The organism is Nonomuraea sp. NPDC049709 (genome assembly GCF_040674815.1).
Classification (GTDB): domain Bacteria; phylum Actinomycetota; class Actinomycetes; order Streptosporangiales; family Streptosporangiaceae; genus Nonomuraea.
The window spans coordinates 1-48,070 of record NZ_JBFANM010000084.1; the positions used below are offsets into that span (position 1 = coordinate 1).

45 protein-coding genes and 2 pseudogenes are annotated in these 48,070 nt (G+C 69.9%); 24 read left to right on the forward strand and 23 right to left on the reverse strand.

Annotated features, from left to right (window positions below):
* Positions 1–278: 278 nt before the first annotated feature.
* On the forward strand, positions 279–2,687 hold the full coding sequence (locus tag AB0J69_RS50600; RefSeq protein ID WP_364133601.1) for a DUF4132 domain-containing protein: 2,409 nt from the start codon (positions 279–281) through the stop codon (positions 2,685–2,687).
* Positions 2,688–2,784: 97 nt separating this feature from the next.
* A complete protein-coding gene (locus AB0J69_RS50605; protein ID WP_364133604.1) occupies positions 2,785–3,033 on the forward strand; it encodes a hypothetical protein in 249 nt (82 codons plus the stop codon).
* A gap of 78 nt (positions 3,034–3,111) precedes the next feature.
* Here the strand turns inward: AB0J69_RS50605 and AB0J69_RS50610 are convergent, their stop codons facing one another.
* On the reverse strand, positions 3,112–3,525 hold the full coding sequence (locus tag AB0J69_RS50610; RefSeq protein WP_364133607.1) for a 2Fe-2S iron-sulfur cluster-binding protein: 414 nt from the start codon (positions 3,523–3,525) through the stop codon (positions 3,112–3,114).
* Positions 3,522–4,016, reverse strand: a complete 495-nt coding sequence (locus AB0J69_RS50615; protein WP_364133610.1) for an alcohol dehydrogenase catalytic domain-containing protein — start codon at positions 4,014–4,016, stop codon at positions 3,522–3,524. Before AB0J69_RS50615 ends, AB0J69_RS50610 begins: the two co-directional genes overlap by 4 nt.
* A gap of 163 nt (positions 4,017–4,179) precedes the next feature.
* On the opposite strand from AB0J69_RS50615, the gene AB0J69_RS50620 reads away from it, so the two are divergent.
* Complete coding sequence (locus tag AB0J69_RS50620) at positions 4,180–5,079, forward strand: helix-turn-helix transcriptional regulator (protein ID WP_364133613.1); 900 nt, start codon at positions 4,180–4,182, stop codon at positions 5,077–5,079.
* Between the two features lie 1,175 nt (positions 5,080–6,254).
* On the opposite strand, the gene AB0J69_RS50625 is transcribed toward AB0J69_RS50620, so the two are convergent.
* The 7 genes from AB0J69_RS50625 to AB0J69_RS50655 form a co-directional block, all read right to left on the reverse strand.
* On the reverse strand, positions 6,255–7,061 hold the full coding sequence (locus AB0J69_RS50625) for an alpha/beta fold hydrolase (RefSeq protein ID WP_364133616.1): 807 nt from the start codon (positions 7,059–7,061) through the stop codon (positions 6,255–6,257).
* A 1-nt stretch (position 7,062) separates the two neighbouring features.
* A complete protein-coding gene (locus tag AB0J69_RS50630) occupies positions 7,063–7,602 on the reverse strand; it encodes a hypothetical protein (protein WP_364133618.1) in 540 nt (179 codons plus the stop codon).
* Between the two features lies 1 nt (position 7,603).
* Positions 7,604–8,797 (reverse strand): NAD(P)/FAD-dependent oxidoreductase, encoded by a 1,194-nt coding sequence (locus AB0J69_RS50635; RefSeq protein WP_364133621.1) that lies wholly within the window; start codon positions 8,795–8,797, stop codon positions 7,604–7,606.
* A 12-nt stretch (positions 8,798–8,809) separates the two neighbouring features.
* Positions 8,810–9,565, reverse strand: coding sequence for a hypothetical protein (locus AB0J69_RS50640; protein ID WP_364133623.1), 756 nt, complete (start codon positions 9,563–9,565; stop codon positions 8,810–8,812).
* A 117-nt stretch (positions 9,566–9,682) separates the two neighbouring features.
* Entirely contained in the window at positions 9,683–10,327 is a 645-nt protein-coding gene (locus tag AB0J69_RS50645) for a response regulator transcription factor (RefSeq protein ID WP_364133626.1), read from the reverse strand.
* The gene (locus AB0J69_RS50650) at positions 10,318–11,784 is read right to left on the reverse strand and encodes a histidine kinase (protein ID WP_364133629.1); all 1,467 of its coding nucleotides are present in this window, start codon (positions 11,782–11,784) and stop codon (positions 10,318–10,320) included. Before AB0J69_RS50650 ends, AB0J69_RS50645 begins: the two co-directional genes overlap by 10 nt.
* Positions 11,785–12,855: 1,071 nt before the next feature.
* The gene (locus AB0J69_RS50655; protein ID WP_364133631.1) at positions 12,856–13,476 is read right to left on the reverse strand and encodes a hypothetical protein; all 621 of its coding nucleotides are present in this window, start codon (positions 13,474–13,476) and stop codon (positions 12,856–12,858) included.
* A 647-nt stretch (positions 13,477–14,123) separates the two neighbouring features.
* Here AB0J69_RS50655 and AB0J69_RS50660 point away from each other — a divergent pair.
* From AB0J69_RS50660 to AB0J69_RS50675, 4 genes are all read left to right on the forward strand, one after another.
* A complete protein-coding gene (locus tag AB0J69_RS50660; RefSeq protein WP_364133634.1) occupies positions 14,124–15,215 on the forward strand; it encodes an alpha/beta fold hydrolase in 1,092 nt (363 codons plus the stop codon).
* Entirely contained in the window at positions 15,212–16,396 is a 1,185-nt protein-coding gene (locus AB0J69_RS50665; RefSeq protein WP_364133636.1) for a serine hydrolase domain-containing protein, read from the forward strand. Before AB0J69_RS50660 ends, AB0J69_RS50665 begins: the two co-directional genes overlap by 4 nt.
* A gap of 343 nt (positions 16,397–16,739) precedes the next feature.
* Positions 16,740–17,306: a DUF4158 domain-containing protein gene (locus AB0J69_RS50670; RefSeq protein WP_364133639.1), complete on the forward strand. Its 567-nt coding sequence runs from the start codon at positions 16,740–16,742 to the stop codon at positions 17,304–17,306.
* Between the two features lie 558 nt (positions 17,307–17,864).
* Positions 17,865–18,098 carry a DUF6289 family protein gene (locus tag AB0J69_RS50675; protein ID WP_364133642.1) on the forward strand — a complete coding sequence of 78 codons (234 nt, stop codon included), beginning with the start codon at positions 17,865–17,867 and terminating at the stop codon, positions 18,096–18,098.
* 109 nt (positions 18,099–18,207) lie between these two features.
* Here AB0J69_RS50675 and AB0J69_RS50680 read toward each other — a convergent pair whose 3' ends face one another.
* The gene (locus tag AB0J69_RS50680) at positions 18,208–19,092 is read right to left on the reverse strand and encodes an SDR family oxidoreductase (RefSeq protein WP_364133644.1); all 885 of its coding nucleotides are present in this window, start codon (positions 19,090–19,092) and stop codon (positions 18,208–18,210) included.
* Between the two features lie 115 nt (positions 19,093–19,207).
* Here AB0J69_RS50680 and AB0J69_RS50685 point away from each other — a divergent pair, with 115 nt between their 5' ends.
* Positions 19,208–20,140, forward strand: coding sequence for a LysR substrate-binding domain-containing protein (locus AB0J69_RS50685; RefSeq protein ID WP_364133646.1), 933 nt, complete (start codon positions 19,208–19,210; stop codon positions 20,138–20,140).
* 313 nt (positions 20,141–20,453) lie between these two features.
* Here AB0J69_RS50685 and AB0J69_RS50690 read toward each other — a convergent pair whose 3' ends face one another.
* Together AB0J69_RS50690 and AB0J69_RS50695 are read right to left on the reverse strand one after the other, a co-directional pair.
* Complete coding sequence (locus AB0J69_RS50690; RefSeq protein WP_364133649.1) at positions 20,454–21,389, reverse strand: glycoside hydrolase family protein; 936 nt, start codon at positions 21,387–21,389, stop codon at positions 20,454–20,456.
* 93 nt (positions 21,390–21,482) lie between these two features.
* Entirely contained in the window at positions 21,483–22,538 is a 1,056-nt protein-coding gene (locus tag AB0J69_RS50695) for a helix-turn-helix transcriptional regulator (RefSeq protein ID WP_364133650.1), read from the reverse strand.
* Positions 22,539–22,712: 174 nt separating this feature from the next.
* Between AB0J69_RS50695 and AB0J69_RS50700 the strand changes: the two genes are divergently transcribed.
* Positions 22,713–23,054, forward strand: coding sequence for a hypothetical protein (locus AB0J69_RS50700; protein ID WP_364133651.1), 342 nt, complete (start codon positions 22,713–22,715; stop codon positions 23,052–23,054).
* A gap of 619 nt (positions 23,055–23,673) precedes the next feature.
* Here AB0J69_RS50700 and AB0J69_RS50705 read toward each other — a convergent pair.
* Entirely contained in the window at positions 23,674–23,790 is a 117-nt protein-coding gene (locus AB0J69_RS50705; RefSeq protein WP_364133654.1) for a LysR family transcriptional regulator, read from the reverse strand.
* A 73-nt stretch (positions 23,791–23,863) separates the two neighbouring features.
* Here AB0J69_RS50705 and AB0J69_RS50710 point away from each other — a divergent pair, with 73 nt between their 5' ends.
* Positions 23,864–24,763 carry a GNAT family N-acetyltransferase gene (locus tag AB0J69_RS50710; RefSeq protein ID WP_364133657.1) on the forward strand — a complete coding sequence of 300 codons (900 nt, stop codon included), beginning with the start codon at positions 23,864–23,866 and terminating at the stop codon, positions 24,761–24,763.
* An 810-nt stretch (positions 24,764–25,573) separates the two neighbouring features.
* On the opposite strand, the gene AB0J69_RS50715 is transcribed toward AB0J69_RS50710, so the two are convergent.
* The gene (locus AB0J69_RS50715) at positions 25,574–26,518 is read right to left on the reverse strand and encodes an AraC family transcriptional regulator (RefSeq protein ID WP_364133660.1); all 945 of its coding nucleotides are present in this window, start codon (positions 26,516–26,518) and stop codon (positions 25,574–25,576) included.
* Positions 26,519–26,661: 143 nt separating this feature from the next.
* On the opposite strand from AB0J69_RS50715, the gene AB0J69_RS50720 reads away from it, so the two are divergent.
* A complete protein-coding gene (locus AB0J69_RS50720) occupies positions 26,662–27,714 on the forward strand; it encodes a saccharopine dehydrogenase NADP-binding domain-containing protein (RefSeq protein WP_364133663.1) in 1,053 nt (350 codons plus the stop codon).
* A gap of 461 nt (positions 27,715–28,175) precedes the next feature.
* Here the strand turns inward: AB0J69_RS50720 and AB0J69_RS50725 are convergent, their stop codons facing one another.
* The gene (locus AB0J69_RS50725; protein WP_364133665.1) at positions 28,176–28,649 is read right to left on the reverse strand and encodes a hypothetical protein; all 474 of its coding nucleotides are present in this window, start codon (positions 28,647–28,649) and stop codon (positions 28,176–28,178) included.
* Positions 28,650–28,657: 8 nt separating this feature from the next.
* Positions 28,658–28,891, reverse strand: a complete 234-nt coding sequence (locus AB0J69_RS50730; protein ID WP_364133667.1) for a hypothetical protein — start codon at positions 28,889–28,891, stop codon at positions 28,658–28,660.
* Here AB0J69_RS50730 and AB0J69_RS50735 point away from each other — a divergent pair.
* From AB0J69_RS50735 to AB0J69_RS50745, 3 genes and pseudogenes are all read left to right on the forward strand, one after another.
* A pseudogene (locus AB0J69_RS50735) lies at positions 28,886–29,251 on the forward strand (metalloregulator ArsR/SmtB family transcription factor). The gene AB0J69_RS50730 and the pseudogene AB0J69_RS50735 sit on opposite strands and share 6 nt — an antisense overlap.
* A 1-nt stretch (position 29,252) precedes the next feature.
* The gene (locus tag AB0J69_RS50740; RefSeq protein WP_364133670.1) at positions 29,253–29,474 is read left to right on the forward strand and encodes a hypothetical protein; all 222 of its coding nucleotides are present in this window, start codon (positions 29,253–29,255) and stop codon (positions 29,472–29,474) included.
* A gap of 273 nt (positions 29,475–29,747) precedes the next feature.
* Positions 29,748–30,239: an SRPBCC family protein gene (locus tag AB0J69_RS50745; protein WP_364133673.1), complete on the forward strand. Its 492-nt coding sequence runs from the start codon at positions 29,748–29,750 to the stop codon at positions 30,237–30,239.
* Positions 30,240–30,595: 356 nt separating this feature from the next.
* Here the strand turns inward: AB0J69_RS50745 and AB0J69_RS50750 are convergent, their stop codons facing one another.
* Positions 30,596–32,476 carry an N-acetylmuramoyl-L-alanine amidase gene (locus tag AB0J69_RS50750; protein WP_364133676.1) on the reverse strand — a complete coding sequence of 627 codons (1,881 nt, stop codon included), beginning with the start codon at positions 32,474–32,476 and terminating at the stop codon, positions 30,596–30,598.
* 378 nt (positions 32,477–32,854) lie between these two features.
* Between AB0J69_RS50750 and AB0J69_RS50755 the strand changes: the two genes are divergently transcribed.
* The 4 genes from AB0J69_RS50755 to AB0J69_RS50770 are packed head-to-tail and all read left to right on the forward strand — an operon-like array spanning position 32,855 to position 36,698.
* Complete coding sequence (locus AB0J69_RS50755; RefSeq protein ID WP_364133678.1) at positions 32,855–33,502, forward strand: hypothetical protein; 648 nt, start codon at positions 32,855–32,857, stop codon at positions 33,500–33,502.
* 55 nt (positions 33,503–33,557) lie between these two features.
* Positions 33,558–34,970 carry an alpha/beta fold hydrolase gene (locus tag AB0J69_RS50760; protein ID WP_364133681.1) on the forward strand — a complete coding sequence of 471 codons (1,413 nt, stop codon included), beginning with the start codon at positions 33,558–33,560 and terminating at the stop codon, positions 34,968–34,970.
* Between the two features lies 1 nt (position 34,971).
* Positions 34,972–36,045, forward strand: a complete 1,074-nt coding sequence (locus AB0J69_RS50765; RefSeq protein ID WP_364133683.1) for a sensor histidine kinase — start codon at positions 34,972–34,974, stop codon at positions 36,043–36,045.
* The gene (locus AB0J69_RS50770) at positions 36,042–36,698 is read left to right on the forward strand and encodes a response regulator transcription factor (RefSeq protein ID WP_364133685.1); all 657 of its coding nucleotides are present in this window, start codon (positions 36,042–36,044) and stop codon (positions 36,696–36,698) included. Before AB0J69_RS50765 ends, AB0J69_RS50770 begins: the two co-directional genes overlap by 4 nt.
* Positions 36,699–36,733: 35 nt before the next feature.
* Here the strand turns inward: AB0J69_RS50770 and AB0J69_RS50775 are convergent, their stop codons facing one another.
* On the reverse strand, positions 36,734–37,789 hold the full coding sequence (locus AB0J69_RS50775; protein WP_364133688.1) for a winged helix DNA-binding domain-containing protein: 1,056 nt from the start codon (positions 37,787–37,789) through the stop codon (positions 36,734–36,736).
* 293 nt (positions 37,790–38,082) lie between these two features.
* Positions 38,083–38,214 (reverse strand): hypothetical protein, encoded by a 132-nt coding sequence (locus AB0J69_RS50780; RefSeq protein WP_364133691.1) that lies wholly within the window; start codon positions 38,212–38,214, stop codon positions 38,083–38,085.
* A 510-nt stretch (positions 38,215–38,724) separates the two neighbouring features.
* Between AB0J69_RS50780 and AB0J69_RS50785 the strand changes: the two genes are divergently transcribed.
* From AB0J69_RS50785 to AB0J69_RS50795, 3 genes are all read left to right on the forward strand, one after another.
* Positions 38,725–39,624 (forward strand): AraC family transcriptional regulator, encoded by a 900-nt coding sequence (locus AB0J69_RS50785; RefSeq protein ID WP_364133694.1) that lies wholly within the window; start codon positions 38,725–38,727, stop codon positions 39,622–39,624.
* Positions 39,625–39,889: 265 nt separating this feature from the next.
* Positions 39,890–40,249, forward strand: a complete 360-nt coding sequence (locus tag AB0J69_RS50790; protein WP_364133714.1) for a nitroreductase/quinone reductase family protein — start codon at positions 39,890–39,892, stop codon at positions 40,247–40,249.
* Positions 40,250–40,335: 86 nt separating this feature from the next.
* Positions 40,336–41,364, forward strand: a complete 1,029-nt coding sequence (locus AB0J69_RS50795; protein WP_364133697.1) for an aldo/keto reductase — start codon at positions 40,336–40,338, stop codon at positions 41,362–41,364.
* A 43-nt stretch (positions 41,365–41,407) separates the two neighbouring features.
* Here AB0J69_RS50795 and AB0J69_RS50800 read toward each other — a convergent pair.
* Positions 41,408–41,586: pseudogene (locus tag AB0J69_RS50800) on the reverse strand (IS5/IS1182 family transposase); the annotation flags it as partial.
* A gap of 472 nt (positions 41,587–42,058) precedes the next feature.
* Here AB0J69_RS50800 and AB0J69_RS50805 point away from each other — a divergent pair.
* Positions 42,059–42,742, forward strand: coding sequence for a tetratricopeptide repeat protein (locus AB0J69_RS50805; protein ID WP_364133699.1), 684 nt, complete (start codon positions 42,059–42,061; stop codon positions 42,740–42,742).
* Positions 42,743–43,152: 410 nt separating this feature from the next.
* Here AB0J69_RS50805 and AB0J69_RS50810 read toward each other — a convergent pair whose 3' ends face one another.
* From AB0J69_RS50810 to AB0J69_RS50820, 3 genes are all read right to left on the reverse strand, one after another.
* Positions 43,153–44,307: an erythromycin esterase family protein gene (locus tag AB0J69_RS50810; RefSeq protein ID WP_364133701.1), complete on the reverse strand. Its 1,155-nt coding sequence runs from the start codon at positions 44,305–44,307 to the stop codon at positions 43,153–43,155.
* 103 nt (positions 44,308–44,410) lie between these two features.
* Complete coding sequence (locus AB0J69_RS50815; protein ID WP_364133704.1) at positions 44,411–45,223, reverse strand: ABC transporter permease; 813 nt, start codon at positions 45,221–45,223, stop codon at positions 44,411–44,413.
* Positions 45,220–45,933, reverse strand: a complete 714-nt coding sequence (locus tag AB0J69_RS50820; protein ID WP_364133706.1) for an ATP-binding cassette domain-containing protein — start codon at positions 45,931–45,933, stop codon at positions 45,220–45,222. Before AB0J69_RS50820 ends, AB0J69_RS50815 begins: the two co-directional genes overlap by 4 nt.
* Before the next feature lie 161 nt (positions 45,934–46,094).
* Between AB0J69_RS50820 and AB0J69_RS50825 the strand changes: the two genes are divergently transcribed.
* Positions 46,095–47,273, forward strand: coding sequence for a histidine kinase (locus AB0J69_RS50825; protein ID WP_364133709.1), 1,179 nt, complete (start codon positions 46,095–46,097; stop codon positions 47,271–47,273).
* Positions 47,266–47,895 carry a response regulator transcription factor gene (locus tag AB0J69_RS50830; RefSeq protein ID WP_364133711.1) on the forward strand — a complete coding sequence of 210 codons (630 nt, stop codon included), beginning with the start codon at positions 47,266–47,268 and terminating at the stop codon, positions 47,893–47,895. Before AB0J69_RS50825 ends, AB0J69_RS50830 begins: the two co-directional genes overlap by 8 nt.
* The last annotated feature ends 175 nt before the right edge of the window (positions 47,896–48,070 follow it).

Here is a 48,070-nt window from a genome sequence, read left to right on the forward strand (position 1 = left end):
GAGAAGCGGCGCGACTTCACCGTCGACTGGGTGCACCTCAAGCTGAACGACCAGGCCCAGCGCACCGTCCTGTGCAAGGACCCGTTCCGCAGCGTCGACGAGCGGGTGGACAAGCTCATCGCCGGCATGTGACCGAGCGGCCGACTGGCATCGCGTCAATGACCACGCCACTCTGCGTCTGTACGGGCACCAGACGCGCGCCGGCCACGACGCCCTGCTGGAGGGCGCCGTCGCCTTGTGATCGAAACCGTCGGCCCGTCTCCCTACACTGGCCCTCCATGACCACTGTGACGCCGGGCATGGAGCGGGTGGACGCGCTGATGCCGCTGATCGAGGCGGGGCGCGCCGGGGAACTGGCCGACGGGATCGCCGCCCTCCACCGCGAGGACCTGGGTATGGGCTTCTGGTTCGACGGCGGCCCAGGTGAACGGCTCAGGGACGCGGTCACGCGGGCTCCGGCCGCCTTCCGCGTGGAGGTGGCCACACGCCTGCTGTCCCGTCCTGATGGCGAACGCGTCGCCGGCACGGCCGCGATCATCACCGACGACGTCACCGACGCCTGGACCCCCGAGGCGGCCGGGGCGTTCCTCGACGAAGCGGCCCGCCAATGGACGTACTGCCACGGCAGGCTCTCGTTCATCCTGCGTTGCCGGCTCGACGCCGGCCACACCCTCACTCCGGAGCAGGTCGCGGGCGTCCGGCGGGTGGCCCTGGTGGGGTGGAGGCGCGAGGTGGTGCTGGCGCCGCTCGTCGAGCTGCTACGGTCACCCCTGCTCAACCCGGGCGAGCCCTGGGCCGACCGGATCCTGTCCGAGGAGCTCGACGAGACGTGGACCGCCCTGCTCGAACACACGCTGACCGCGTCGGGCTCCAAGCCGTCCGCCAGGTGGGCGCGCACCGCGCGCACCCTGATGGACCAGGCCGGCGCGGAGGAGGCCAGGGCCCGCCTCACCGGCTGGCTGGCCCTGGTCGGCGGCCCTCGGTCACTGCCCATGGACGGCTACGAGCACCACACCGATCCGCACAACGCGGTCGCGCTGCGCGGGCTCATCTGGCTGCTCGGCTGCCTGCCCGCACAGCCCGGCACCAGCCGGATGCTGGCCGCGCTCGCCGAGTCCGCCCTGCGCAAGGTCCCCCACCTCGGGCCGCGCCACCCCCCGACCGCCACCTCCGCGATCCACGCCCTGGCCCGCCTCGACGGCGACGACGCCCTGGGGCACCTGGCCCGGCTGGCGGTCACCGTGACGCACAAGCCCACGATGAAGGTCCTGGGCGGCGTCCTCGATGCCAAGGCCAGGGCGCTGGGCGTCTCCCGCGATGAGGTGGCGGAGCTCGGCGTGCCCGGCTACGGTCTGACCGAGGTCGGCCGGCTCGTCCGGACCGTCGCAGACGCCACCGCCGAGCTGACCGTGACCGCCGGCAAGGCGGCCCTGAGCTGGCGCAACGGCAGGGGCAGAACGGTCAAGTCGCCGCCCGCGAGCGTCCGCTCCGGACATGCCGAGGAGCTCGCCGCCCTCAAGGGCGTCGTCAAGGACGTCAACAAGATGCTCACCGCCCAGTGCGATCGCCTCGACCGCATGTTCCTCGCCCAGCGGTCCTGGACGTTCGCCACCTGGCGGGCCCGTCACCTCGACCATCCGCTGCTCGGCACCTTGGCCAGACGGCTGATCTGGCTGGTAGGCGGCGTCCCGTGCCTGTGGGCCGGCGGCGCGTTACGCGACCTCGACGGCGCGCAGGTCCGCCCGGCCCCCGTCGCGGACGTCCGGCTCTGGCACCCGATCGGCCGCGACCCCGACGAGGTGCTGGGCTGGCGGCACCGCCTGGAGCGGCACGAGATCACCCAGCCGTTCAAGCAGGCGCACCGCGAGGTATACCTGCTCACCGAGGCCGAGCGGGCGGCGGGCGGCCACTCCGCCCGCTTCGCCGGCCACGTGCTGCGCCAGCACCAGCTCCACGCGCTGGCCCTCGCCCGCGGCTGGCGCCACGACCTGCACATGGCGGTCGACGGATCCTTCCCGCCCGCCACCCGCGACCTGCCCGGCTGGGGCGTGCGCGCCGAGTTCTGGTGCGGCCCCGACCACCGGAACGGAGACTGGACGCCCTCCGGCGCCTACCTCCACGTCGTCACCGGCGAGCTGCGCTTCTACCCGCCCGGTGCCGAGACGCATCACGACGGCTTCATCGACCCCCGCCACTCCCCGCCGCTGCCGCTCACGGAGATCCCGCCGCTGGTGTTCAGCGAGATCATGCGCGACGCCGACCTGTTCGTCGGCGTGGCCAGCGTCGGCACCGACCCCACCTGGCAGGACGGCGGGCCGGGCGGCGCGTCCCGCGACTACTGGACCTCCTACGGCTTCGGCCCGCTCTCGGCCACCGCCCGCACCCGCCACGACGTGCTGTCCCGCCTCCTGCCTCGCCTCACCATCGCCGACCGGTGCTTCCTCGACGACCGGTTCCTCCATGTACGGGGTGACCTGCGCTCGTACAAGATCCACCTGGGTTCTGGGAACGTCCTGATGTCGCCGGTCGACGCCTACCTGTGCATCGTGCCCAAGATCGGGAGCGGGGCGCAGGTGTTCCTCCCGTTCGAGGGCGACCAGGTGCTGGCCGTCATCCTGTCGAAGGCCATGATGCTGGCCAGCGACACCGCGATCCGCGACCCCTCCATCACCGCGCAACTGCGCTGATCCGGTCTCCGCGCCCGGCGCTGGCCCCGTCCGGGCATGGACGTACGCTCCGCACGCTCCCCGAGGAGGAGTCCAGCCGTATCCCGAGGAGGGTCGCATGATCGTAGGGGAGGAGCGCCAGGGGCCGGTCGCCACCGGAGCGATCAGCAGGCCGGAGGCGGGCAACGCCGTCGATTGCAAGACCGCCGACGCGCTGACCGAGGCGTTCATCGAGTTCGAGTGCTCCGACGCCGCCGTGGCGGTACCGGTGATGTCGTGCAGCGGATGGGCACTGATATCGATCAGCTCGCCGGGACGCTCGACGTTCTCGCGCATCAGGTCGATCAGGGTGCTGCCGGCGATGTAGCGGCCGCCCCGCCGGCCGCCGTCGAGCGCGCCATCGACATCGGCGGCCTTGGTGTAGGAGAAGGGATGCATCCGGACCTCACTTTCCGGCGGCGGCCTGCTCGACCGCGCTGGCGATCTTGGTGTAGCAGCCACGGCGGCAGATGTTGCCGCTCATCCACTCCCGGATCTCCTCCGGCGAGTCGGTGCGGCCTTCCCGGATGCAGCCGATGCCGGACATGATCTGGCCCGGGGTGCAACAGCCGCATTGGAAGGCGTCCTGCTCGATGAACGCCTGCGGCAACGGGTGCAGGTCGTCGTCCTCGTCCGGGGTGAGCCCCTCGACGGTGGTGATCTCGGTGCCCTCTCGCCGAACTGCCGGCGTCAGGCTCGCGTTGACCCGGCGGCCGTCGACTGCGCGCCCCACAGGCCCCGGCGTCGCAGCCCTCTTTTTGTGCCGCCGCCCAAGCTGTTCACGCGGAAGGTCCAGCAGCGAAGTCCGGTTGCCGATCATCGCGCATGCCGTTCACCGTTGACGATCAGCGAGACGCGACCACTGAGTGGCGCCTCCGTGGCGGCCGCCTCCTGCGGGGCGGTGAGAGACGTCCCTGCGATCCGGCCGCCCGCGACGACAGCACCACCGACCGCCGTACTGACCGCGATGAAGGAGCGCCGATTGAGCGCCGAGGAGGGCTCGTCAGCTGTGGTGGGGGCTGGAACAGCGGAAACGGGGCGTTCAGCGGAGATGGCGAACGGCGCCACGACCAGGTCGCCCCGCGTGAGGGTGGTCACCTCCGGGCCGGTGTCCTCGACGATGCCGATGAACTCGTGCCCCATCCGGGCGGGGTCGTCCTCCGGCTTCATCGAGCCGTACGACCACAGGTCGCTGCCGCAGATGCAGGACGCGGTGACGCGGACCAGCACGTCGGTGGGCAGCTTGATGACCGAGTCGGGGACCTGCTCGACGCGGACGTCGCCGGCGCCGTACATCAAGGTTGCACGCATCAGGAGTTCTCCGTTTCAGAGGGTTGCTTCTCTAGTGGTGCAGGGTTGCGTCCAACGTGCTGATCCCAGGCAACCCGCCTGGCCGCACGCGAGGCAGAGCGCGTATATAGGGGGGACAAGCTCAACCCCCTTACCGCCGCCACCTGCGGCTACCGTGGAGGGCATGGACCACCGGCCCGACCACCGCGCCCAGATCCGGGACTTCCTCGCCACCCGGCGCGCCAAGCTCACCCCGGAGCAGGTCGGGCTGCCCACCAGCGGCCGGCGCCGGGTTCCCGGGCTGCGTCGCGAGGAGGTCGCGGTGCTGGCCGGTGTGAGCACCGAGTGGTACACCCGGCTGGAGAAGGGCCACATCAGCGGCGTGTCCGAAGAGGTGCTCGACGCGGTGGCCCAGGCCCTGCGCCTGGACCAGGACGAACGCACCTACCTGTTCGACCTGGCCCACGCCGCCCGGCCCGCCCGCCGCGCGCCCTCGCGCCGCAAGGACGTCCAGGTCCCGCCGCGGGTCCAGTGGCTGCTGGACTCCATGACGATGTCGGCGGCGTTCGTACGCAACGGCCGCCAGGACATCGTCGCCTGCAATGCGCTGGCCCGGGCCCTGCTCGCGCCGGTCTTCGACAGCCCCACCACCACGCAACACGGCCGCGCCAACATCGGCCGCTATGTCTTCCTCGACCCGGGCTCGCAGCAGTTCTTCGTCGACTGGGACGAGGCCGCCGTCGTCAGCGCCGCGCTGCTGCGCGCCGAGGCCGGACGCGAGCCCCATGACCGGGCCCTGCGCGACCTCGTCGGTGAGCTGTCCACGCTCAGCACCGAGTTCCGCAGCCGGTGGGCCGTCCACGACGTGCGTATCCGCCACGACGGCAGCAAGCGGCTGTGGCATCCTCAGGTTGGCGACCTGGAGCTGACCTACCAGTCTCTCGAGCTGCCCATGTCCAACCGGACGGTGTACGGCCTCACCATCTACACCGCCGAACCGGGCAGCACCTCCGAAGAGCGGCTCAAGCTCCTGGCCAGCCTGGCAGCCACCCAACCGGCACACCCCACCAGCCGGCCGCGTTGACCGCACGCGCAGCTCGCTGCCCTGGCTGAGCGAGCCGCCACCGAGGTCGGCCGGGTGCATGTCGAGCCGGCGGGTCAGCTAGATGATGACCTTGACGGGGAGCCGGTCGAGGGATTCCAGCTGCATGGTGTGCAGGAGGGCGCCGCGCAGCCGGTCGGTGGCAGTGGCCCGAGTGCCCTGCTGGGATCCCATCAGCAGGTCGCCGGCCTGCTGGTCCTCCTCGTCGCGTGGCGCGCCGACTTCGATGGTGTGTGTTCGGGTGAGGTGACGGTGGAGCCGTCGGGGGCTTTGCAGAGGGCGCGCAGCCGGTACGTGCCGGCCGTGGGGAAGGAGCGGCCGACGGCGCCGTAGCCGAGGTGGGCGCGGCCGGTGTGCGGGCAGATGTCGCCGGCAGCCGGGCGACGCGCGGGGACGGGGCGCCGTTCGGACAGGAACAGCGGGCCACGAGTGCGTGAGCTGCCGTCGGGCAGCCGGAGCAGTCGGGGCAGCAGGTGGGCGGTGCCGCTGGTCCTCGAGCAGGAATCGTCCGGTGAACCGGGGTTACTGTCACATCCGTTGACAGCTCGGGCGGCAGTGCACGCAACAGCCGAGACACCCTGGTCTTCCTCACGATCCCCTGCTCGTTGGCTCGGCCAAGACCTCAGCGAAACTCGTCGTCCCCGACCGCAACTCGGCGAGAAGCTCGCCACGCACGCGCCTGGCCTCCGCGGCTTTCGCCAAGGCGTACGCCCGCTGTTCAGGGGTCAACGCCGTCAACGCCATCAGACGCCCCCTCCTCATAGATCAACTCGTCACACCTTCCCGCCGCATTCCAAGCGAGGGACTCGAGCCAATCATTGAGCTGGGCCGGGCCGCGCACCGTTTCGATGGTGCCGCCGTCGATGCGGGCAAGGTCTCCTGCTCGAGGGGTTCGCCCATCGCCCATTTCGGGCCCGGCTGTCCTATCCGTTGCGCGGCCACGTTGGCCTCGGCCACCTCCCAGCGGATCAGCTTGCCGCTGGCGGCCCGCATCAGCTGCTCTCCACGCCGCGGCCGCGTTCGAGCAGCTCGGCAGCGCGGCGACCGTGCGGAAGCCGGTCCGGCGCAGGTCCGTGATCCGGATGGAGGGCAGCACGCAGGCGCTCCAGATCCGCGGCGACGCCAGCTGGCCCGGTTCCGTGAAGTCGGCCACCGGGTCAAGCACGCCGGTCCAGGAAGGCGAGCGTCTCATCCTGCACGAGGCCGGACCGCTGTTTGGGCAGGCCGTGGCCGCTGTGATCGTGGATGTGCAGGGTCGCGCCGGGGATGGCGGCGGCGGTCTCCCGCAGGTACGCCGCAGGGAAGAACGGATCCTCGGCGCCGCCGATGAGAAGCGTCGGCATCTCCAAGGAGGGGAGCCGGGTCCGGGTGTCGTGGGCCAGCACGGCGGCGACGGTGGTCTGGAAGTCGGCCTGGCGGGTGGCCGGCGGCGTCGCGCCTCCGGTCAGCGATCCCGCCAGCCGAGCGAGGCGCCGCATGGCGGCACCGTCGACCGCTGCGGTGGCCAGGTCTCCGCGTAGCCGCCGCCACCGGCCGGCGGCGGCCAGGTCCAGCCAGCGGCGGCAGATCTCCTCGCCGGCCGGTGCGAGCCGGGCCCCCGTGACGACGAGCACGAGACGTTCGACCAGGCCGGGATGGTCGAGCGCCAGGTGCTGGGCCACCATCCCGCCGGTGGACATCCCGATGATCCGTGCGGGCCCGATCTCGTCGCCGATGAGCCTGGCGTAGTCGCCGGCGATGTCGCGGGTGGTGGCCCCGGCGGGAAGCCCGTGGCCGCGCTGAAGGATGTAAACGGTGTGGGTACCGGCGAACCGGCGGAAACCGTGGGTGTAGGCCTGCGCGGTCAGCGTACCGGGCACCTCGTTGTCCAGGGCGAGGCCGGTCAGCAGGACCAGGGTGTGCGGTCCCGCGCCGAAGCGCACATAGGGAAACCGGCCGCGGAGCAGTCCGGATGCGGTGGTCATGTCAGGCCGTCCTTTCCGGCAGGGCCGGAGCGGACCGGCGCCGGTTGAGCCGGCGGCCCGCGACCACGATGGCGACGTTCACGGCGGCGAGCCCGGCCAGGGCCGGTGTGAGGTGGGCCAGCGCGCCCTGCGTGTCACCGAAGAAGAACGTCCATGCGATCTTGAACAGCACGGCTCCGTTGATGACGACCAGCGCCCATCCGATCGATCGCCGCCACAGGGCCAGCGCCAGGGCGGCGAACACAAGCGGCACGAGCAGGGCGATGGCGACCTTCGCGGCCGTCCACTCCCCGAGCAGGTAGTCGCGCTCGGCCCGCAACATGTCCACGACCGCGGGGGCGGGCCGGTGGGGCGCGGGAAACCAGGCCATGCTGGTCGTCAGCGCGACCAGGGTGAGGACGATCCCGGTGAGGCTGCGTTTGTAGGCGAAGTAGCAGAACGGCAGCAGGAACAGCGGCCGGACGTACCAGCTGAGGATGTTGTGATGACGGTCCCAGGCCCAAGTTCCGAGGGCGTCGAGCCATTCGGCGATCGATGACATGTCACGTCCTTTCAAGCGGTCGGACCAGCGCGTCCCTGAGCAGGCGGGGGTCCTCCTGCTGGGCGATGCGGGCCTGATGGGCGGTCAGCGGGCGCAGGCGGTCGAGCAGGTGCAGCCCGCGATCGCGTACGGCCCGTCCGGCCGGGCTGGTTATGGCGCTGAGCCGGGCGAGCCGGTCGGCCGCGTCCTGGACCTTGCGCACCCGGGGACGCCGGCGATCCTCGTAGCGGCGCAATGCCCCGGGGCCGCCGGCCGCCAGCTCGATCGACAGCACGGCGGCGTCCACGATCGCGCTGTTGGCGCCCTGGCCCAGGGTCGGGGCCATGGCGTGGGCGGCGTCGCCGAGCAGCACGAGGCGGCCGTCCGCCCACCGGGCGCAGTCGATCCTGGTCACCGCGTTGACCAGCAAGGCGTCGAAACCCGGCACGCGGTCGAGCACGGCGGCGCTCGGCGGCAGCGCGTCCGCCCAGTGCCGCCGGAAGGTGGCCAGGTCGCGCCGGGCCAGGGCCTCGGCGACGGCCGGAGCGTGGGCGGCGGCGTAGAAGTAGGTGCCGCCGCCGATCGGCGCGCCGCCGAACAGGCCGAGCGGGGTCCAGTATTCGCCCTCCAGCCCCAGATCGTCGCCGTCCACGATGCCGCGTACATAGGTGGTGCCGGTGTCACGCGCGACGGCGCCGAAGTCGCCGCCCGCGCGGACGATCGATTGGGTGCCGTCGGCGCCCACCACCAGCTCGGCTTCGATCGTGCGCGTGAGGTCGTCCCGGTCGCGGTATTCGACCGTGCCGTCGGTGCGGGCGGTGCTGACCTGGCAGCCGAAGCGCGTGTCGATCGCGGGGTCGGCGCGGACCGCGTGCAACAGGCTTGCGTACAGGGTGCCGCGCCGTACGGCGAGGGCGTGATCCTGGCCGGGACCGAAGTGCGGCAGGGTCGCGTTGACGATGGGCCGGCCGGTGGCGGTGCGGACGACCGCGCCGGTGAGCCGGTGCCCTTGACGTTCCAGGCTCTCGGCGAGGGACAGGGCGTCGAGCACGGCGAGGCCGTTGGGCTGCAGGAGCAGCCCGGCTCCGGCCTCGCCGGGTTCGGGTACCCGCTCGATCAGCGTGATGCGGGCGCCGGACGCGGCCAGCAGCAGGGCGGCGGCGAGTCCGCCTATGCCGCCGCCGACCACGGCCACGTGGCGGTCATGGATGGCCATCACGGTTCCCGATCAGCCTTCGCCACCGGGCTGCGGCGTCTGCCTCGGTCGGCGTCGGGGGACGACGGCCAGGGCGACCGTCCCGATGCCCATGAGCAGCAGTAGGGCGCCGACCACGAACGTGACGGTGACGGCGACGCTGACGACGGGCACGGTCATGCCGACGCTCAGATCGGCCCGCACGCCCGCCGAGCCGTCGGCGTTCATGATGACGGCGGCCCAGTCACCGGAGCCGATCTGCCAGGTCAGCGTTCGCGCTCCGGTCCCGGTGTCGGAGGCGACCCAGAAGTTCTGCACCCCGGGCGCTGTGGCGGGCGCGCCGCCCTGGCGTTCGGTGTAGCTCACGCCGAACGGCCCGAAGTCGAGGTCGCCGATGTCGTCGTGGTTCACCTTGCTGAGATAGGCGGCCACCTCGTCGGCGGGGCCGATGCCGACGAACAGCGGCTTGGCGTGGTCGCGGGGGTCGAGCTGGATGCGCATCTTGCCCAGCACCTCCTGACCGAAGAGGGCGTCCGGCGGGACGGTGCGGAAGTCCAGCGACGGCGCGGCGATGGCGTAGGTGTCGGTGGTGAACCGTCCGGGTCCGGCGGTGAAGAATCCGTCGTCGGCCTGTTGCCGATCCACCACGAGTGCGACGCCGGCGCCGCCCAGCGTGATCAGGCCGGACATGGCGAGCAGAATGCCGATGAGGATGACGGCCATGCGGCCTGCGCTCAAGGGGCGGCGGTTGATCGGGCGGGACGTGGGTGTTGCCTCGGTGATGGTCATGGTCGGCGGCTCCTCGCTGGAACGGCTTGTTCGCCGTGCCATCACGCTCGCAGCGGGAAGCGATAAGGGTAAGCCGGGCGGCTGGCCGCTGAGGGGGCCGGTTTTCTGGTGTCCCGCTCAGGTGCGCAGGAACAGCAGGACTGCCAGCACCCGGCGGGACTCGCTGCCGGTGGCCGGGAGACCGAGCTTGCCGAAGATGCTGGACACGTACTTCTCCACCGCGCGCAGCGTGATCACCAGCCGGTCGGCGATGCCCTGGTTGGAGGTGCCGACGGCCATCAGTTCGAGCACATCGCGTTCGCGTGGCGTCAGCTGGGCGAGCGGGTCGTCGCTGCGCCGCCGGGACAGGAGCGTGGAGACGATCGTCGGGTCGATGGCCGAGCCGCCCGCCGCGACCCGCCGTACGGCGTTGAGGAAGTCAGGGACGTCGCTGATGCGGTCCTTGAGCAGATAGCCGACGCCCTCCGCGGAGTCGGCGAGCAGCTTCATGGCCAGGCCGAGCTCGACGTACTGCGACAGCACCAGCACCCCGATGCCGGGGTGGGCGGCGCGGATCTCCATGGCGGCCTGGATGCCTTCGTCGGTGTGCGTGGGCGGCAGCCTGATGTCGACGATGACCACGTCAGGGAGCTGGACGCGCATCGCGTGGCGCAGCTCGTCGGCGTCGTGGCAGCGGGCCACTACGTCGAAGTCGGCGTCGGCGAGCAACCGGGCGAGGCCTTCCCGCAGCAGCACGCTGTCTTCGGCGATCGCTACCCGCATGGCATCTCCGCTCTCACCCGGGTGCCGTCGCCGTGTGGGGTCCACACCCGCAGCCGCCCGCCCTGTGCCTCGACGCGGTCCGCCAGCCCGCGCAGGCCGCTGCCGCTCTCGGTGTCGGCGCCGCCTACGCCGTCGTCCACCACCTCGACCACGAGCTGGTCGCCTACCCGGGTGACGTCCACGGTGGCGGAGCTCGCCCGGGCGTGCTTGCCGATGTTGGCCAGGCTTTCGCAGACCACGTAGTAGGCCGCGACCTCGACCGCCTCGGCGAGCCGGTCGTCCAGCTCGACGGTCAGGCGGATCGGGACCGGCGCCCGCGCGGCCAGCGACTCCAGCGCCACGGCGAGGCCGTGGGCGGTGAGTACGGCCGGATGCAGGCCGCGCGCGATGTCGCGCAGCTCTGCCAGGGAGATCGTGACCTCGTCGCGGGCCTGGGCCAGCAGGGCTCTGGCGTCGGCGTCGCCGTCGAGCCTGGTCTGCAGCATGCCCAGGTTGAGTGACAGGGCTACCAGCCGCTGCTGGGCGCCGTCGTGCAGGTCGCGTTCCAGTCGCTGCCGCTCCTTCTGGCCGGCCTCGATGACCCGGGCCCGCGATCCGCGCAGCTCCTCGACGTTGGCCCGCAGCTCGGCCTGCAGTCGGCCGGTGTGCAGGGCGAGGGCGGCCGCGGCGGAGACCGCCTCCAGCAGTTCCGGCTCGTGGGTGAGCGCCGGGTCGTGGACGAGGGCCGCCACCTGCTTGCCGTCCTGCTCGATCGGCGTCACCCCGGTCCGGTCGGCAGGCAGCTCCACGGGCTTGCCGTCCTGGTCTGCCCAGCTGCCGAACTTCGGCAGCCAGTACACCAGCGACAACGACGGATCACGCAACGCCCTGGCCAGCGGCCCACGCAGGTCCGCGGGTTCCGCCCGCAGCTCAACCACGAGATCGCCCACAGACACCCGCGCCAGCCGCGCCTGGAGCAACCCGGCCAGGAAAGCGACCGGCGCCAGGCCGAGCACTGCCAGGCTGATCTGCTGGATCGTCGGGAAGAAGAGTTCGGCGAACACCCCGACCAGGAGGAGGAGCGCGATCATCACCAGCGCCAGCGCGGAGGCACCGATCATCAGCGCGAGCGGGCGTCGCGGCGGCCGCTCCCCAGCGCGGCGCCGCCCGGCCAGCAGCGCGACCCCCGTCAAGGCGACCCCACCGATCAGGACCAGCTCCACCTGGTAGATCCCCTGCGCCAGGACCGGCGCCTCGACGAGCCGCAGTACGTGCGGCTCCAAGCCGCCCAGCACCATCACGGCGAGCTGGACGCCGGTCGCCGCCACATAGGCGATGCCCATAAGCGCCCGCTCCAGCCGCCCGGCCAACCGGCCTGTCGGGAACGCCAGGAACACGTGCACGATGAACACCAGCGGCAGCAGGTCCAACGCCTGCCCGATGGTGTGCGCCACGGCGTTGCCGGACGGGTACAGCATCGACGTAAGTGAGGAAAAGCCCGTTACGATCATGAGCGGGCCGAGCCGGTTGGCCGGCCTGCGCCGCCACGCGATCAGGCCGCTGACGGTGTACGACAAGGAGATTCCACACAGGAGTGTCGCGTTCAACGGGTTGGCGCCGACGGCCACCGCCAGAACGATCGAACCGGCCAAGCCAGCCATGAGCGCGACGGCGAGAACGGCCAGCAGAGGCCCCGGTGCCCGTGCCCGCTGGGGGGTTACTGGCATCCATCACCCCTCTCCCAACGGTCGTGCAGGGCGACGGCCAGGATGAAGGAGGCGTCGCGCACACGCTACGCCCCCTGGCGACCGCCTGCCAGGGCTCTTGGCGGCGAAGAGATACCAGAAAACCGCCCCCCAACCGGCCAGCAGCCCGCCTTACCCGCCACGCCCCTGGCCTGCCAGCGTGAACAGTAACGAGAAACCGCCAGGGAGCCGCAATGAAGACCCGGGTCATCCAAGACGACCCAGACGACGAGCCACCGCTCGACCTCCAAGAAGCCCAGTGCGAGGAGCCCGACCCACCGCTTCCCCCCGGTGACCCGACGCCCTCCCAGCCCGCCGGGCAGCAGGCAGTAGCGGACGATCGTCCACCCGGGAGCGGCAAGACCTGAACATCTCCGGCTCAGGGCGGTCGTGACCCGAGACCAGCCCCGGAAGGGGCCATGCCATGACACGGTCACGCCCTCTGACCGTCAGCTAGCCAACCGCCCTCCTGCACCAGCGCCTGCAAGGCCAAGGCGGCGCGGCCCCGCGCCGCCGTCGGAGCCGGCCGATCAGGACGCCCATGCGGTACGGCGGCACGTGCGCGCGCCGTGGTCATCGCCTTACGCGGAACGGAGGGCCGCCTGGCTTCCCGGTGTGCCAGATGGCCAGGCGGCCCCTCCGTGCCGGGCAAGGCGGGGTGCTGTCAAGAACTGTGCGTCGAGCCGCCGGCCCGTGCCCGAGCGGGGGTGGTCGGCGGCTCGATTTCTGCTGCGGGCGGCTGGGGGATGAGCCCCCGGCCTGGACGACAGGGCTTGCCGCCGATCGCGCTGGCCGCCCTGGGCATCATGACCGCATCGTCCACAGGCCGGCCCAGGTGAGGGCCAGCCCCAAGGGCACACCCAAGGGAGGCTGTCCCATCAGGACGGCGACGGCCCCTGCGGCGATGACGGTGATGGCGATGGCCTTGGGCAGGGCACCGGCGCGCAGGCAGCTGGCGCCGAAGAGCACCCATCCGACCGCGAAGAGCACGTATGCCGAGCGTCCGCCGGCGAGCAGCACGCCCGAAGTTCCGTGCCCGAAGATCTGCGGCGCGGTCTGGGCGATCCATGGGCTGGCGAATCCCTCGAACCAGTAGTCGCCCGCCAGATGGACCGTGCCCAGCAGGACGGTGATCAGCGCGGTCACGCCGAACCAGCCCGCCCGCGCCGCCTGCCGCTGGTAGATCGCCACGGCGGCGACGACGAGCAGGGCCATCGCGATGAACTGGGCGATGGCGTTGCCGACGTAGAGCGGGTCGGCGAGGGTGGCCGCCCAGTCGCCGACGTCCAAGGTGGCGATCTGGACGAGTTGGGTGAGGGCCAGCGCTAGGCCCGCGGCCAGTGTGAGCGGACCGGCCGCCCTCGCTAATGGCAGTGTCTGGCCGGTGGCGACAGCGGTGGCGACAGGCTCGGTTTGATTTGTCATGGCTCCTCCAAGTGAGCGACAAATCCACCGTCGCACCCGGTATCGCACACGATAAGGCGGGAAACCCCTTGATGCGGGGGCCGGTTTTCTGGTGGGCCGCGTCACCCGCCCGCCGGATCACCCAGTACCGAGGCCCTGGACGACGACCCCGCCGTCGTGCCGTGAGCCGTTCGCGCTGCTGTTCGGCGCGACGCCGTACCGGGATGTTCACGGGATTCTGGCCGGGGCGAGCACACGATCCCGAGGCGCCGCCGGTGCACGGGGAGTTCGGGGAGATCTACGGGCGGATCGGGATCGGGCTCTCCCGCGTGGGCGCCCCAGTAACAGCGAGCCGTCTCGCGCGAAACCCCGCTTCCAGGCTGGTTTCCGGCGTGTTCCCATGCTGCGCCGCTACCTGCCCCCGGTCTGGCCTGCCGGCCGGGCCGACGCGCGCAGGTACGCCGGTCCGCAGCGTGCCTGGCGGTGAGATACCAGAAAACCGGCCCCGAACCGGCTAGAAGCCCGCCTTATCCCCTGCGCCCCGGTCTGCCAACGTGAGGAGCAACCCGCCAGGGAGGCCCGACGAAGATCGGGTCAAGACGAGCCGGCCCAGGAAGGGCTACGCCATGACTCACACCAACCAGGCCGTCAAGGCCGCCATCCGTTCGGTGGCGCTGCCGGCGCTGCTCGCGGTGGTGATGTTCGGGGCCCAAGCCGGGTACGCGGCTCCCGCCATGATCAGCACATCCGTGAGCGCGGCGGTGCCGGTGTTGAGCCTGCCCCGGCCCACCGGGCAACACCCCGTCGGCGTGCGATCGGATTCGGTCACGGACCCGGCGCGGATGGACGAGGAGACCGGCAGGCCCCGACGTCTGCCGGTGCGGATCTGGTACCCGGCCGTACACAGCGGGCCCGGCCCATCAGCGCCGTACGTGTCGCCGGCCATCCGCGCGTATCTGGAACGGAGCCTCAGCCTGCCGGCCGGGTTGCTGGACATCGACACCCACGCGTCACCGGATGTCCGCCCGCGCCGCGACATCGCCGGTGTCGTCATCGTCCAGCACGGCGGCGGCCTGCTCGCGGCGTTCCAGACCGGGCAGGTGATCGACCTGGCCAGCCGCGGTTACGCGGTCGTCACCATGGACCACCCGCATGAGAGTCTCGTGGTGGAGGAACCCGACGGAAGGCTCATCTCCGGTACCGACCCAGAAACCCACCCCTTCCAGGAGCGGGTCCTCGACGCCGCGACTGTGCTCGGCGCCTTGTCGCGGCTGGTGCCCGAGGCCGGCCACCGTACCCCCATCGCGATGATCGGGCACTCCCGCGGCGGCGCCGCGGCGGCTGAAACGATGCTCCACCACCCGCAGATCGTCGCCGGCGTCGACCTGGACGGCAGCCCTCGCGGCGAGGTGCTCCTGGCCGGGCTCGACCAGCCGTTCGGCCTCATGCTCAGCTCCCAGCAACCGTTGGAGGGCAACGCGCTGCTCGCCCAGTTCCTGGGAAACCTGCGCGGTCCGCACCCGGTTCGCGAGCTGGCGATCCTGCATTACGGCTACACCGACTGGGTGGTGTTCAACCCGCAGGCGACGCGAGCCGACCCCGCGACAGGTGCCCTGCTCGAAGGGTATTTCAGCACCGGCACCGCCGATGACCTGCGCGCCGGACACCGCGCGTTGGCCGCCCAGCGCAAATTCGTCGCCCGGTTCATCCAGCACCATCTCGGCACCGCACGCACATCCGCACAGGGAGTAACCCCATGAACCGTCTCGACGCGGGCCGCCGGTCCGCCGTACGCACGCGACGAAATGCCCGACACCGCCTGACGGTGCTGCTGCTGGTCGCCGTCTCACTGGTGCTAGCAGGGGCGTTTCCGGCGGAGGGGGCGTCCGGATCGTCGCCACCGGGCCGAAACGACCGGCAGCTACAGGCCGCGCTCGACCGGGTCGTGGCCGCCGGCGCGCCCGGTGCGATCCTGCTCGACCGTCACGACGGGCGTACCACCCGGATGACCAGCGGCCTGGCCGACATGGCCACCGGCCGGCGAATGCGAGCCGGCGACCGCTTCCGCGCCGCGAGTCAGATGAAGTCGTTCACCGCCGCGGTCGTCCTCCAACTGGTTCAGGAGGGCCGCCTGGGCCTCGACGATGCGGTGGACGGACTGCTACCAGGCGTGATACCGCACGGGTACGGCGCCGGCGTCACGGTGCGCCACCTGCTGGCCAACAGCAGCGGCCTGTTCGACTTCGGCGACGACCCCCGGGTGCTCGAACCCTATTTCGCGGGTGACCTCGGCCACGTGTGGACGCCCCGGCAACTGCTCGACATCGCCTTCGAGCATGCGCCGCTGTTCCCGCCGGGCGCTCGATACTCCTACTCCGACACCGGATACTTCCTCGCCGCGTACGTCGTCGAAGCCGTCACCGGGAACAGCTTCGACCACGAGTTGCGCCGGCGCATCATCAACCCGCTCGGCCTGCGCGACACCAGCCTGCCCACTGTGGCCGGCATCGCCGGCCGGCACGCACACGGCTACATCGTCATGGGCGAACCGCCGGCCGACCTCGACATCACCTACCTGTATCCGTTCGCCTGGGCCGCGGGCGGTCTGACCACCACCGTGGACGACTCGGCGACGTTCTTCCGTGCTCTCTTCGACGGCCGGTTGCTCTCACCCGCCCTCATGGCCGAGATGAAGACGACCATCGAGGTCGACGACAGTGACCTGCCCAGCCGCTCCGGGCTCGGCGTACAGCGATGGACCCCGTGCGGTGTCGCCTGGGGCCACAGCGGCAACAGCCCCGGATACCTGATCTACACCTGGATCAGCCCGGACACCCGACACGAAACCGTCCTGATGATCAACGAGGATCCCCAGTCGCTGGAAGCCGCAGCGGCGACGGCCTACATCGACCTCCTCAACCGCGCCTACTGCAGCCGCTGACGACTCGCCGTGGCGGCGGACCGCCGCCACGGCGGGGTGGCCGCTCAACCAGCCGTACATGATCAGTCTGCCGCCGCCGTCGATCGCCGACGCCGCACAGGCCCTGCGACCTGGTCCGGCACGCGACTGTGTCACCCCGCCGTGCGGCCTGCTGCGCTTGACGCGATCTCGTTGACGATCTGCTGGACGGTGTACCGCCGTGGACCATCAAGATCTTTCTCACCCTCCAGGACCGTCCCCGGGAACCTGCTGGACAACGTTCGCGGCCGATGGCTCACCGGCGAGCACGTCCCGCTGTACGGGGCGCGTGTCTTCATCCGCCACGACGGCGCGGCAGCGGGCGATGGCCGCCAACGGCGCCCGCAACCAGCTCGGCTACGCCGTCCAACTCGGCACCGCACGGTTCTTGAGCTGTTTCCTGGACGACCCCGAGGACGAACATTGGTTCGCCCTGGCGTACTGGGTGTACCGGCGGGCGTGGAGCACCAACGAACGCCCCATCGTCCTGTTCGACCCGGCCACCCACCGCCTGTTAGAGGCGCGGATCCTGCTGCCCGGTGTGAGCAGGTTGGAGCGGTTGGTGTCCGACGTGCGCGGCCGGGTCGCCGCCCGCCAGTACAAGATGCTCGCCGCGCTGCCCAGCCCGCCGCAGAAGCGGCTCCTGCAGAACCTGGTCGTGGTCGCCGAAGGCAACGGGTCTCCCGGTTGGACCAACTCCGCAAGAGCCCCACCGACGTGTCCAGCGCCGGCATCAGCAAGGCCCTGGACCGGCACGTCGAGCTGCGGGCGCTGGGCGCCAGCACGTGGGACAGGCCAACAAGGAACGGCTGCGCACCATCAGGGACCTGGACACCGCCGCGATCGTGCTCCGCGAAGTCTGGTTGAAGATCCGCGACCCGGATCAGGTTGAGCAGCACCATGCAGCCACCCGCCAGGGCCAGCACCGCCACGCCCCACGCGCCTGCCGACAAGGCCCGAGGCGGTACTCGTCCGCCCCACGGGCGTACGGTGACGGTGGCGATCGCGGATCCGGCGAGTAGCACCGCGGCGCCCGGCCATGTGGCGTCGGGCAGGCCGAGGTCCGTGGCACCGATGAACGAGCGATATCCCATGAGCGCGGCCACCAGCAGCACGCAGCCGTACAAGGCTGCCGCTCCGCCTGCGGCGTGACCCGCCCACGACGGCCATCGCCGCCACCATCCGATCGACGACGCGATCGCGTGATTGTCGGAACGGCGGTTCATGCGGCCCCTTGGGCTGGGGGAGAGACCCTGGAAGTCTGCTTCGCCGGACCTTTGATCTCGCTGAGAGGCGCTGAGAATCCCCTCAGCCAGCCGTACTGAGCACAGAGGTCAGGTACGGGGACGACACGGACTCGATGATCTCGTGAATGGCCGCGGTCGCCTCTTGATCGATCGGGAGTGGCAGCCGACCATCGAGACAGAGCTTCGACCCTCGGAGGAACCCCATGATCCGCCGTCTCCTGCTGGCCACCGTCCTTGCCCTGGCCGCCATCACCACCGTCACCACAGGAACCGCCCAGGCCCGCGCCTGCAAGTTCGGCTACGCGTGCGCCACCATCTACTACAGCGACTCCACCCGCACCACCGTGGTCGGAGAGAAGTACGAGGACTGCGATGGCGCGGTCGATATGTGGGGCGTCCGCAGCGGCTACCTGGACTTCTACGAGAGCCCTTGCTGACAGGCGTCACGGCCAGACAGGCGGCCCGCCAGGCCGCAAGGCCGCCGCGGAGCGCGGCTCCCAGCCGCCCGGGCAGGACCATGGAGGAGGGACCGGCGGAGCTGGGAGCTCAGCCCGCGAAGTAGTGTCCCGCGTCCAGGTCGGCGATGAGCCCGGGCCGGCCGGGACGCCAGTCCAGCAGCTTCTGGGTCAGGGCGGAGGAGGCCGGCATGTCCGGCGTGACGAAGGAGGCCAGCCAGCCGAAGTGCTCGCCCGCCGCCCGCGGGGTGATCGCGGTCACCGGCACGCCGAGCCGGTGACCGATGACGCCGGCGACGTCGCGTACCGGCACGCCCTCCTCGGCGACGGCGTGCAGCCGCGCGCCCGCGGGAGCCTCCTCCAGGGCCAGCCGGTACAGGCGGGCGGCGTCCAGCCGGTGCACGCTCGGCCAGCGCTGGTCGCCGTCGCCCACATACGCGGAGACGCCCTTCGCGCGGGCGACGCCGATCGCGGTCGCGACGAACCCCGGGTCGCCCTCCCCATGCACCAGCGGCAGCCGCAACACCGAGACCCGCACCCCGCGCTCCACGAACGACAGCGCCACCTGTTCGGCGGCTCCCCGGGGCGAATGCGTCCCCGGCTCGTCGTCCTCGGTGCCGACGCGGCCGGGCGGGAGCAGGCCGGTGCCCGAGGTGATCACGAGGGGCCGGCCGGACCCCGCCAGCCCCTCGCCGAGCGCCGCGATGGCCCGCCGGTCGGTCTGGTTGGCGGCCTCGAAGTTCGCGAAGTCGTGCACGAAGGCCAGGTGGATGACACCGTCCGCGGCGGCGGCCCCGGCGCGCAGGCCGGCGTGGTCGTCGAGCGAGCCGGGGCGGGGCTCGGCTCCCGCGGCTCTCAACGCGGCGGCGGCCTCGTCCGTACGGGCCAGACCGGAAACCTGATGCCCAGCCTCGATGAGCTCGCGAACGACGGCGGAACCCACGAACCCCGTGCCACCGGTGACGAAAACACGCATGATGATCTCCTTCTTCAGCGGTGCTTCCATCGTCGGAGCCGGCGCCGTACGGCGTCCAAAGCCTGTTCCTCATCGGGCAATACGTTTCAGGCATCACCGCAGTAGGCTGCGTTGTATGCCCGACTCGCCCGACCTCGATCTGCGGCTCGTGCGCTACTTCACCGCCGTCGCCGAGCACCGGCACTTCGGCCGCGCCGCCGAGGCCCTGCACATCACCCAGCCGTCGCTGAGCCGGCAGATCCGCGGCCTCGAGCGGCAACTGGGCGCCCGCCTGCTCGACCGTACCCCGCAGGGCACCCGGCTCACCGAGGCGGGCGAGGTCTTCCTGCCCCGCGCCAAGACGCTGCTGCGCTCGGCCGCCCAGGCGGCGGCGCAGACCCGCGCAGCCGCTCGGCCCAGCCGGATCACGATCGGGTACACAGCGGGCCTCATCGTCACGCCGGCCGTGCGCGAGCTGCGCCGCCTGCACCCGGACGCCGACGTACGCACCTCACACGTGGCCTGGAACGAGCCGCGCCCCGCCCTGCTCGACTACCGTGTGGACGCGGTGGTGACCCGGTTGCCGTTGGCGCCCGACGGGCTCGACGTGACGATCCTGTACGACGAGCCGCGCATGCTGCTGCTCTCGCGCGACCACCGCCTGGCAGGCAGGACGTCCGTGACGCTGGACGACATCGCCGACGAGCCGCTGCCCCGGCTGGCCGATCCGGACCCGGCCTGGGAGGCGTACTGGCGCATCGATCCCAGGCCCGACGGCCGCCCGGCCCCCGACGGCCCGCTCATCGCCGGCATCGAGGACAAGTTCGAGCCGATCGCCGCCGGCGAGGCGGTGGCCATCGCGGCCGGCCCGATCTTCGTCAACCTCCGCCCGGACCTCATCTCGATCCCCCTGGAGGGCGTCGAACCGAGTCACGTCGTGCTGGCGACCCGGGCCGGCGACCGCAACCGCCTGGTGGCGGCGTTCCGCAAGTCCGCCAGGGCGCTGCTCACCAGTTCGCAAGCAGCCCTGAGGTCGTCGGAGGCAGCGGGTGGTCCGGCGGGTGGATGACGTACGTCATGCCGCCGCTGCTGGTGCTGCACAGCCACACCTGCCCGAAACCTCTCCGAGCAGGACCGGCAAGCCCCTGCCGACCTGATCAACCAGTGCGCGCAGGAAGAAACCGAGCCCGAGCGGCAGCTGAGAGCCTGGGAAGCGCCCGAAACCCTGGGGCTCCTGGCCTGAGGGTGCACTCGTCTCGCGTGACCCCGGCTCACGACCGGGTGGCCGGTTTCTCTTCGCCGGCGTGGTGGGCCAGGTCGCCGACACCGAGAAGACACTCGGCACCTACCACCTGGCCCGGTTCACGCCACGCGGCTGATGACTACGCGCACTCCACGTCGACCTTGCTGACCCAGTGCCCGTTGTAGTAGACCTCGACGCCGGCCGTACAGGTGTAATGCTCGGACGGGCCGGGCCCCCAGTCGGGCTGGTACGTGGTGACGTCGCCCGGGTAGCTGGTGCCGCCGTTGGCGCCGCCGCCGCTGGCCCCCGGGTCCAGGCCCGGGATGTCGGGGGAGACCGGGGGCGGTGGGACGGGCAGCGGCTCCGGGCGGCAGGTGAGGCCCTGGCTCATCATCGTGGCGTCCTCGAGCGCGCGTTTGCCCACCTGGCGGGCCCATGCCGAGTTGATCATGGATTGGGCCGCGTCCTCGTAGCCGCCCCGCGCGATGGCCGCGAGCATCTGCTGGAACTGGGCCACGCCGGTGGGCCCCAGGTTGAACACCATGTCGACGAGCGCCGCCTGGCGGGCCATGGACAGCGACTCGAACTGCGGTACAACCCGTCTGGCCGCGGCGAGGGCGGCCGCCAGATCACCCTCGAAGAGCATGGTGATCTGCATCTGCGTCAGGGTGGTCCGGCCGGCGCGGACGTCGTCGTAGTCGGCTCCGACTCCGGCGAGCTTCTCAGGCGCGTCGCGGCGGTCCAGGTTGAATCCGATGCCTACCGTCGGATGCCCCTCCGTGTCCACGTAGACCTTGGGGTCGCCGGACAACCCTTGGCGGCTCTCGTGCCAGGCGATGAACTCCTTGATCTCGCCCACCCGCATCTCGCGCCCCATTCCGCCGCCAGGGCAGGGAAAGTCCGAGCCGCCCTGGTGGCCGCCGCCCTGCTGGCCGCCGTCCGGGGGAGGCTCATCGATCGCGGGCAGGTCGGGTAGGGGGTCGGCTGCCGCCACGCCGGTGCCGGCCAGCGCGATCATCAGCCCCAGCGCGACCGCGGCCGGCCAGCGTCGAAGGCAGCGTAAGAACACTTTCACGCAGAATCCCACTTTCATCCGAAGCGCCGCTCGGGCTTGACTCGCCCGCCGAACAGCATCACCGGAGCCGGAAGGCGGCGGAAGGTCGTGAAATCACGTATGCATGCCCGCCGGCGGCCGGCCGCCGGCGGTGCCGAACACCCGTAGCGCGGCCTCTGTACGACTGGCCGCCCCGAGCTTGGCGTAGATGTGCTCCAGGTGCTTCTCCACGGTGCGGGGGCTGATCCGCAACACCTGCGCGGCCTGCGCGCTCGTGTGGCCGTGGGCGACCAGCCAGAGCACATCGCGTTCCCGGGAGGTGAGGCCGCTCTCCGTGGTGGCGGCCGGGGCCGCGGCGTCCGTTTCGGACAGCAGCAGCGCGGTGCTGGAGTGGTGTTCGGACAGGGTCACGGTGAGGTGGCGGGAGCCACGCGACAGCGTGAACGGGCGCGGCGGAACCGGATGGTCGAGGCTGGGCGCACGGCGTTGTTCGCCGAGCCACGAGGCCAGCTCCTCGGGCAGCGTGCCGCCCTCCCCACCGCACCGGCGAAAGTACGTGTCCAGGAGCAGCCGGGCCGAGCGGTTCATGACCCCGATCTTGCCGAGCTGGCCGAGCAGGATCACGCCGTACGAGGTGTCGTCGATCGCATCCAGCGCGGCCAGGGCGGCGTCGAACCAGGAGCGCGTCTCCGAGGCGGCCAGCAGGTTGGCCAGATACGGCCGGGCCAGGAGCAGAAGTTGCCGCTCGGCCTGGCTGAAGTCGATCGTTCCCCGGCTGAGCACCAGCGTGTTCACCACGCCGAGATCCGAGGTGAGCAGGCAGGCCATCTGGTGGTGGATGCCGAGCGGCCGATAGAAGTCCTGGTAGATGCCGAGACCGCGCAGCTCGCGCCGGCTGACGACGTCGCTCATCCGCACCGCGTCGCCATCACCGGTACGCAGGAAGTGACGCAGCAGCGGATGCTCGGGGAGGTGGCCGCGGAAGATCTGCTCGTAGTCGGCGGTCACCCACCCGTTGGGCGAGGCGATCTGTGCGGTGTGGTGGGTCTGCGGGTCGATGGCCTGGAAGGCAATGATGTCGCTGGGAACGATCTCCGCGGCGATCGCCATGAGCTGTTCGCGGACGTCTCCCGAGGCCAGTCGCTCGGTCTCCCGAATCGCACGGAGCAATTGCTGGACTTGACTTGCGCGCAACCGGGCCACGGCTCCAGGGTACGACAAGTGGATCTTCCGCGGCGGATACGTAAATCCACGCACTTGGCGGAAGAACCGGCCGATTGTTGACTGGACTCGCCGGTGGCCACCGAAGCATCCACACCCCCAGCAGAACGGGAGACCCCTGCCGTGCGAACGCTTCCGCAGTTCCTTGCCCGCTTGCTGATCGTCGCGGCCCTGTCCGCCTCGGCCGTCGCCTCGATCTCGGCCCCCGCCTCCGCACGGGCTCTGTGCACGGGCTACTTCTCCGACTCCGGACACGTTTCGGGCAGCGCCATCTGTAGCGCCAGGTACGAGTACGAGATCCACGTCACGTGCAGCGACGGCTCCTCGTTCATCTCGTTCCCCGAACCCCTGGGCTATGCCTACTTCACCTGCAGCGGCCATGGCTCGATCAGCAACGCGGTGGCCTGGATCTGGTACAACGCGGTCCGGACCGTGCCGGAGCCCATCAAGATCGCCATGTCCTGAGAGCCGCCCTGGCCGCCGCCTTCCTCCTGCCCGCGCTCGTCCCCGCCCGCCAGTCACTCGTGACAGCCGAGGCTTACCCTGATCACCTCCCGCAGCCGGCGGCCAGATGACCACCGGTGCCGGGCTGCACCTGGATCTCGGAGTCGAGCAGTCTCGATCTATGACCGGTGGCAGGACGAGACTGACCCGCTGGATCTTGGGCAGCTCGGCCTCGCTGCCGTACAACTCGCCTTCGCCGGCCTTATGCCCGCGGACTGAACGGGTCCTGCCGGACGCGCCTACGCCACGGCGTCCGGCTCCTCGAGCACATGCACAGGGTCAGATCCGCTCGAACGCCGCGCTGGCCGTACGGACTGCCGGCCCATCCGGAAGGCAGCGTCGCCGGCCACGGGTGCCCGTCTGGTGCGGGTTGAGCAGGGGTGCGAGCTCAGCCGCGCGGCCTGCGCGGTGAGCTGGGCGGTGCGACCGACCACCCGGTGCCGTCCTGCACTGTCGCGGCGGCCGAGGATCAGCCCGCTTGGCCGCCGTGGCGAGCCGACGTAACCCCCGGCCACGGCATCCGCGCCGGCCCGGTGCTTCAGCTTCTGCAGGGGTTGGACCAGCGGTGTGGACTGTCGGTTTACGCTGGCCGTTTCCTATCGAACAACGCACACCCGACCTTGTCCTCCAGCCGGCGGATCTGCTGGCTCAGCGGCGGCTGCGCGATGCCGAGCAGGGGACGCTCGGGACGGTCCATACGCCTACAGATATCAACTCATCGACCAGCGCGTATTGGACGTATCACCCCTGGTCCTCCTAGCGTTCGTCGGGTGACGGAGCGACGCGCGATCCTCAGCGGATCGACCTTCGAGGAACAGATCAGGCATGCCAGGGCCGTCGTCGACGGCGACCGCGTGCACGTGCCGGCGGCCACCGGGTTCGACTCTTCGACCATGACGATCTCGGCCCTGATCAGGGAGCTCCATGCGAACGAGGAGTTCGAGCAGGTCGACGAGTTGTTCGAGCGGATCTGGGGGTTCGAGCCGGACAGCCGGCCGATCAGCGCCGGGCTGATGCGGGCGCTGACGCACGCGGGCAACTACGTCTCCGGCGCCTTCGACGGCGACCGGATGGTCGGGGCGTCGGTGGGCTTCTTCGGGCAGGACTCGGCCCTGCACTCGAACACCACGGGCGCGGCGGCGGGACGGGGCATCGGATTCGAGCTGAAGCTGCACCAGCGGCTGTGGGCGCTGGACCGCGGGATCTCCCGGATCACCTGGACCTACGACCCGCTGGTCCGCCGCAACGCGCACTTCAACCTGGCCAAGCTGGGCGCGCGGGCGGCGGAGTACCTGCCGAACTTCTACGGCGTGATGGCCGACGCCATCAACCAGGGCGACGAGTCCGACCGGATCCTGGCCGTGTGGCCGCTGACCGATCCGCGGGTCGAGGCGGCGGTCCGGCGGGTGCCGTACCTGCCGGGGGTGCCGGAGGACGCTGTGGTCGGGCTGGGCGACGACGGCGACCGCCCGGTCGAGGGCCGTACCGACGGGCGCGTTGTGCTGGTCGCGGTCCCTGAAGACATCGAGCGGCTGCGCGGGGTGGACGCCGGCGCCGCCAAGGCGTGGCGGCACGCCGTGCGCGACGTGCTGGGCGGCCTCATGGAGGAGGGCGCCACGGTGACCGGTTTCCATCGCAAGACGTACTACGTGGTGGAGAGGAACACCTGAAGATCACTGGGATGGAGCTGCGGCGGAGGTCGCCGTCGTGGCCAGCATCGGCTCGATCGGGCTTCGCAGCCGCATGTGCTGGGCGCCATGCGCCGGTTCTATCGGCCACCCTTACGACCAGAGCACAAAACCCCTAAACCGTACAGAAATGCCCAATAACTGATCTAGCGGGTCACGTGTCCGCTCTCTCGTCATAAAGCTGCGAACGCGGCGTGGACCGCTGAACCTGCTCCCACGCACGCGATGCCTTCACCCACAGGACGAGGTCGCTGACACCGTGCGCCATGCCCATGGCAGCAGCGAGCAGTATCACTGGAACAGCCTCCTGAACTCGGAGTCCAAGCACGCCGATAACCGCCGCGAGAGTCACCTGCAGACCCGCGTACACGAAACGCCGAGCCGAACGCTGCCGCGCCGCCACGGGCCCCGCCTCCCGTACCCATCTGCCGAGCAGTCGCCCTGTGCGCATTCGGTACAGATGAAGTGAAGCCGTGGCAAGCCCGAAAGCCCTTAATACCCATGCGAAAACGGACACCACAGCTTCTTCCTGCGAGCGCGGACTCGGGATGCCAGCGTGTCTACGATACCCTGAGCGGATCAAGGGCCGTCCGACCGTAGATCGGAAACCCCGAGACAGGACGCCCATCCTGCGTCCCCAGCCACGGCCGGACTCGAACAACTCCGAGACCATCACGACCGCACCGGCATCGGCGTAATCCTCATCGGCATGCCCGGCATCGTTCTCTCCCCGGTTCGGGTTTGTTGGGTGAGCAATCAACGTGTCATTGGCCGCCAAAACCTCGAAGATCCTTACGCGGGTGTTGCGCTTTGGCCGGCGTGGTGCCGGTAACTGCCGGGTGGTGACCCGTACAGGCGTTTGAAGGCATGGGTGAAGGTGTATTGCGAGCTGTAGCCGACCTGCTGGGCGATCGTGTTGACGGGGGCGTCGGAGGTGCGCAGGAGCCGGGCGGCGGTGGTCATCCGCCACCATGTCAGGTAGGTGAGCGGTGGCTGGCCGACGAGATGGGTGAACCGCCGGGCGAAGGCGGCGCGGGACAGACGTGCCTGCGCGCCCAACTCCTCGACGGTCCATGGCCGGCCGGGGTCTCCGTGGATGGCGCGGAGGGCGGCGGCGACGGCGGGGTCGTGCAGGGCCGCGGCCCAGCCGGTGGCGGAATGGCCGGAGACGCGCTGTTCCTCGAACCACGCGCGCAGGATGTAGAGCAGGAGAAGATCCAGCAGGGTGAGCAGGATGGTGTCCGAGCCCGGGCGGGGGTCGCTGTCGAGTTCCACGCCGAGGAGTTCGACCGCTGCCCGGAGTTCCCTGTGGCGCCCTACCTGCGTCGGTAGGTGGATGACCTCGGGCAGGTCGTTCAGGAGCGGATGAGGCGCTGAACCGTCCAGGAGGTAGGCGCCGCAGAGCATGACTGCCGTCGGCGCCCGGCCGGCCGGCGTCTCGTCGTCGCGGCCACCGTCGACTTCGGTGGGGGTTTCCGGCGGCTCGCTCATCGGGGTGGACGGGTCGTCGGCCAGACCGTGTGCGGATCCGCGCGGCAGGAACGCCACGTCGCCCGGCCCGAGCGCGATCGGCTCACCCCGCGACGGGATCAGCCAGCACGTTCCCTGGAGAACGATGTGGAACCCGGCGGACGGCGCCGCAGGAGACCACCGCGCGAAGGGAGCGGACCTGGTCACCCGGCCCGAGTGGGGACGACCGGTACGCGCCGCACTCACCACATCAGACAGGACATCCACGCAGCAAATATATCCATCGACGGCTTCGGCGAAGACGATGGTGCAAACTTTGGCGCGCATCACGCATTCAGTCGTCTCATGTCAGCGCCTTACCGTTTCGAGGGGCGGAGCGAACGCGCAGGTCCACACCGTGAGGAGAAGACATGAAGATCGTCGTTTATGGCGCTAGTGGATACCAGGGAAAGCTCGTGCTCACCGAACTGGCACGACGTGACATCGAGATGGTCCTCGCAGGACGCGATCTCGCTCGGCTGGAGGGGGCCGCCTCGGCGGTCGGCCTCCCTGGCGCGGAACGACGCCTGGCCGGCACCGGCGACCACGAGGCGCTCGTGCACGCGTTCCGCGGCTGCGACGGGGTCATCAACTGCGCAGGACCGTTCACCATGTCGGGTGAGGCCGTGGTCCGCGCCGCGATCGCTGCCGGCTGCCACTACGTCGACACCTCAGGCGAGCAGCTCTACGTCAAGAAGATCTTCGACACCTTCGCGACCGAGGCGGAGAACGCCGGGGTCACCGTGGTACCCGCCGCCAACGACGGCTGCGTCCCGGTAGACCTCATGGCGCAGATCCTGGCCGACCGCCTTGAATCCGTCGAAGAGATCATCTCCATCCACAGGGTTGTCGGGGGTGGCGCCATGTCGCGCGGCTCGCTGCGCTCGCTGGTCGAGACGATCGACGCCATCAAGGCGGGAGGCATCACGTACGACGACGGCGACTGGCGGACGGGCGTGCCCGCCCGCCACACCTCGATCAGGCTGCCCGGAGAGTCGCAGGCGACCCCGGTGATGGCCTTCCCCGTGTCGGAGGTGGTGACCATTCCCCGTCACATCCGCCTCCGGCATGTCGAGGGCCTGACCGAGGCGGCGTTGGGCGACCAGCTGAACGCCCCGCTCACATCGGAGATCATCGAAGGCCTGCCCGAAGGACCCGATGCGGAGAGCCGCCGCACCCAGCACTTCACCTACGTGCTCGACGCCGCCGGTACCGACGGCCGCCGCGCCCGCGGCGTCGTCCGGGGCCCTGACACCTACGGGACGACCGCGGTGATCGCGGTCGAGAGTGCCCGTCGTCTCATCGCCGACCCTGCCAAGCCGGGAGTACTCGCCCCCGCCCAGGCCTTCGAGCCGACCGCCTTCCTCGAATTTCTCGTCCCGTATGGGATCCAGTGGACCGTCGAGGAGGCGCCGGCAACCTGACAATGAGTCTTCTCCGGTAACGATCAGCCACGGTGTGTGATCGTCTGGACGGCTCGCTGAAGTGAGCGAAGGTCCCAGAACGCCGCGAAGCCCCTGCTAGAAGTGGTCTTGCCTAGAGATCAACTTTATCGAGCAGGGACTTCACTATCCTCGGATGTCACATACTCCGCTGCGCTGCGCTGGGCATGCGGCGGGGGACGGCGCTGTTCTTGTCCAGCCTGCTGCACAACGAGCGGCGTCGGCGCGGACCGACTGGGAAGCGGCGGAAATCCGTCAAGTCACCTGAACACCGACACGAGCACCGACAACAACACGCGAACACCGACAGCTTCAACTGCAACCGACAGTTGCAATCTGATCTTCCCTGGTCGTCTCAGAACCCAATGGGCGGGGTCGCTGTCCCAGAACTCCGGCTTGACGAAGGGGGCTTCTCGGCTACTTACTCTGTGGCGTGAGTTGGGTCATGAGCAGGTGAAGGTGTCGTTGTTGTGGCGGCTCGGCCGGGGGTCGGCGAGGACCGCGACGGCGTCGTGGTGCCGCCGGGCGAGTTCGGCCAGCGCCTCGTCTCGCTGCTGCTGGGCCTGGACGAGCTCGTCGGTGCGTTCGGTGATGGCCGCGGCGTAGGTGTCCACGAGTTCCTTGAGTCGTTGCTTGTTTGGGCGGACCTTGGTCAGGTCCTTCTCCAGCTGAGTGGCCCGGTCTAGGGCGCTTTGGACGGGCGCCGACACTTGACCCAAGGTCCTGAACTCGGCTTGGAAGGCGTGCATCAACTCGGGATGCTTGTGGGTGAGGACCCGGCGCTTGATGCCCCCTTCGGCCGCCAGGTCGGACACCGTCAGCTTCCCCGGCGACCTCAGCGCGGTCCCTGCGATCAACCGGTCGGCAGCAGCCCGCAGGCCCTTCAGCAGCTTCTCGTCCGGCTCAGCCTTCGTCATGGCCGGTCTCATCGTCGGTCATGCCCGTCCCGTGCCCAGTGATGATCTTCTCCAGAGCCCGACGGCAGGGTGCCGCCCTCGCGGACGGCGGTGGCCCAGCCGTCCGGCAGGCGTTCGATCACCTCGTCCACGCGGGCCGTGGTCGCCGCCGCGCGGACCTCGGCTTCGGTGGCGCCGATGCGGCGCCAAGATGTCAGTTTTGACTTATATAAGCGTAGGCCGGTACGATCTCCGTCGTGCACGCGTTCGACATCCTCGGCGCCCCCGTGTGCCGGCGCATTCTGGAGCTGCTCGCCGACGGTGAGCAGACCTCCGGGGCGATCACGGACGTCATCCGGGCCGAGTTCGCCATCTCCCAGCCGGCTGTCTCCCAGCATCTGCGTGTGCTGCGTGACAGCGGGTTCGCGTCGGTGCGGGCTGAGGCGCTCGGCGGTTCTACGCTGTCGAGCCCGCGCCGCTGAGCGAGGTTGACGCGTGGCTGGACCGGTTTCGCCGGTCCTGGGAACAACGCCTCGACGCCCCGGGCCAGTGGGGAACCCACCCGGCAGGCCGGGTCCGGCACCGATACGGGCAAAACTGATCCACCACCGACAGAGGCATGACATGAAAGACGTACTGGACGAGCTGGCCGCCGTGCACCGGGCGATGGGCAACAGCAGAGTGCCCGCCGGCGAGGCGTACACCGTGGAGCTGCGGCGTCGATACGACGCGGAGATCGACGACGTCTGGGACGCCAGCACCAACCCCGAGCGGCTGCGCCGCTGGTTGAAGCCGGCCACCGTGGACCCCTCGGCTTGGCGGAAGGTTCGAGTTGGACGGTGGTGAGCACGGCGACATAGGCCCGGCTCTTGGGCGATGGCGAGATCGCCGACCACGAGGAGTTCGAGAAGTCGCCCGAAGGACGCGAGTTCAGCCGGCGCAGTGCCGCAGCCTGGGCCAGGCTCATTGCACAGTGAACGCACCCTCTGGCACCCAACCGCAGATCACACGTCCGCCCTTTACTCTACGGACACAGAATGCAGTGCCCTCAGCCGAGGAGCACGACGGGCAGTAAAAAGCACGTTGTCCCACGCCTAGAAGGAAAAGAATGATGCGCCCATGAAATACACCGTCTCCATCGAGATCGCCCTGCCGCGGGAGAAGGTGGCCCAGCTGCTCTCCGACCCGGCACACCTGCCGAAATGGCTGCGGGGCCTGGTGCTGCACGAGCCGCTGAGTGGGGAGCACGGGCAGCTCGGCACCAAGTCGCGGGTTGTGATGCAGATGGGCCAGCGGAAGATGGAGGGCACCGAGACCATCACACGCCGGGAACCGGCAGACCTGCGCGAGATCCCGAAAACGAGCGTCGTTCACTTCGACCGTGAGATCGTCGGCGAGGGCATGTGGAGCGCCGTGCGCGATCGGCTGACCGAAGCCAGCCCGGAAACGACGCTCTGGGAGAACGAGAACGAATACCGGTTCAGCGGCTTTCTGATGAAGCTGGTGGGACTTCTGATGCCCGGTGCCTTCCGCAAGCAGTCGCAACAGCACATGCAGGACTTCAAGGCGTTCGCCGAGCAGGGAAAGGACGTCCGCGAAGCGACGGACTGACCTGCCGTAACTGGTCAGGCGTCTGACGGCGTGGCGTGTTTATCTTCCCTTCGTTCGTGGATGACCGCTGGGGCAAGCGCCACCGGCGCTGTCTGGAGATGACCGTTGCCGAAGGTGGCGAGGCCGGCGCTGCGGCGCGCGAAACGCTCCGCAGCCATCCAGGCATCCGTCCGGAGTGGCTGGCGATCCGGGCCGCGCTCACCCGGCCGGGCCGGCCGCTCTGGCTCAGCCTGCCTCGGGGCCGCGAGCCACCAAGCGATCGCCCGGACCGGGTTCAGCGGCGGCTGTATCCGGGCGCGAGCAGACTCGTTACCTCGGCGATCGCTAAGGTCTCGCCCACCGGTGACTCCGGGCACTCACGCCTCGGTCACCACGACGTCCTCGCTCCTGACGAACATGACGCGGTGGCCGAACTGGATCTGGTGGTACTCCTGGGTGCCGCGGACCACACGATGCTGCGTGGTGTCGAAGGTCGTCGCCTTGTAGAACTCGCCGGTCGTGGTCAGGCCGACCGTGTACGACTGCCCGGCCGCGAACTTGTACTGCAGCGGGACCAGCGGCTGCACCGCCACGCCCGGCGGGTACGCCGCCGCCTCCGGGTACGCGCGGCCGTACACGGGAACGGAGTCCAGGCCAGGCCGGGGCGTCGCCATCCGGGTCCGGCTGGGCACGGCCACGGGAGCGGAGCCCGGGTTGCGGAACCACGCCTTCTGGCCCAGGTACCAGATGGCGGTCCAGTCACCCCGCCGCTCGGCGACGACGTAGCGCTGCCCGGTGACGGCGCGGGCGGCGTGATCGTACACGCTGAAAGTGGACTGGCCCGTCGGGTGCTTGCCGATGTCCTTGACGAGGGGTGACCCCTCGCGCGGCTCGGTGTGCAGCCAGACCGAGGCCGACCCGTGCGCCGGGCAGGCGGCTGCGGGGTGGTCCTTGTCGCAACCGGTGTAGTGCGGACGGTTGCGGTCGTAGTCGGGCAGGATCATGACCGTGGCCGTGCCGGAATCGCCGTCGGGGCGCAGCGGAGCACCCATCAGGTCGAAGAAGTGGGCCCAGTCCCAGTACGGGCCCGGGTCCTCGTGCATCCCCTTCACCTTCTCCGGTACCAGGCCGGGCACGTTGTCATGGCCGAGGATGTGGGCGCGATCCAGCGGGACGCCGAACCTGTCGGCCAGGTAACGCACGAGCTTGGCGGACGTGCGGTACATCGCCTCGGTGTACCAGGTGCCGCCGGCGGCGAGGAAGCCCTCGTGCTCCAGGCCGATCGCCTTGGCGTTGACGTACCAGTTGCCGGCGTGCCAGGCCACGTCCTTGGTGAGCACGTGCTGGGCGAGGTGACCGTCGTGTGAGCGCAGCGTGTAGTGCCAGCTCATCTCCGACGGGTTCTGTACGAGGGCGAGCGTCTTGTTGTACAGCTCCTCGGTGTCGTGGATGACGATGTAGTGGATCGTCTGGCTGGTGGGGCGGTCGGCGATGTCGTGGTTGCCGTACTTGCCGTTCGGCAGTTGGCTGTAGGGCGCCGGGATCCACTCGCAGGGGAGCGAGCCGGGGCACTCCACGCCGTCCGCGCGGGCCAGATGGGGCAGGTCCAGCCTGGCCAGCCAGGAGCGGGAAGGGTGCACCTCGGGAGAGGGCGGCAGGGTCACCTCCGTACCGGTGTCGGTCATCCGGGTGGCGCCCTCGTGGATGACCTCGTACACCTCGTCGGCGAAGCCCGCCGCGGTCTCCTCGGCGGTGGCGCCCGAGTAGCGCGCCACCGCGCCGTACCAGTCGGCGGGGTCAGCGCTCGGCGGGGCGCCCACGGTGCGCTGGTAGTCGGCGAGCAGCGCCGCGCCGCCGTCGATGTTGGCCGCCGGGTCCTTGCGCAGGCGCTCGATGCTCTCCCCGGTCAGCTCGGCGGCACGCTCCAGGGTGTGCAGGGACGCGGGCAGGCCGTCCTGCCGCTCCGCCGGCTCGACGGGACGCAGCGCAGGCCGGGAGTCGTCGCCGCGGGGGTCCTCGTCCCCGTCGATGTGGTGGTGCCGCGAGGTGCTCAGCGCGGCACCGTCGGTGAGGTGCATGGGGCCGAACCCGGCGGCCGTACTGGGCTTGCCGCCGTTACAGTCCCAGCGCGACTCCATGTACGAGACGGCGAGCAGGACGCTCTCCGGTACGCCGTGTCTCCTCGCGGCCTGTTCGAACGCTTTCGGCATCGTGGTCATCACCACCACCTCCACCTGCACCGTCGCATGGATACGCACCCAGCTGGAGGCGATATGTCATGGTTTTCCGCTTTCTTGTGGCAGTGCGAGCAGCCTTTAACTGTCCGCCGGACGATCCCTGCCTGCCGGCCCTGGCCGACCGCACCCGGACCTGATACGCCCGGCACCACAGCCGGTCCGAGACCCGCCTGGTCCACAACGAGGCCGTCGCCCGGCTGTCCGAGCAATCACAGTCAATGGGTCCCGGTAGCAAGGGCGGAAATCCAACGAAGTAGTTTCTGGCCTGCGATGACGGCCTCTCACTCGGTCCTGTGCGATGAGCCGCAGCGCCAACATGACCAAGTCATAGAGCGGGAGAGCGCTGGGGCGTTCCATGAGCTCTAGCTGCGGCTGACGATTCGGGTCACGGTGGAGACCGTGAGACCTATCTCTGTGGTGGTGGCCGCGGTAGGCGTGGTGCTGGTTGGGGGGATCGTCTGGGTGCTGGGCCCAGGAACGCGCTGGGTGCTGGAGCACGTCGACCAGGTGGCGATCGGCGGCCCGACGGGGCTGGACGGCAGGGAACTGGCGGCGGCCCAGGACGCGGTCCGCGGCCGCGTGCTGGCCGTGGTCACCGGCCTGGCCGCGCTGTTCTACACCGCGCGCAACGCCGACACCGCCCGGCGCACCTTCCAGCTCGGCGAGCGCGGCCATGTGACCGACCGCTACGGCAAGGCGGTCGAGCAGTTCGGCAGCGCCCAGGCCCCGGTCCGCCTGGGCGGCCTGCACGCCCTGGAACAGCTCGCCCAGGACAACCCCGACCCGGACCTCGCGGTTTGCACGCTTGCTCCAGCCATTCGATCCTGCGACAGGTGCGGTGGGGGTGGCCGCGTCCGGGGCGGCATCGGGCGGCGGGTCGACGGTCAGCCGGATGAGGCGGCGGCCCAGGGGGAGCGACTGTGGCGAGTAGGCGAGGAGGGTTCGGGTGAGGGCTTCCACCGGGCTGCGTCGCCGGCGAGTGCGGGATCGGCCCGCGCCTCCTCGACCGGAGGCTCGTTGATCGCTCCGGCGGTTGCGCACGCGTGAGGATCTATCGAAAGGTGGACGACCGGCGGCATGCCTGTCGGCAAGGCTGTGAGCCATGAAGAAGACGATTGCCGTGCTCGGCGCAATGTTGCTCCCCGTAGCAGCGGTGACGCCCGCGGTGGCGGATGCCGGGCTGGCCTGGCAGGACTGCGGAGACGGCCTGCAATGCGACCGGATCACCGTGCCCGCCGACTGGGCCGCTCCCCAGGGGAAGCAGATCACGCTGGGGCTCGCCAAGCTTCCCGCGCGTGACCCGGCCACCAGGAAGGGCACGCTCGTCCTCAACATGGGCGGTCCCGCCCAGCAGATCTCGATCTTGCGCCAGATAAAGGACACCTTCGCCGACCTGACCCAATGGTTCGACGTGGTGCTCTTCGACCCGCGTGGGTTCGAGGCGAGCACCGAGGTGCGCTGCCCCAACCCGGCGCCGTATCCCACCAACGGACAGTGGGTCTTCACCGACCGAGCCGCCTACGCCCAGTACACCAAGCAGAACCACCGCTTCGCCCGGGGATGCGCCGAAGCCGCCGGCCCGCTCGCAGGCAACCTGAACACCTGGCAAGGGGCCCGCGACCTGGAGGCGGTCCGGGTGGCGCTGGGCGAGCGGAAGCTGAACTACCTCGGCAACTCCTACGGCGGCGTCCTCGGTGTGGCCTACGCCGAGTACTTCCCGGCCCGCGTCGGCCGCATGTATCTGGACAGTCTGATCGACCACACCAACCGGTCGTGGGATGAATGGGTCCTGGCCAGAGCGAAGGTGAAGGAGGACAACCTGCACCGCTTCGCCGAGTGGTGCGCCACCGAGCGGAGTTGCGCGCTCCACGGCCGCGACGTGCTCAAGGTGTGGGACGAGGTCATGGTCCGCGCCGCCAAGCGGCCCATTCCCGCGCCCGGTGCCGGAGCGGGTGCCACGGCAAGCGCGGCCCTGATCGCCTCCCGCGCGACTGTCACGTTCGATGCGACGTGGCCGGAACTGGCCAAGTCCCTGGCCGAGGCCGACGCGGGTGACGCCACCCGGTTCGCCAAGCCGTTCGCCGGCGCGCCCGACCCGGACCTCAGCAGGATCACGATGTGTGCCGACTTCCCGTTCCCGACCGCATACCGTGAGGTCAAGGCCATGGAGGCGCGGCTGAGAAAGACCGCGCCGCGCATCGGCTGGACCATGGCCTGGCCGATGGCCGGCCTCTGCACCGGACTCCCGAAGAAGACGTCCTACCCGCCCCATCCGATTCGCCCACGCGGCCTGCCGCCGATCCTGATCGCCCATGGCGAGTACGACGACACGGCGGCGCCCGCGTACGGACGCCGGATCGCCGCGCAACTCGACGGCGCCCGCTACCTGGCGGCCAAGGGCGGTCACGCGCTCTACTGGAGCGGCGACCCCTGTGTCCGCGGCCACGTGCACCGCTACCTGACCACCGGGCAGCTCCCGCCCACGGGCACGACCTGCGCTCCGGCATCATCGTGACATGCACTGGCCGAAGGAGGTCCTGCTCGTCGCCGGCGCCGCGACCGCGGCGGCGCTGCTGACGGCGCTGGAAGCGCAGGCACCGATCGACGTGCCGCTCCTGGTCGTCTTCAGCGCCGGCGTCAGCCTCCCCCTGCTCGTACGACGGATGCTCCCGTTGACCGCCGCGGTGACGTCCGCGCTGATCGCGCTGGCCGGGATGGCGCAGCTGCACCGCTGGGAGGGGATGCTGGTCACGATGGCCGTGTTCTGCACGGCCGTCTACCACCGGCCGCGGCGCCCCGGCCTGGTGCTGGCCATCTCCACGTGCTGGGTGGTCGGCATCAGCATGGTGGTCGGCGGAGCCGTACCAGCGCTCACCGACATGGTGCTCATGGCTGTCGCCCCCGTGGCCACCGGCTACGCGCTGCGGCTGCACCGCGACCGGGCCGACCAGACGCTGCGACTGCAGCGGGCCGAGGCGGAGCGCGTGCTGGCCGAGGAGCGTACCTGGCTGGCCAGGAACGTGCACGACAGCGTGGGCCACCACCTGACCGCGATCCGGCTGCAGGCCGCGGCGGCCCGGCGAACACGCGGCGACATCCCGGCGACGCGAGCCCTGGAAACGATCTCGGACCTGTCGCTGTCGGCGCTGACGGAGGTGCGCGACCTACTCCGGACGCTCAGCGAGCACCCGGCCGCCCTCCAGCCCGGCACCGCCGACCTGGAGCGGCTGGCCGGGCAGCTCACCTCCGCCGGCCGCACGATCACCATGCGCCGTTCGGGGACGGAGGGCGTCCTGCCGCCGGCCGTCGACCACACCGCCTACCGGGTGGTCCAGGAAGCGCTGACGAACGTCGTACGCCATTCGACCGCGACCGAGGTCACCGTCCACCTGCGGCAGAACGACCGCGGCCTGCGCATCGAGGTCCTCGACAACGGCGCCCCGGCCCAGGCAGCCCAGGCCGAGGGCCAAGGCATCCGCGGCATGCGGGAACGGGTGCGCCTGCTCGACGGCACCCTGTCGGTGGGACCGGTCGAAACGGGCGGCTGGCGGGTCCGCGCCGACCTGCCCAGGGAAAGGAACGCGTGGTGACGATCCGGGTGCTGGTCGCCGACGATCAGGAGGCGGCGCGGGAGGCGCTGCAGCTCATCCTCGACGGCGAACCCGACATCGACGTGATCGCGACGGCCGCCGACGGCGCCGAAGCGGTGCACCAGGCGCTGGTGCGGCGGCCGGACGTGGTGGTGATGGACCTGCGGATGCCGGGCATGGACGGCATCGCCGCCATCGGCCGCCTGGCCGCCGCCGAATCCGCCCCCCGCGTGCTCGCCCTGACCACATTCGACCTCGACGAGTACCTGTTCGGCGCGCTGCGCGCAGGAGCGGCCGGCTTCCTGCTGAAGGACAGCGACCCCGACGTGCTCGTCGCGGCGGTCCGCGAGCTGCACCAGGGCAGAGGGCTGATCGACCCGCAGGTCACCGGCCGCCTGATCAGCCGCTTCGCCGCACTGTCCCCGCGCCCCGCCACACCTGAACTCGGCCTGCTGACCCCGCGCGAACACGACGTGCTACGCCTTCTGGCCCGCGGGATGAGCAACGGCGAGATCGCCGCCGCCTGCACCATCGAGGAAGGCACGGTCAAAACCCACGTCAACCGGATCCTCACCAAACTCGGCCTCCGGACCCGCGTGCACGCCGCGATCTACGCCCACGAACACGGCATCGTCACCCGCGACGCACCTTGACCGTCTCGCCGCTCTCGGGCCCTTGTACGACGTCGCTACACCCCTCTGATCTGGTGCGCCTTGCCCGGCTCGGCGAACTCCAGCAGCTCCGCCGCCTCCGCGTGCACCTGATCGGCCTGTGCGTCGGTCAAGGGCGCGAACGGTTCGATGGTCACCACTGCCTTGTCCCGCTTCCAGATGCCGTGCACGAAACCATCGACCAGGAGGGTGCCGTGCACCTGGCCGTTGATCGTGATGACGCGCTTGCGGTGCTCGTCGGAGATGATGCGGGTGCGGTCGGCGTGGCTGAGCAGCAGGTTGTCGAACGGCGCCAGAAGCCGTACAGGTGCGGGGGTGTCCTCGTCGGGGCGGGGCGCGTCCGGCAGGTCGAACACCGTATCGCTCAGCATCACCAGCTGGGGCCGCAGCCGGTCCACCACCTCGCGCAGCCCGGTCAGGCCCGACCAGGCTTGCACGTCGGCCACCGTGGCCGGGCCGAAAGCCCGCAGGTAGCGCAGGACCAGCTCCTCAAGGGACGGCGAGGCATGCAGTTCCCGCTCCAGCCACGCCTCGGCCGTGACGTAGGCCGTCTGGCCCGTCTTCCCCCACACCGCCCGCGGCGGCACCTGGACCAGCGCGACCAGGCTGCGCAGGATCTGCGACAGGTCGGCCGCCGTCCCGGGAAAGGCCCCGGCCAGCGCCGTGCCGAGCGCCGCCGCCGTCATCGGCCCCTCTCGCAGCAGCTCCAGCCCCGCCTTGACCACCGCGTCCTGGTCGACGCCCGCGATGCGGGCGGCGTACACGCTCTGGAAGGTACGGGTGAGCATCGGCTGCGCCAGCGGCCGCAGCCACAGGCAGTCGGCGGCGCTGACCAGGTGCACGGTCCCGCGCATGAGCACGATCCGCACCACCTGCCGCTCGGTCAGCAGCTCGGCCAGTTCCTGCGGCCGGAAGCCCGACAAGCGGCACCACAACCCGAAGTACGGTGGGAACGGCGCCTGGGCCTGCAACCCGACCAGGTGCTCGACCGCCTCCAGCGCCGGCATCGTGTGCTTGCGCAACAACAACTGGCGAGCCAGGGTGGCGCGGTTGAGCGCCCTGCGGCTGATCATGCCAAGGATTCTAAGAGTCACCACTGAGCGAACGCCGCCGCGGTGGCCGTGCGGGCACATCGCCGCGAACCAACGCCCCCGCGAGGCCGCCGCGTCGTTGCACCGGCAGGCGCGCGCGATCGCGTGCGTGGCGCCCGCGCCTTCCATCGACCTGTCCGCCACCTATCTCCGCACCGGAGACCGCTCAGCCGGACGGTGCCGGGTCGTGGTGGGATGGCGCTCTGACGCTCCGCACCGGAGATCGCTTCAGCGCGGTCGATGCGATGACACCTACCGGCCCGAGCAGTCGTGGGTCAGCCGTCCTGCGGGGACGTCTCAGGCCGCTCGCGGTCACGCCGCTCACGGGCGTCCTGCACGGCGGCCGCCAGCGCGGTGACGGCGGCGGTCAGTCGCACCAGCTTGACGAGGAGTTCACCGACGTTCATGCGGCGAGTATCCGGCTCTGTGCCGGCGGCGTCCCGCCCTCGCTCCTGGGCCGGCCGGACAGTCCGCAGGTCAACGCCATGTTCGCAGGCGAAGGAAAGCGTCCGGTCCGCCCCCGGCCGGACGGGTGACCTCGGATGACCGGTCCGCGGGACGACCCGCGTCGCCGGTTCGCGACCGGCTAGGTGTACTGAGTGCAGAGGTACGGGGACGACACGGACTCGATGATCTTGTGAATGGGTGAGGGCCGCTGGCCGCCCGGCGGGCGGGTTGAGGGCGACGGGCTGCCCGCCGGCGCTCTCGCCTGCCGCAGGACGAGCCGCTGACGCTATGGATGCCCGTCGTGCCGGTCGGCGGCGTGGATCGGGGTTCCTCCCGCTTCGAAGCCCCGCTACAGGGCTTGATCGCGGAAGCCGCGAAGCGGGTTGAGGTGGACTTGTCCCTGGCCGGCGTGGACTCGTGTTCGCGCACCTTCCTCTGGCCGTCGACGGCTCGCGTGCTGCAATGGTGACATGTCTTTGGACGAGCTTCGTGACCTGCTGGAACGGCATGCGCGTCCCAGCTTGACCACTGCCATCGACGGCGTCCGGGTCTGCAAGGTCGACCACGCCGTTGCGTCGGGGTCCTCGATGTCCGGTACGGTGCTGGCGGTCATCGCTCAGGGCAGCAAGCGTCTGGCGCTGGGAGACCGCGTCCACGAGTATGGTGCCGGCCAGTACCTCGTCGCTTCGGTCGACCTCCCGGTGACGGGGCATTTCGTCGATACCGCCGGCCCCTCGCTCGGTTTCGGGATGACCCTGGAACCTGCCGTAATCGCGGAGCTGCTGCTGCAGACCGGACCGGGGGAGCCGCCGCGGTCCACCGGCACCGCACCGCCGGGCATCGCGGTCAGTGACGCCCCGGAGGAGTTGCTCGACGCGGTCGTACGGCTGCTGCGCCTGCTCGACCGGCCAGGGGACCGGAAGGCGCTCGTCCCGCTGGTCAAGCGGGAGATCCTCTGGCGGTTGATGACCGGGGAACAGGGTGACGCCGTCCGTCAGCTCGGCCTTGCGGACAGCAGCCTGAGCCACATTGAACGTGCTGTGCGGTGGATCCGGGAGCACTACACCCAGCCGTTCCGGGTCGAGGAGCTGGCACAACTTTCGGGGATGAGTGTCTCCGCCTTCCACCGGAACTTCCAGGTGGTGACGGGGATGAGTCCGATCCGGTTCCAGAAGCAGATCCGGCTGCAGGCGGCGAGGTTGCTGCTGGCGAACCGTCCGAACGACGTCACCGGCGTCGGCCAGCGCGTCGGGTACGACAACCCGTCCCAGTTCAGCCGGGAGTACCGGCGCCAGTTCGGTGCTCCGCCCAGCGTCGACGCGGTGCGCCTGCGGGGTGGAGCCGGCCCCGCTCCGGCCGCGCTGCCGTGACTCCCATCTGAGCGAAGAGGATTGTGCAACCACGCGAAAGGATCGTGAAGGCCCGGCGCCCGCCTCGTTGCTTGCATGGATGTACCGGAACCAGCCCCGGATTCCGGGACAATCACCACCCAGCAGGAGGCCGGTAATGAACGGCAACATGCCCCTCGACGACGAGCGGCAGAGCGAACCGTGACTGTGGACGTAGCCATCGTCCGCGCCCTGGCCATCGGGCCGGACTTCCTCCGCGGCCGAGCGCACGATCGACATCACGACCCTGGGCGCCCGCAGTGGCCTGCCGCGTCGTATCGAGATCTGGTTCCACCGCGTGGACGGTCGCTGGTACCTGACCGGCATGCCGATGCCCCGCAGCTGGTACGCGAATGTGCGGGCCAACCCGCGGTTCGTCGTGCATCTCAAGCACGGAGTCCAGGCCGACCTGCCCGCGACCGCGATGCCGGTGGACGAACCGACCCGACAACGAGTGATTACGGCGGTACTCGACCTGCAGAACAGGCCCGAGATCGCGGCGCGGGCCGGCCGGCGTCAGAGCCTCGACGAGTGGCTGGCACACAGCCCACTGGTCGAGATCGTGTTCGACGACGAGCGGTTGCGGACACAGCCGACGTCCGAATAGTCCTCACTGATCGGCGACGCCGCACCCCACCACAGGGCCCAACGGCACCATGCCGATCACTCACCGAACGATTCCAAGGGGAAATCATGAAACACCGCACGCTGGGCCGGACCGGAATCCAGGTCAGCCCGTACTGCCTGGGCACCATGATGTTCGGGGCCATGGGCAACCCCGACCACGACGACTCCATCCGGATCATCCACAGGGCCCTGGACGCAGGGATCAACTTCGTCGACACCGCCGACGTGTACTCCGCCGGCGAATCCGAGGTGATCGTCGGCAAGGCACTCAAGGGCCGCCGTGACGACGTCGTCCTGGCCGGCAAGGTGCACTACCCGATGGGCGACGATCCCAACCACCGGGGCAACTCACGGCGCTGGATCATGACCGCCGTCGAGAACTCCCTGCGCCGCCTGCAGACCGACCACCTCGACCTCTACCAGATCCACCGCCCCGACCCGGCGGTAGACGTGGAGGAGACACTGTCAGCCCTGTCCGACCTGATCCGCAGCGGCAAGGTACGGGCGATCGGTACCTCGACCTTCCCCGCCTCGGAGATCGTCGAAGCGCAGTGGGTCGCCGAGCGGCGCGGCTTGGAGCGCTTCCGCACCGAGCAGCCGCCGTACTCGATCGTCAACCGGAGCATCGAACGAGAGGTGCTGCCGGTCTGTCAGCGCTACGGGATGGGCACCCTGGTCTGGAGCCCGCTGGGCCAGGGCCTGCTCACCGGCCGCTACCGCAAGGGGCGGCAGACCGACACCCACCGGTCCGGCTACACGCCGCAACATTTCAGCGACGAGCGCAAGCTCGACGTCGTCGAACAGCTCATCCCGCTCGCCGAGAAGGCCGGCCTGCCGATGACCCACCTGGCGATGGCGTTCGCGATCGCCCACCCGGGCGTCACCTCGGCGATCATCGGACCGCGCACCATGCACCAGCTCGACGACCTGCTGGCCGACGCCGACGTGACCCTGGACGACGAGATCCTCGACCGGATCGACGAGATCGCCCCGCCCGGTACCGACGCCGGCCCCAACGACGTGTCCTACACCCCGCCGGCCATTTCGCACGTGAACCGGCGCCGCCGCCCGGTCGCCGAGCGCTCCGCGGTCTGACCGACCGCTACGTTTACGTGAGCCCGCTCTGCCTCGCCGCGATGAAGCGAGTGGCGATGCCTCGCCAGGCCTTCAGCTTGTTGATCAGCCGCTCGACGATGTTCCGTTCCTTAGAGAGGTCTGCGTCGTGGCTGACAGGCCGGCCGCCCTTGCCCCCTTCTTCTCCGGGATGACGGCCTTGATGTGGCGTCTCCACAGGTAGGCGGGGTTTGCCGTCCCGCGTCGAGTGTCCGAGCAGGGCAGCCGTCAACCGCAGCTTGCGCCTGTGGCGGATGCGTCGCCGTTCTTCCGGCCCGGCGGTCGTCTCCAGCGCCCTGCCCGTCTACCCGCGCGGTGGGGGAGTCCACGCCGGCCAGGGACAAGTCTGCCTCTATCTCCCGCCACTGCCCACCCGTCCTGAATCTCCAGAAACCCCCCTCCAGCTGCTGCCGCAGCCGCTTCGGGTACGGGCCGAACCTACCGATCGGCAAGTAGCGCTCGATGAACTCCCACTCCACGCCCTGTTGCTCCCGCTCCTGCGCCCGCGCACAGCCAGAAAACGGTGACAGTCGCCTCCGGTGCCGTCTGTCCTGTGACACCGAATCTTGAGTTCGTGCCATCGGAGGTTGGATGGATCTGAGAGCTTGTTGAGATCGGCGGCGTACGGTCTCATGGACCGCATACGAGAGGCATTACCGAAATGAGCGGGGCAGGCGTGGAGGGACGCATCGAGAAGGCCAAGCTGTCCTACGAGCACGCTGTCTTCGTCGGCGATGTCGGTGAGCTGGCAGCGGCGGAGCGGGAGTTGGACAAGGTCGAAGCCGATCTCGCTTTGGCCCGGGGACGGATCTTGCACGCACGGTTTCTCGATGACCGGCGCGAGGATCCGCGTGAGCTGGCGCTGTTCGAGCGTGCGACACACCTGTACCGGACGCTGGGTGACGCGGCGGGCGAGGCGGATTCGGTGTTCTGGGAGGGCTGTTTCCACCAGGTCGTACGGAACGACCCCGACCGCGCCATTCCTCTCCTTGAGCAGTCGTACGACCTGGCAACGGCGGCCGGCGACCGATACGTCCAGTCGGAAGCGCTTCGGCACCTGGGGATCGCCGACCATGCCGCAGGCCGGCTGGACGCCGCCCGGGAGCATCTGGAGGCATCGGTACGGCTGCGCCGGGAGATCGGGCTGCCGGCCGGTGTCGCCGCCGATCAGGTAGGGCTGATCTACATCGCTGCCGCGCAAGGCCGACAGGACGACGCGGTGGCGCTGGCCGCCGAGGCGTATGCCACCGCCGAGGCGTGCGGGGCTCGCCGCATCATGCGGCAGGTCGCGGAGGCGCGTATCCAGATCATGGCGCCGGACGCCAATCATGGCGAGACCCACAAGCAGGGCGCGCCTTGAGCCGCTGAAGCTTCGATGCGCAAGCTCAGGGTGCATCGTCACCGGACACCGTCCCTGGTGATCATGTCGGTGACGAGTAGCAGCGTTTGTCGGTGAGGACGCGGCGGCGAGATCCCGACGCCGTCGAGGCCTGCCACTACGGCATGTACCGGCAGCAGGACCGGGTTGAGGAGGTCATCAGCAGCCGAGGGGCGTTCCGCGCTCGATCGCGGTGGGCGGGGGCAGCGGGCGCACCCGTACGGTGAAGCGGACGCTCCGTCGGAGGGCAGGCGTAGTAAGCCGCCATCGAAGCTCAGATGGAGACATGGTGCTCAAGCGCACAACCGCGAAGCCCGATCCGGAGCGAGCCGAGAATCGCACGCGCGCCGCTCCGCTCAGGCTGTGAACCGAGTATCGACACCCAACAGCCGTCACAGTGGTGTGACCGGACTGGCCTTCGGCACGTACACCAGGGCGTCGTAGGCCTCGGCCGGCACCATCTTCACCGTGTAGGCCCAGCTCAGAGCGCTGTAGACCGACCGGAAGCCGTCGCCGACGTTGCCCATTCGCACCTCCGAGGTGAGCAATCGGCGGTTGCCGGGCTTCGTCGAGGCCTGCGCGAGGTTCACGTAGCCCATCGGCTCGTCGCCGAACAGCTTGGCCAAGGGCGTGGTGTGGCTCACGGTGAACTGCTTGCGTTCGCCGGAGTCGTCGTCCTTGCTGACGAAGGTGCTCGTACCGAAGTCGGTGCCGATCGTGAAGTAGTCCTCGCCGTACGCCTTGGCCAGGCGCCGCCCCATCGCCTCGTAGGCGAATGCCGCGCCGCTCTTGTCGATGTGGCCGTTGTGACCGCCCACGATGATCTTCTTCCGTCCCTGGACGGCCTCCATGTCGGCGATCCACCCGACGTTCTCGGCCATCCAGGCGTCCCGCTTGCTGGCGTAGTCATTTCCGGAGGTCTGCAACTGGGCGCCGCGTTGGATCGTCTCGGCATGGTGCACGGCGAGCGCGAACGACTCCTCGGAGCCGATGCTCACGTACCTCTCCCGGTTGTCCTTCATCTGGGCGACGAGCCGCTCGGCGGCGGTCGCGGCGGCGGCGAGCTTCTCCTTGTCCTGTTCGGACCTGGTGGCATCGGTGAGGGCGGCCAGGGACTCCTCGACTGGGCGGACCCGAGCGGGGTCGACCGTCGCGAGATAGCGCAGCAGCCGTTCCTTGTTCCGGTCGTAGCGCTGCATGTCGAAGCCGTAGAGACGCACCTTGTCCGCGTCGTCGGCGGCGGCGTTGTGGTCATGGATCCACTCGATGAGATTCGACATCTCCCGGGTCCGGTAGATGTCGAAGCCGAGCACCGAAGCCGCGTCCCGCGCGCTGCCCCGGCCCTCCATGACATAGTCGTTGGCTGTGGCTGCGCCGCCGAAGTCGGCCTCCAGGGCCACGGTGCGGAAGCCGTGATCGCGCACCAGCTTCTGGATGATCAATGTGCGGGCTTGGACGAACTCCTTGTTGCCGTGCGTCGCCTCACCGATCCCGACCACACGTTTGCCGGCGGCGTCGGCGAGCGGGGCCTGGTCGAGAGGGACCACATGGTCGGATGTCACTCCCGACGTGTCCACCCCTGCGCAGCCGGTCGCCGGCAGAGCGATCAGTGAGACGCACAGGAGCGTTCGGACGAGCTCGCGCCGCATGTCAGTGCACTTCCTTGCGGACCACGCGCACCACGCCGAGCGTCATCGGGATCGCGATCCAGAAGATCATCGACACGGCCAGTCGAGCGGTGTCGCCACCGGTCATGTCGCCGGACATCAGCGGGGCGGTGGTGGTGCCCAGGTCGAGCCACTCGGTCAGGGCCTCGCCGGTGGCGCCGAGCCGGGCGACCATGCTCCACAGCATCGGTGTCGCCAGGCAGATCACGATCGCGGCGGGTGCGTTCAGGAGCAGCATGCCGACGCTGAGACCCATCGCGACCACGAGGACGTTCGTCGCGGTCCAGCCCAGCAGCGCGAGAGGGCCGAGCTCCCAGTTGGCCGGGACGTCCTGGACACTGGCCGCGGCAGCCGTCACCGGCACCGCGATCAGCATCGCGAGCAGCGACCCGGCCACGGCTGTGAGCAACGGCGGCAGGCACTTGGCCGCCAGCACCCGCACGCGTCGAGGCTCGAGTGCGAACGTGGTCAGGGCGGTGCGGTGACTCCATTCGCCGGTCACCGTAAGAATGCCGATCACAGGGAGCAAGGTGCTGAATCCGATTCCAGCGGTCTCGATCAAGGTGTGCAGTTGCGGGCCGGAGACGGCGCCGCGAGTCACGATGGACGCCAAGGTCACCGCGATCAGAACCACCGTCATGATCTTGCCGCTGCGGGTGTCGAAGAGCTTGCGAGCCTCAACCGACAGCAGCCGGTGAAACGGGACCGAGGTCGCGGGCCGGTGCATGTCCGTGCTCTTCGAGCCGCTGGTGCCGGCGTCGTCGCTCGTGGCCGGGGGGATGCCGATGTCGGTCATGCCGCACTCCGGTCGGCGTTCGCGGTCAGCTCGAGGAAGGTCTGTTCGAGGTCCCGGCCCCGGCCGAGCTCGTCGACGGTGCCCTGGGCGAGGATACGACCGCAGCCGATCAGCACGATGCGGTCGGCGACCCGCTCCACCTCGTTCAGCAGGTGCGAGCTGAGTAGCACCGCGTGACCCGAGTCGGCGAGGCTGCGAAGCAGCTCGCGCATCCAGCGGATGCCCTGGGGGTCGAGACCGTTGGCGGGCTCGTCCAGGACGAGCACCTTGGGCCGGCCGAGGAGCGCGTGAGCGATGCCGAGCCGCTGCCGCATGCCGAGCGAGTAGCCACTGACCGTCCGCCGGCTTTCCCTGGCGGTCAGCCCGGCCAGGTCGAGGACCTCGCCGACCCGCGACTTCGGTAGTCCGAGCGTCATCGCGCTCAGGGTCAGGATCTCCCGGCCGGTCCGGCCGGGATGCTGGGCACCGGCGTCGAGCAGCGCGCCGACCTGGGAACCCGGGCAGCGCAGTTCGGTGTACGGCCGGCCCAGTACGGTGGCCGAGCCCGAGGTGGGGCGGGACAGCCCTACCAGGATGCGCATGGCCGTGGATTTCCCGGCGCCGTTGGGCCCGAGGAACCCGGTGATGCTTCCTGCTTCGACGGCGAAGGACACGTCGTCAAGTGCCTTCACATCCTTGTAGAACTTGCTGACGTGGTCGAATTCGATCATGGATCAAGTCCACCGGAGGCGAGGGCGCCGGTCATCGGACCTAGGTCGAGGGCGACCGGGCGCAGGGCTAGATCGCCCGCCCCCGGTTGTAGACCTTCGGCCGGCTGGATGTGGACCTGGGTCGCTAAGGCAGCTGCCAGGCGGTATCTAGGCTGTGGGGGGTGCACAACCGTACGGAGAGCCAGCCGACCCTGGACCGATGGGGCATGTCGCTGCGCTATGTGTGCGCCCTGCTGCCGATGCTGTTCTATGCAGCTGCCTTGGGCGCGAGCGTCTCCCGCAACCCTGACCGGCTTCCGATGGCGCTGGTCGACGTGGGGCTCGGCGTGATCGCTCTGGTCCTGATGGGATGGCGGCGTCGCTGGCCGTGGCAGATCGCCCTGGCCACCGCCCTGCTGAGCGCGTTCTCCGGCACGGCGAACGGCCCGGCATACGTCGCGTATGTCTCCTTGTGCACGCATCGTCGGTGGCGGCAGATCATCCCCGTCGCGGCCGTGTCCTGGCTGGGCCTGGTGGCGTACTCGATCTTGCCCGCCATCACCGAGGCGACTGATGTGTCCATAGTGACCGGAACCCTGGTCCTCGGCGGGCTGACCGTCTTCGGCCTCTACTTTCGCGGACGCCAAGACCTGGCCGCCTCACAGCAAGAGGCGGCACTGCTCGCCGAACACCAGCAGCTGCAGCGGATCGAGCAGGCCAAGCTGGCGGAACGGCTCAAGATCGCCCAGGAGATGCACGACGTCCTGGCTCACCGGATCTCGCTGCTGTCCATGCTCGCCGGCGGCCTGGCCTACAGGAGGGACCTCACCGCCGAGCAGACCCGGGAGGCCGCACTGGCGATCCAGGAGAACGCGCACCAATCGCTGAACGAGTTGCGCACCGTGCTGGGCACGCTCCGGCGGGACGACGCCCCGCAGCCCCCGCAGCCGAACCTGAGCCACCTGGACGCCCTCTTCGACGAGGTACGCACCGCCGGCCAGCAGGTCGAGGTGAACGACACCATCGACGGCAGGGAACTGCTGCCGACGCACACCGGCCGGCACGCGTACCGGATCATGCAGGAGGCCCTGACCAATGCGCGCAAGCACGCGCCCGGCAGCCAGGTGACGGCCGAGCTCGGCGGCCGGCCGGGGGCCGGCCTGCGCATCCGGGTGAGCAACCCGGCACCGGCCGGAACGACCGCGGGACCCGGCGGCAGGCTGGGACTGGTCGGCCTGGCAGAACGAACCCGGATGGCCGGCGGCACTCTCAGCCATGCCGTACAGGACGGACGCTTCATCCTCGACGCCAGATTGCCATGGGAGGCTGCACATTGTGACTCGACTGGTGATCGTGGATGACGACCCGATGGTGCGCACCGGCCTGCGCCTCATTCTCGGCGGCGAGCCCGACCTGGACCTCGTCGGCGAGGCCGCGGACGGCCGGCAGGCCATGGGCGTGATCCGCGACCTGCGGCCCGATGTCGTGCTGATGGACATCCGGATGCCCAACCAAGACGGTCTGACCACCACCGAACTGCTGCTGGCCGAGCCGGCCCCGCCCCGGATCCTCGTGCTCACCACCTTCGACGCCGACGACATGGTGATGCGAGCTCTGCGACTCGGCGCCGACGGCTTCCTGCTGAAGGACACGCCGCCGCCGAAGATGATCGAGGCCGTTCGCACCGTGGCGAGAGGTGAGCCGGTGCTGTCACCGAGTGTCGCACGACAGGTGATCGCCGCAGCCACCGGCGGACGCGAACCGCAGTTCCCGCAGGCGCGGCGGGAGCTGGCCAGACTCACCGAACGCGAGCGAGAAGTCGCGATCGAGGTGGCCCAGGGCAGCTCGAACGCCGAGATCGCCGAGCATCTCCACATGAGCGTCTCGACGGTGAAGGCGAACATCACCCGGATCTTCGCAAAGCTGGGGACCGACAGCCGCGTCCACGTCGCCATAAAGGTACGCAACGCCGGCCTCCTCTGAACACGCACTGAGCTGGTCAGAAAGCCGCCGACGGCGCCGCTCTCCGTTGAAACATGTGCCACCTTCGACGGCGGCTCGAATGATCTAATCCGTTCATAGGTTTTCGGACTTTCTGGGATGGTCTGTGGGACGATTCATGCATGGCGAGGTTGGGACGGCGGGCCAGCTATGAGGA

Excerpts from the sequence above, each read along its gene's own strand:
- AB0J69_RS50625 (WP_364133616.1), bottom strand. The coding sequence starts at position 7,061 with ATGACCACCGCATCCGGACTGCTCCGCGGCCGGTTTCCCTATGTGCGC.
- AB0J69_RS50795 (WP_364133697.1), top strand. The coding sequence starts at position 40,336 with ATGAAACACCGCACGCTGGGCCGGACCGGAATCCAGGTCAGCCCGTAC.
- AB0J69_RS50610 (WP_364133607.1), bottom strand. The coding sequence starts at position 3,525 with ATGATCGGCAACCGGACTTCGCTGCTGGACCTTCCGCGTGAACAGCTT.
- AB0J69_RS50725 (WP_364133665.1), bottom strand. The coding sequence starts at position 28,649 with ATGACGAAGGCTGAGCCGGACGAGAAGCTGCTGAAGGGCCTGCGGGCT.
- AB0J69_RS50780 (WP_364133691.1), bottom strand. The coding sequence starts at position 38,214 with ATGAACGTCGGTGAACTCCTCGTCAAGCTGGTGCGACTGACCGCCGCC.
- AB0J69_RS50785 (WP_364133694.1), top strand. The coding sequence starts at position 38,725 with ATGTCTTTGGACGAGCTTCGTGACCTGCTGGAACGGCATGCGCGTCCC.
- AB0J69_RS50655 (WP_364133631.1), bottom strand. The coding sequence starts at position 13,476 with ATGACAAATCAAACCGAGCCTGTCGCCACCGCTGTCGCCACCGGCCAG.
- AB0J69_RS50605 (WP_364133604.1), top strand. The coding sequence starts at position 2,785 with ATGATCGTAGGGGAGGAGCGCCAGGGGCCGGTCGCCACCGGAGCGATC.
- AB0J69_RS50720 (WP_364133663.1), top strand. The coding sequence starts at position 26,662 with ATGAAGATCGTCGTTTATGGCGCTAGTGGATACCAGGGAAAGCTCGTG.
- AB0J69_RS50675 (WP_364133642.1), top strand. The coding sequence starts at position 17,865 with ATGATCCGCCGTCTCCTGCTGGCCACCGTCCTTGCCCTGGCCGCCATC.
- AB0J69_RS50815 (WP_364133704.1), bottom strand. The coding sequence starts at position 45,223 with ATGACCGACATCGGCATCCCCCCGGCCACGAGCGACGACGCCGGCACC.
- AB0J69_RS50670 (WP_364133639.1), top strand. The coding sequence starts at position 16,740 with ATGGCCGCCAACGGCGCCCGCAACCAGCTCGGCTACGCCGTCCAACTC.
- AB0J69_RS50740 (WP_364133670.1), top strand. The coding sequence starts at position 29,253 with ATGAAAGACGTACTGGACGAGCTGGCCGCCGTGCACCGGGCGATGGGC.
- AB0J69_RS50615 (WP_364133610.1), bottom strand. The coding sequence starts at position 4,016 with ATGCGTGCAACCTTGATGTACGGCGCCGGCGACGTCCGCGTCGAGCAG.
- AB0J69_RS50650 (WP_364133629.1), bottom strand. The coding sequence starts at position 11,784 with ATGCTGTACCCGTCCGGCAACGCCGTGGCGCACACCATCGGGCAGGCG.
- AB0J69_RS50775 (WP_364133688.1), bottom strand. The coding sequence starts at position 37,789 with ATGATCAGCCGCAGGGCGCTCAACCGCGCCACCCTGGCTCGCCAGTTG.
- AB0J69_RS50640 (WP_364133623.1), bottom strand. The coding sequence starts at position 9,565 with ATGACCATCACCGAGGCAACACCCACGTCCCGCCCGATCAACCGCCGC.
- AB0J69_RS50705 (WP_364133654.1), bottom strand. The coding sequence starts at position 23,790 with ATGGACCGTCCCGAGCGTCCCCTGCTCGGCATCGCGCAGCCGCCGCTG.
- AB0J69_RS50765 (WP_364133683.1), top strand. The coding sequence starts at position 34,972 with ATGCACTGGCCGAAGGAGGTCCTGCTCGTCGCCGGCGCCGCGACCGCG.
- AB0J69_RS50620 (WP_364133613.1), top strand. The coding sequence starts at position 4,180 with ATGGACCACCGGCCCGACCACCGCGCCCAGATCCGGGACTTCCTCGCC.
- AB0J69_RS50680 (WP_364133644.1), bottom strand. The coding sequence starts at position 19,092 with ATGCGTGTTTTCGTCACCGGTGGCACGGGGTTCGTGGGTTCCGCCGTC.
- AB0J69_RS50820 (WP_364133706.1), bottom strand. The coding sequence starts at position 45,933 with ATGATCGAATTCGACCACGTCAGCAAGTTCTACAAGGATGTGAAGGCA.
- AB0J69_RS50635 (WP_364133621.1), bottom strand. The coding sequence starts at position 8,797 with ATGGCCATCCATGACCGCCACGTGGCCGTGGTCGGCGGCGGCATAGGC.
- AB0J69_RS50630 (WP_364133618.1), bottom strand. The coding sequence starts at position 7,602 with ATGTCATCGATCGCCGAATGGCTCGACGCCCTCGGAACTTGGGCCTGG.
- AB0J69_RS50760 (WP_364133681.1), top strand. The coding sequence starts at position 33,558 with ATGAAGAAGACGATTGCCGTGCTCGGCGCAATGTTGCTCCCCGTAGCA.
- AB0J69_RS50645 (WP_364133626.1), bottom strand. The coding sequence starts at position 10,327 with ATGCGGGTAGCGATCGCCGAAGACAGCGTGCTGCTGCGGGAAGGCCTC.
- AB0J69_RS50745 (WP_364133673.1), top strand. The coding sequence starts at position 29,748 with ATGAAATACACCGTCTCCATCGAGATCGCCCTGCCGCGGGAGAAGGTG.
- AB0J69_RS50600 (WP_364133601.1), top strand. The coding sequence starts at position 279 with ATGACCACTGTGACGCCGGGCATGGAGCGGGTGGACGCGCTGATGCCG.
- AB0J69_RS50665 (WP_364133636.1), top strand. The coding sequence starts at position 15,212 with ATGAACCGTCTCGACGCGGGCCGCCGGTCCGCCGTACGCACGCGACGA.
- AB0J69_RS50685 (WP_364133646.1), top strand. The coding sequence starts at position 19,208 with ATGCCCGACTCGCCCGACCTCGATCTGCGGCTCGTGCGCTACTTCACC.